Consider the following 56664-nt stretch of genomic DNA (forward strand, 5'->3'; position numbering starts at 1 on the left):
CATCCCCTACGAGATCACCGACCGCCGCGCCGGAGACCTTCCGGCGTTCTGGGCAGACGCCGCCTCAGCCCTCGCCGACCTCGGCTGGTCCACCACCAAAACCGTCGACCAAATGTGCGAGGACCACTGGCGCTGGCAGAAAAACAACCCGAACGGCTACGCCTCCTGAGCCCAACCCCGTCGATTGCTCCATAACTGCCGTTTTGGTGCCCCAAAAAGGCAGTTACGCAGCAATGGATGGCGATTAATGCGGAACGGCCGCCCACCTGTGAAAGGTGGGCGGCCGTCGTCGTTGCTACTTTCAGCGGGCCGGGTAGTCCCGCTCCGGCTCGCCGATGTACAGCTGGCGCGGGCGGCCGATCTTGGTGTTGGGGTCGCTGATCATTTCGCGCCACTGGGCGATCCAGCCGGGCAGGCGGCCGATGGCGAAGAGCACGGTGAACATCTTCTCGGGGAAGCCCATGGCCTTGTAGATGAGGCCGGTGTAGAAGTCCACGTTCGGGTAGAGCTTGCGCTGGATGAAGTAGTCGTCGCTCAGCGCTTTCTCTTCCAGGCGCATGGCGATGTCCAGCAGTTCGTCGTTGCCGCCGAGCTTCTCGAGGATCTCGTGGGCGGTGGCCTTGACGATCTTGGCGCGCGGGTCGTAGTTCTTGTAGACGCGGTGCCCGAAGCCCATGAGGCGGACGCCGTCCTCCTTGTTCTTGACCTTCTCCATGTAGTCCTCGGGCTTGAGGCCCTCGGCCTGGATCTGGCGGAGCATCTTCAGCACGGCCTCGTTGGCGCCACCGTGCGCGGGGCCGAAGAGGGCGTTGATGCCGGCAGAGACGGAGGCGAAGAGGTTGGCGTTGGAGGAGCCCACCAGGCGCACCGTGGAGGTGGAGCAGTTCTGCTCGTGGTCCGCGTGCAGGATGAGCAGCAGGTCCAGCGCCTTGACGATGACGGGGTCCAGCTCGTACTGCTCGGCGGGCAGGCCGAAGCTGAGGCGCAGGAAGTTCTCCACCAGGTTCATGGAGTTGTCCGGGTACAGCATGGGCTGGCCGATGGACTTCTTGTGCGCGTAGGCGGCGATGACCGGCAGCTTGGCCATCAGGCGGATGGTGGAGACCTCCACCTGCTCGGCGTTGAACGGGTCCAGCGAGTCCTGGTAGAACGTGGACAGTGCGGAAACGGCCGAGGACAGCACCGGCATGGGGTGCGCGTCGCGGGGGAAGCCGCCGAAGAAGCCCTTGAGCTCTTCGTGGAGCAGGGTGTGGCGGCGGATCTTCTGGTCGAACTCGTCCAGTTCCGTGGGGGTCGGCAGGTTGCCGTAGATCAGCAGGTAGGACACCTCGAGGAAGCTGGAGTGCTGCGCCAACTGTTCGATGGGGTATCCGCGGTAGCGCAGGATGCCGGCATCGCCATCGATGTAGGTGATTGCCGAGGTGGTTGCTGCGGTGTTCATGAAGCCGGGGTCGAACGTCACGGCACCGGTCTGCTTCAGCAGCTTGGAGACGTCGTAACCTTCGTTCCCTTCAACAACCTGGATGCGCGGGAGCTTCAGCTCGCCACCTGCGTGGAGCAGGGTCGCAGCATTGTTGGTCTCAGTCATGGAGTCCCCTTCATGAGGCGCCTTTGGCCTCTGTCGAAAGCTTGATCCAACATCAGGTGAGCCGCGCACTGCACCTGAGGACACAGGTTCCAACACCCGGGCTGCCTTCTTGTAGAAAGCCACCATTGATCAGTTAAAAAGTACCGCTCCTTGGCGGGTGTCACTAATCCGCGACAGCGCCACAAGGCCTAAAATGCAGCCGATGTGACGCGAGTCACAGGATTGTTACTTGGCGTCCCGCCCTGCGAGCCTGCCCACTGCTGCGTCGATCCGCTCGTCGGTGCCGGTGAGGGCCACCCGGACGTACCCGTTGCCTGCTTCTCCATAAAAGACGCCGGGGCCCACCACGATGCCGCGTTCGGCGAGGCGCGACACGGTGTCCCACGTGCCCTCCCCCGCCGTCGACCAAAGGTACAGCCCGGCGTCGGACTCCTTGATTTCCAGGCCAAAGTCCAGCAGTGCGGGCACCAGCCGCTCACGCCGGCCGCGGTACAGGTCCTTCTGGGCTTCGACGTGCGCGTCATCCCCGAGGGCAACGCGCATGGCTTCCTGGATCGGGTAGGGCACGATCATGCCCGCGTGCTTCCGGCTGTTGACCAGGTTGGGCATCAGGTCCGGATCGCCCGCCACGAACGCAGCCCGGTAGCCGGCAACATTGGACTGCTTGCTCAGTGAGTACACCGCCAGCAGGCCCTGGTGCGATCCGCCGGCCACGCGCGGGTCCAGGATGCTGGGGACAGGCTGGCCGCCGCGCTGGACATCCCATTCGCCCCAGCCCAGCTCCGCGTAACACTCGTCCGAGGCCACCACGGCGCCCAGTTCGCGGGCCTGCTCCACCAGCGTCTTCAATGAGTCCGCATCCCGCACGCTGCCGGTGGGGTTGCCGGGTGAGTTCACCCAGATCAGCCGGACCCGTGAACGGGTCGCCTCGTCGAGTTCGTCCAGGTTGTCCGTGGCCACGGAGGTGACGCCGGCCAGGGTCGCGCCGATATCGTACGTGGGGTAGGCCACCTTGGGGCGGATGACGACGTCTCCGGGCTTCAGGCCGAGCAGCAGCGGCAGCCACGCCACGAGTTCCTTCGAACCAACCGTAGGCATGATGTTGCGTGGATCGAGGCCTGTCACACCACGGCGCCGTTCGAACCAGCCCGCGATTGCTTCGCGCAGGGCGGGCGTGCCGTGGACCGTGGGGTAGCCCGGGGCGTCCGCAGCGGCCTTCAGGGCGTCCTGGATCAATGCCGGCGTGGGGTCCACGGGCGTTCCGATGGACAGGTTGACGGCTCCGCCGGGGTGCTCCGTTGCCTTCGCCAGGTACGGCGCCATGGCCTCCCACGGGTAGTCGGGCAGATCCAGACCAAACGGGTTCACTGCTGCGGTCACTGTCGTCGACCGGTCAGTGGTCTTGGTTCTGCGGGGGCAGCGCAGCGATCATCGGGTGGTCCTTGCCCGTGTTGCCGATCTTGGCTGCCCCGCCCGGGGAACCGAGGTCATCAAAGAACTCCACGTTGGCCTTGTAGTAGTCGGCCCATTCGTCGGGGGTGTCGTCCTCGTAGTAGATGGCCTCCACCGGGCATACCGGTTCGCAGGCTCCACAGTCGACGCATTCGTCCGGATGGATGTACAGCGAACGCTCGCCCTCATAGATGCAGTCGACGGGGCATTCTTCAATGCACGCCTTGTCCTTGACATCCACACACGGCTGCGCGATTACGTACGTCACGTCCCTGGCCTCTCCACGTTGGGGTTCCGGCGTCCCGCCGGCTCTTGCATCCGGCGGCACGGCCGGAGTCTGACATCTGAGCCTATTATCTCCCAGCCGGTTACCGCGAACCTAGCCGGGACCCTAGTATGAACTGGTGAGTCAGCCAGTACCCCCGCCCGCCCGGTTCCTTTCCTCTGCGGCACCGGGAATCCGGGTAGTGGTGCGGTACCGGATCGAAGACGGTTTCACCGACGCGCTGGGGCACCTGGTGGCGTGCGACGCCGGTTCCTGCACCGTCCGAACCCGGCAGGCCGACGTCGTCATTCCCCTTGAACGCGTGGTGGCCGCGAAGGAAGTGCCGCCGGCTCCCCCGCGCCGCCGCCCGGCCGCGCACTGAGCAAGCCTGTCGCTGCGCAGGGACTGTCCCCGCGCCGCGAGCCACGCCTTCACTGCGCACGTCGGTACGTCGCCAGGGCCTCTCGAACCATCCATACGAACTCCCCGGGCTCGTTCAGGAGCATTTCAAAGGTCACGCGAAGGGACGGAACGCCCGTGACAACGGTAGCGTTCCACCGGCGCCTGTCCTCCCGGTACGCTGCGCGGTTGCTATGGTGGGCGAGACCGTCCGTCTCGATGCCCAGCAGACCGTCCACCAGGAGATCCAGGTGTCCCATCCTGGAATGCTGACCTGAAGTTCGACGGTCAGCCCCGGGGCGCCCAGCAAAAGAGCCAGGTGCAAAACTGTCGGGCGCAGTGACGGCGGATCTCACTGCGCAGCGGCTGCCCCTGCGCACTGTGGCGTCACCTCACGGGGCCTGCCGGAACGCAGAATGCCACCGGCAAGGTGCCGGTGGCATTCTGTTCGATCAGGGCTTTGCTAGGCCTTGGCGCGGGCGCGGTTGGCCTTGGCACGCTCGTTGGAGTCGAGGATGACCTTGCGGATGCGGATGGCTTCCGGGGTCACCTCCACGCACTCGTCCTCGCGGGCGAATTCGAGCGACTCTTCGAGGGTGAGCTCGCGCGGCGGCGTCAGGTTCTCGAAGGTGTCCGAGGAAGCGGCACGCATGTTGGTGAGCTTCTTTTCCTTGGTGATGTTGACGTCCATGTCGTCGGCGCGGGAGTTCTCGCCCACGATCATGCCTTCGTACACCTCGGAGGTGGGCTTGACGAAGAAGGAGCCGCGCTCCTGCAGGTTGATCATGGCGAACGGGGTAACAACACCAGCACGGTCGGCAACCATGGAGCCGTTGGTGCGGTATTCGATCGGTCCGGCCCACGGCTCGTAGCCCTCGGAGATGGAAGCTGCGATGCCCGCGCCGCGGGTGTCGGTGAGGAAGCGGGTGCGGAAACCGATCAGGCCACGGGCCGGAACGATGAATTCCATGCGGCACCAGCCGGTGCCGTGGTTGGCCATGTTGGTCATCCGGCCCTTACGTGCTGCCATCAGCTGCGTCACGGCGCCCAGGTATTCCTCGGGCACGTCGATGGTCATGTGCTCCATCGGCTCGTGGACCTTGCCGTCGATGGTCCTGGTGACCACCTGGGGCTTGCCCACGGTGAGTTCGAAGCCTTCACGGCGCATCTGCTCCACGAGGATGGCCAGCGCCAGCTCGCCACGGCCCTGGACTTCCCAGGCGTCGGGGCGCTCGGTGGGGAGCACCTTGATGGAGACGTTACCGATCAGTTCCTTGTCCAGCCGGTCCTTCACCTGGCGTGCAGTGACCTTGGCACCCTTGACCTTGCCGGCCAGGGGCGAGGTGTTGATACCGATGGTCATGGAGATCGCGGGGTCGTCAACGGTGATCAGCGGCAGCGGCTGCGGGTTTTCGACGTCGGTCAGGGTTTCACCGATGGTGATGTCCTCGATACCGGCGACGGCGACGATCTCGCCGGGGCCGGCAGACTCCGCGGGAACACGCTCCAGAGCCTTGGTGGCGAGCAGCTCGGTGATCTTGACGGTCTTCAGCTCACCGTTCTGGCGGGCCCAGGCAACCTGCTGGCCCTTGCGGAGGGTGCCGTTGTAGATGCGGAGCAGCGCGAGGCGGCCCAGGAACGGGGAGGCGTCCAGGTTGGTGACGTGCGCCTGCAGGACACCTTCCGGGTTGTAGGTGGGAGCCGGGATGTGCTCGATGATGGTCTTGAACAGCGGCTCAAGGTCCTCGTTGTCCGGGGCGGAGCCGTTGGCCGGCTGCTCCAGGGATGCGCGGCCAACCTTGGCGGCGGCGTAGACGACCGGAACTTCCAGGACCTTGTCCAGGTCCAGGTCCGGCACTTCGTCGGCCAGGTCGGATGCCAGGCCAAGGAGGAGGTCCATGGACTCGTGCACCACTTCGTCGATGCGGGCGTCCGGGCGGTCGGTCTTGTTGACCAGCAGGATCACCGGCAGGTGCGCGGCAAGGGCCTTGCGGAGCACGAAGCGGGTCTGGGGCAGCGGGCCTTCTGAAGAGTCAACGAGCAGCACAACGCCGTCAACCATGGACAGGCCGCGCTCGACCTCGCCGCCGAAGTCGGCGTGGCCGGGGGTGTCGATCACATTAATCGTGATGGTCTCGCCCTTGGAGGACGGACCGTTGTAGGCCACCGTGGTGTTCTTGGCCAGGATGGTGATGCCCTTTTCGCGCTCCAGGTCACCGGAGTCCATCACGCGGTCTTCGAGGTGGTTGTGCTCGGCAAAGGAGTTGGTCTGCTTGAGCATGGCGTCGACCAGGGTGGTCTTGCCGTGGTCAACGTGGGCCACGATCGCGACGTTGCGCAGGTCACTGCGCGATGCAGTGGCTACCGCAGTGTTGGTGGTGGTTTCAGACATGCGTAATGGCTCGATTCAGTGGGTCAGCTGTAGCATCGCGACATTTCCAACTGGAACGCACGACGGATCCGGCCCTTAACACAGGGCACCTTGCTCCATTCTAGCCGGTGTGCCATTTATTGGCCTAAATTCCCCGCGGACTCCCGGCGGCCGGGACCGGCATGCCGGGAGGCCGGATAGCCGGGCTGTGATGAAATTCACTCGCAGCCACTGCCTCGTGGCATGATTGCTGTGACTTAGACCACCACTGCCGGAGACAAAGATGCCGCCAGCAACGGGCCGCACGCGCCCCGCCCCTGCCAGGGCGTCAGCCCTTGTGTTGGCTGCCGCCCTCAGCTTTTCGGGGATGGCCGGACTCACCGGTTGTTCCGCTTCCGCTTCGCCGTCTGCCCTCCCGGCCAATGCGGCAGGAACCCTGCCCGGCGGCGCCGGGGCCACGACCGCAGGCGCAACCGGCGTGACAGCAACCGCCAAAGTCCGGAACCCTTCCAACGGCCGGCTGGAGGCAGTGGTGCCCGACGTCGCCAGGACCGTCCTGCTGATTGGCGATTCCCAGTCCGAACCGGCGGACGGCTGGCCCCGCGTGGGCCTCGCCGCTGCGGGGTACAACGTGTACTTCTGTGGCCGGGGCGGCACGGGGTTCGTTGCAGCCAACGGGTCCACCGGTAATTACGTCGACGCGCTGCTGCGGGGCGACTGGCAGCTTCCCTCCGGCACCCCGGCGCTGATCGTGGTTGAAGGTGGCGGCAATGATGCCGCCAGCGGAGCGGCCAACGCCCGGATCGTGGAGAACGCGGAGCGCCTCATCGCTGAACTGCAGGGCCGTTACCCCGGAACGCGGGTGGCGATGATCGGCACCCTGGCACGTGGAAAGGACGACGGCGGGGGTCGCCGCAGCGAGGTGGACTCGCTGTTGGGTTCCGTGGCGGCAGCGCACGGCCTGCCCTTCGTTTCCGTGGGCGACTGGCTGACCAGGTACGGGCTTGAGAAGGACCTGGCTGACTCGGTCCATATGAATGCCGACGGCCGCAGGGCGCTGGGAAGCCTGCTGGAGCGCAGGCTCCGCGAGCTGGGGCTGGACCGGAAGATGACGCCGGCGCCGGACCAGGCTCCCCTGGCTGCGGTCCCTGCCACGGGCAGCCCACTTCAGGACTGACCACGGCACCCGGGCGCCGGGAGCGTTCCAACAAGCAAAAGGAAACGGCTGGAGCCGGAGCCCGAAGGCCCCGGCTCCAGCCGTGATCCGTGCTGCTGCGCTACGCGACCTCTGGCGGAAGCATCAGCTTGGCACCCGGGATGGCGTTGAGCAGGGCCTTCGTGTAGTCCTGCTTCGGCGACTCGAAGACCTCGTCCGTGGATCCGGTCTCCACCAGGCGTCCCTTTTCCATCACGCAGACGTGGTCGGCGATCTGCCGGACCACCGCGAGGTCGTGGGTGATGAACAGGTACGTCAGCCCGAGGTTGGCCTGCAGGTCGGCCAGCAGGTTCAGCACCTGGGCCTGCACCAGCACGTCCAGGGCGGACACCGCTTCGTCACAGATGATGACCTCGGGGTCCAGCGCCAGCGCACGCGCAATGGCAACACGCTGCCGCTGCCCGCCGGAGAGCTCGTTCGGGTAGCGCTGCATGGCGGACTGGGGCAGTGCCACCTGGTCCAGCAGGGTCCTGACCTTCTTCTCCCGGCTCGCCTGGTCACCAATCTTGTGGACCCGCAGCGGCTCCTCGATGGTGCGGTAGATGTTGTACATCGGATCCAGCGAACCGTAGGGGTCCTGGAAGATCGGTTGGACCCGCCTGCGGAACTTGAACAGTTCGGCAGGCTTCAGCGCCGAGGTGTCCACGCCGTCGAACAGGATCCGGCCGTCCGTCGGCTTCTCCAGCTGGAGCACCATCTTGGCCACGGTGGACTTGCCCGAGCCCGACTCCCCCACGATCGCCGTCGTGGTGCCGCGCCGGACGTCGAAGCTCACGCCGTCAACGGCAGCGAAGTCCGTTGCCTTGCCCAGCCCGGAGCGGAGCTTGTAGACCTTCCGCAAGTCCTGGATCTGCAGGAAGCTGTCCTGCTTCACCGTTTCGGCGGCAGGCGCCAGCAGGTCTGCGGCCTCCACGCCCTGTTCCTTGGCGACCTGGATGCGGCGGCTGGCGAGCGAGGGTGCCGACTCAACGAGGCGCTTGGTGTACGGGTGCTGCGGGTTGCGCAGGAGTTCCAGCGAGGGGCCCGCTTCTACGACGCGGCCCTGGTACATGACCACCACTTTGTCTGCGCGCTCGGCTGCCAGCCCCAGGTCGTGGGTGATGAGCAGCACGGACGTGCCGAGCTCGGTGGTCATGGTGTCCAGGTGGTCCAGGATCTGCCGCTGCACGGTCACGTCCAGGGCCGACGTCGGCTCGTCAGCAATCAGCAGGCGCGGCTGGCAGGACAGGCCGATGGCGATCAGGGCCCGCTGGCGCATGCCGCCGGAGAACTCGTGCGGGTACTGGTTGGCCCGCCGCTTGGAGTCCGGCAGTCCGGCCTGGGACAGCACCTTGGCGATATCGTCCGGCCCGCTGGGCCGGCCGTTCGCGCGCAGCGTTTCCCGGACCTGGTAGCCGATCTTCCACACCGGATTCAGGTTGGACATGGGGTCCTGCGGAACCATGCCGATGGTGTTACCGCGCAGTTCGATCATGCGCTGCTCACTGGCATGCGCAATATCCTCGCCGTCCAGCAGGATCTGGCCGCCTGACACCCTGCCGTTGTTGGGCAGGAGCCCGATGGCCGCAAGCGCCGTGGTCGACTTGCCGGAGCCCGACTCCCCCACGATGGCCACGGTCTCGCCCGGCATGATGGTCAGGTGGGCGTTGCGCACCGCCTGGACTTCGCCGCCACCGGTCTTGAAGGTGATGGCGAGGTCGCGGATTTCAAGCAGCGGCCGCACGCCGGCGGTCCGGGCCTCGTCGATGCGGACGTCTGGAGTTGTCATCTCTTTATCTCTCATCGCTGGCGGCTCTTCGGGTCAAGGGCGTCGCGAACGGCGTCGCCCAGCATGATGAAGCTCAGCACGGTGATGGACAGCGCCGCGGCCGGGTAGAGCATGATTTCCGGCCGGGTCCTGATGGACGCCTGCGCACCGGCGATGTCATTGCCCCAGGACATGATGCTCTGGGGCAGGCCGATGCCCAGGAAGGACAGGGTGGCTTCGGCGACAATGAACACGCCCAGTTCCAGCGTCGCCAGGACGATGATCGGAGCCAGGGCGTTCGGCAGCACATGGCGCAGCAGGGCGCCGAACTTGGAAACACCCAGCGCACGCGCCGCCGTCACGAAGTCGGCGTTGCGCACTTCGATCACCGCACCGCGGGTAATGCGGGCCATCTGAGGCCATGCCAGGAGCGAGATGACGAAAACCACCGTCCAGACGCTCTTGTTCTCGCGGAACAGGGGCAACTGGGTGATCACCAGCGCACCCAGGACGAGCGGCAGGGCGAAGAAGATGTCACCGAGCCGGGCGAGCACGGCGTCGATCCAGCCGCCGTAGTATCCGGCGAGGGCGCCGATGGTCACGCCGATCACCAGGACGCACAGCACCGAGAGCACACCCACGGACAGCGAGGCCTGGGTGCCGTGGATGACGCGGGAGTAGACGTCGCAGCCCTGGAAGGTGAACCCGAAGGGATGCCCCGCGGTCGGCCCGCCTTCGGAGTTGGCCAGCTCGCAGTTCTCATTCGGCGGCACCGAGGAGAAGAGCCCGGGGAACAGGGCGATCACAATGAGCATCAGGATGAGGATGGTCGAGATGATGAACAGCGGACGACGGCGGAGCTTGCGCCAGGCGTCGGCCCACAGGCTGAGGGGGGCTTGGTCAGTCTTGACCGCGTCCGTGGCCTGCAGCGGCGTCTCATCGATGGGTGCCACGAAGTGGCTGTTGTTACTGGTCATAGCGGATCCTCGGGTCAAGCCAGGCGTACAGGAGGTCGACGAGCAGGTTGGCCACGACGAACACCAGCACCAGCACGCTGACGATGGAGACGATCGTGGGGCCTTCGCTGCGGAGGACAGCCTGGTAAAGCTTGTTGCCGACTCCCGGTACGTTGAAGATGCCTTCAGTGACAATGGCACCGCCCATGAGGCTGCCAAGGTTGGCGCCCAGGTAGGTCACCACCGGAATCAACGAGTTGCGCAGGATGTGCGCCAGCACCACGCGGGGCCGGGACAGGCCCTTGGCAGTGGCCGTCCGCACGTAGTCGGCGTTCATGTTTTCGCTGACCGACGCCCGGGTCAGCCGGAGCACATAGGCGAACGATACGAGCCCCAGGACCACCGCGGGAAGCAGCAGCGTGCCCCAGTTCGCGTTCGCACCCACGGTTGGTTTGGCCCAGCCGAGCTGCACGCCAAAGACAAGCTGGAAAACAAAGCCCAGGACGAAGGTGGGCACTGCGATGACCACCAGCGATGCCACCAGGACGGTTGAATCGAACCAGCCGCCGCGGCGCAGTCCGGCGAAGACGCCGAACAGCACGCCGAAGATGGCCTGGATGGCCAGCGCCTCGATGGCGAGCATCGCCGTGACGGGGAAGACGCGGGCCAGGCTTGCCGCAATCGGCTGCCCGGTGAAGTCGTTGCCAAGGTTAAAGGTGAAAAGGTTCTTCAGGAACAGCCCGTACTGGACCCAGAACGGCTGGTCCAGGTTGTACTGGCTGCGCAGGGTGTCGATCACGGCCTGCGGGGGCTGGCGGTCGCCGAACAGCGCCGCGATGGGATCGCCCGGCAGGGCGAACACCATGTAATAGACCAAAAGGGTGGTGCCGAGGAAGACAGGGATCACCTGGAGCAGTCGGCGCAGGATAAACCGGAGCATAGGATCACCTGCTTTCCGGAAGGATGCAAAACGGGTTCATGGGTGCCTTCCTGCCGATGCAAGCCAATGGGGGTCCGGCCGTAACCGAACCCCCATCAGCCTGTCGGCAAGTTAGATCTGGTGACTACTTGGCGGTGATGCCGTAGTAGAGAATTTCACCGTTCCAGCCGGTCTCGGCCTTCACGACGTTGTTGCTCCACACGATCGGACGAGCCTGGTCCCAGAGCGGCAGTCCGGGAAGGTCCTGGAACAGGATTTCCTGCGCCTGGTTGAACTTGGCGTTGGCCTCTTCCGTGCTCTTCGCGGCCAGGCCCTCCTTGAGGAGCTTGTCGAACTCCGGGTTCGAGTACTTCTCGTAGTTGGAGGATGCGCCCGTGGCCCAGACCGGCCCCAGGAAGTTGTACAGCGACGGGTAGTCACCCTGCCAGCCGGCGCGGGTCAGGCCCGGCAGCTGCTGGGACTTGCGCAGGTTCAGGACCTCTGCGAACTTGGCGAACGGCTGGATTTCGGCCTGGATGCCGAGGTTGTTCTTGAAGCCGTTGGCCACGGCGTCAATCCATTCCTTGTTGCCGCCATCGGTGTTGGAAGCAATCTGGAGCGGCTTGGAGTTGTCGTACGGCTGGATCTTTTCAGCCTGGGCCCACAGGTCCTTCGCCTTGGCGGCGTCGAACTTCAGGACCTCGCTGCCCTTGATGCCTTCCTTGAAGCCATCGATGACCGGCGGAGCGTAGGCCTTGGCCGGGGTGCGGGTGCCGTTGAAGACCACCTTCGCGATTTCCTCGCGGTTGATGGCGTAGGACAGTGCCTGGCGGCGCAGCTTGCCGGCTTCACCCTGGAAGTTCGGGTTGTAGCCCGGGATGTTCAGGGTGGAGTTGGTGGCTACCGGCTTGGTGGCGTTGCGGTCCGGGAAGTCGTTGACGTAGGTCTTCAGCGCGTTGGACGGCAGGACGTCCGTGATGTCCAGGTTGTCCGACTGCAGGTCGGTGTAGGCGGGGCCCGGATCGGTGTAGAACTTGAACGTCACGCCGCCGTTCTTGGCGGGGCGGGTGCCGTTGTAGTCAGCGTTCTTGACCAGCGAGATGGACTGGTCGTGGACCCAGGAACCCTGCTTCTCGAACTTGTAGGGTCCGTTGCCGACGGGGTTTTCACCGTAGGTCTTGGGGTCTGCCAGTGCTGCGGAAGGCAGCGGGTAGAAGGCGGAGTAGCCCAGGCGCAGGGACCAGTCCGCTTCAGGCTGGGCCAGCTTGACGGTGATGGTGGAGTCATCCGTGGCCTGCAGGCCGGACATGGTTTCTGCCTTGGGCGCCGGGGTGCTGGTGGACTTGCCGCTGGCGTCGGTGGACTTGGTAACAGCCGACACGTCCTCGTAGCCGGCGATGGATTCAAAGAAGAATCCGTTGTTCTGCAGGTTCTTGGAGTTGGCGGCGAAGTTCCAGGAATCCACGAAGGTCTTGGCGGTGATCGCCTCGCCGTTAGTGAACTTCTGGCCCTGCTTGACCTTGATGGTCCAGTTCTGCGCGTCGGAGGAGTCAATGGATTCGGCAAGCGCGTTGACTGCCTTGCCGTTCGCATCGTAGCTGCGGAGGCCTTCGAAAAGCAGGTTTACGACGCGGCCGCCGTAGACCTCATTGGTGTTTGCCGGCAGCAACGGATTTTGTGGTTCGTTGCTGTAGGCGGTGATGACCTTGTTCGGGTCGCCGGCAGCGTTGCTGGCCCCGTCGGTGCTGCCGCCGCCGCCGGCGCCGCACCCGGTCAGGGCAAGCGTGGCGGCCGCCACGATGCCCAGTGCTTTGGAAGTGCGCGTAAAACGCATTCCGCCTCCTATGAGTTGTGGGAGATGTAACGGGAATTGTGCTTCCCCGCAGGTCAGACGCAGTTGTGCCCTGTGACGTGGCCTACATATACGAGTAGCCTAACCGCACGAAGTCCAGATACTGGTACTCCGTTGCCAAACCGTGACCGGCGCTGTGAAATGCCCTGCCCAGGTGGCGGAAGTTATGCACGTCACATGCTACTCGCCGGTAGGCCGATCGGCGAATCGGTGCCGTGAACGTTCCCGTGGCGGCCCGGACGCTCCCCTTTTCGGGGTGTAGCCGGCTGCTAGGCGAGCCGCCAGTCCCAAACGTTCCACCACACCCCGAGTGGACCCGGGCTGGTCTTCACGCCCGCTACCCGCGGACTGAAGGCGGTGGTTCCCGGCGTCTGGCACAGCGGCAACCCGTAGGCGTCTTCCCATACCCGTTTATCGATGTCGGCCAGCAGTTCGTCCTGTTTGCCAAGGTCCGTGGTGGTGGCCAGCTGTTCCATGATTTTGTCAGCGTCGGGATTCGAAAAGCCGGTGAAGTTGCTGCCCGCCCCGGTGCGGAAAATTTGCGGAATCCGGCTGACGCCGGCGGCTGTCCCGATCCACCCCGAGATGACGGCGTCGTACCCGCCCCGGGTCTGCGATGCCGCCCAGTCGGCACTGGCCTGCCCGGCGTCGACCACCTGGAAGCCTGCCTTGGCCGCCGAGTCGCGGAGCAGGGAAAACGCCTTGGCCCGGTTGGGATTGTCCCGGTTGTAGAGGACCCGGATGGTGGGCGTGGCACCCTTCAAGAGCTTCCTGGCGGCCTCGACGTCCACCTTCGCGTAATCAGACGAACCGTTGTTCCTGACTGTTTCGTCGTATTTGGGCTGTCCCGGCAGGAACACGTGCGAGTCCAGCGGTTTGGCGTCGGGCACCTGGCTGCCCACCACGGCGTCCACGATCTCCTGCCGCGGAATGGTCTTAAGGAAGGCTTCGCGGACATCCTTATCCGTGAAGGGGCCGGAAAAGTTGAGGTCCAGGTGGTCGTAGCCGGACTGCTTGTACCGCTCCACGGTGACGCCCTGCGCGGACAGGGTGGTGAGCAGGTCGTCGTTTGCAGCGGAAGGCTGCGGCGAGATGATCTCCGCCTGCCCGTTCCGGATGGCGTCAACCGCCGCGGGCACGCCCCCGGTGAACCGCACGTTGATTTCATCCAGCCATGGCTCCTGGCCCCAAACGTAGTCGCGGTTCCGGACCAGTTTCATGGAGACTTCCGGGACAATGTCACGGACGATATACGGGCCGCTGGAGAGGTACAGGGCCGGATCGTCCGGGATGGTCTTCGCATCGAACCCGGTGTTCCAGAAGTCGCTGACCTTCTTCAGGTCCGGGCGCGTCACGGGCTTTTCCGGGTTGCCGCGCGGCGTGTCCTTCAGCAGTTTGACCAGGTCTTCCTCGTCATTCAACCCGCTTTTGGCGGCAACGACGTGGGCTGGCATGCCGACGTCGAAGGCCACCTCCCAGTCCGCGTAGGGTGCGGAATATTCAAGGGTGATGGAGCGGCCGTCTCCCCCCAGTTCCGGGAACACCGTGCCGCCCAGGCCGCTGGTGTCCGACGCAACCGAAAAATACTTGGTGCCCGTGCCGGCGGCGGGGTCGGCATCGTCAAAATAGCCCGAGCCGGCCGCCCAGGCCAGCAGGAGGTCCGCAGCGCCGATGGGCGCCCCGTCGGACCACTTGACGCCCTCGTTGACGGTGTACTTCACCTTAAGCGGCTGGTCGGAGACCTTCTCGTAATGCCCGAACTTGTCGTTCCGCACCACTTTCGAGCTGTCATCGAGGAAGAAGAAGCCCGAGTGGGTGGCGGCGCTGATCTTGGAGTTGATGTCGGTGTTGCCACCGGCGCTGTACGGATTGAACGAGGAGAAGGCGTTGACCTCCGCCACCGTCACGCTGCCGCCGCGTTTGGCCTCACCCACCACCACGGAGGGGGCGCTGCCGCCCGAACAGCCGGAAAGAACCAGGGCAGCCGCCAACGCGGCAATGAGCAACTTCATCAGACGCCGGACCGGCATGCCGCCTCCTAGTGTTTTCCCTCTCCGGAGGGGACGGGGTCGCCACCATGCACGCCCTACAGAGTCAGGATAAGCCGTGCGGGCCGTTAGACGTTGAAGCGGAACTCCACCACGTCGCCGTCGGCCATGACGTATTCCTTGCCTTCGATCCGGACCTTGCCGCGGGACTTGGCCTCGGCCATGGAACCGGCGTCGACAAGGTCCTCAAAGGAGACAACCTCGGCCTTGATGAAGCCGCGCTGGAAGTCGGAGTGGATGACGCCCGCTGCCTGCGGGGCAGTGTCACCCTGCCGGATGGTCCAGGCCCGGGCTTCCTTGGGTCCGGCCGTGAGATAGGTCTGCAGGCCCAGGGTGTGGAAGCCGACGCGGGCGAGTTGGTCCAGCCCGGATTCGTCCTGGCCGTTCATCTCCAGCATCTCGCGTGCTTCTTCCTCGTCCAGTTCCACGAGGTCCGCTTCGAGTTTCGCGTCGAGGAAGATGCAGTCCGCCGGTGCCACGAGGGCCCGCAGCTCCTCCTGCTTTTCCGGGCTGCCCAGGATCGCTTCATCGGCATTGAACACGTAAATGAACGGCTTGGCCGTCAGCAGGCCCAGTTCCTTGAGGTGTTCCATCTCCAGCTTGTCGCTCTTGATGGCGGAGTAGATCGTGTCGCCGCGCTCCAGCACTGCCTGGGCGGCCTTGATGGCGGCGAGTTCAGCGGCCTCCCGCTTCTTGATCTTGACCTCTTTTTCGATCCGCGGGATCGCCTTTTCGATGGTCTGCAGGTCGGCGAGGATCAGCTCGGTGTTGATGGTCTCCATGTCGGAGCGGGGGTCGACCTTGCCGTCCACGTGGATGACGTCGGGGTCATCGAAGACGCGGACCACTTCGGCGATGGCTTCTGCCTCACGGATGTTGGCCAGGAACTGGTTGCCCAGCCCTTCCCCCTCCGAGGCGCCCTTAACGATGCCGGCGATGTCAACGAAGGAGACGGCGGCGGGCAGGACCCGCTGCGAGCCGAAGATACCGGCGAGCTTCTGGAGCCGCGGATCCGGGAGGTTCACGACGCCCACGTTGGGTTCAATGGTGGCGAACGGGTAGTTCGCGGCCAGCACCTGGTTGCGGGTGAGCGCGTTGAAGAGGGTTGATTTGCCGACATTGGGCAGTCCGACGATGCCAATAGTAAGAGCCACGAGGATTCATTCTACCCGCCGCGCCCCTGGAGGCAGTACCGGAGAATGTCACTGCCGGTGATTGTCAGAGCCCCGTGCAACAGTGAAGGCATGGATGCATTTGCGTTGATTCTGGCCCTTTTCATGCTGCTGCTCGGCGCCCTCGCCGGCGCCGCGGCCACCTACTTTTCGCTGCGCAGGAACTCGCGTGCACTGGAGGCTGACTTCGACGAGGTGTCGTCCCGGTTGTCGGAGGTGAACGCCCAGCTGGCAGCGGCCGACGCCGAGCGGCGGCTTTTGGCGGCACAGAACCGCGAGCTGGGTGAAGCACGGTCGCAGGACGGCAGTGTGCTGCGCGCCCTGGCCCCCGTGGCGGAGAAGCTTTCAGCGGTACAGCAGCAGGTGGCGCTGCTGGAGCGCGACCGGGTGGAACAGTACGGCCAGCTCGCGCAGCAGCTGCAGGAGGCCAGGCTGTCAGACGAACAGCTCATCAGGTCCACGCATGCCCTCGAGTCGGCACTGCGGTCCAACAGCGCCCGGGGGCAGTGGGGCGAGGTTCAGCTGCGCCGCGTGGTGGAGGCTTCCGGAATGCTGCGGCATGTCGATTTCGTGGAGCAGGTGCACAGCGCGGGAGGGGACGCCGCCGTGCGCCCCGACCTGGTGGTCCAGCTTCCCGGCGAGAAGCAGATCGTCGTTGATGCCAAGGTGCCGCTCGCCTCGTACCTGGAAGCCCAGGACATGGGGGCCGCCGCTGCCCACCCGGGCCGGCCTGGGCCGCTGCCCGCGCAGGACCGCAGGACCCAGCAGACGCTGCTCGCTGCCCATGCCAAGGCCCTCCGGTCCCACGTGGACTCACTGGGCAACAAGAAGTACTGGGACATCCCCGGCAACTCCCCCGAACTGGTGGTCTGCTTCATTCCGGCAGAGTCCATCCTTGCCGCGGCGCTGGAGGCCGATGCCGGGCTCCTGGACCACGCCCTGTCCAGGAACGTGGTCCTGGCGTCCCCTGGCACGCTCCTGGCAGTGCTGAAATCCGTCGCCTTCACCTGGCGCCAGGACGTGCTGACGGACAGTGCACGGGAGTTGTTCGAGCTTGCCCGGCAGCTGTATGACCGGATGGGAACGCTGGGTGAGAACGTCAGCAAGCTGGGATCCTCGCTGAAGACCGCGGTGGACCGCTACAACGCCATGGTGGGGACCCTCGAAGCACGCGTCCTGCCCACGGCCCGCAAGCTCAATACGCTGGAGGAGTCCGGACTGGTGACGCCCCCCGTAGTGGAAGTGACGCCCCGCGCGCTGGCGGCTCCGGAGCTCCAGGGCGGCGAGGAAGCCGCCTAGAAGAACATGGTTGCAGCAGGGGCCGGACAGTGATCGACTGTCCGGCCCCTGGCGTTGCGGATGTGGTGGTTTGCCCTAGCTGCGGGGCCTGCGCCCGCCCAGTGCACGGCTGACGTCGCCGGCCTGTTTCAGGGTGGCCCGGAGCTCCTTGGGAAGGGAGAACAGCAAGTCTTCCTCGGCTGTAACCACTTCCTCCACGGTGCCGTAGCCGTACTCGGCGAGCAGCCGCAGTACGTCCTGCACCAGGACCTCGGGAACGGAAGCTCCGGAGGTGACCCCCACCGTGGCCACGCCTTCGAACCAGGATTCATCCACCTCGTTCGCAAAGTCGACGCGGTAGGACGCCTTGGCGCCATACTCCAGGGCGACTTCCACCAGGCGGACGGAGTTCGACGAGTTGGCCGAGCCCACCACGATCACGAGGTCTGCCTGCGGCGAGATCTTCTTGATGGCCACCTGGCGGTTGGTGGTGGCGTAGCAAATGTCGTCACTGGGCGGGTCCTGCAACGTGGGGAACCGTTCCTTCAGCAGCCGCACCGTCTCCATCGTCTCGTCAACGCTGAGCGTGGTCTGCGAAAGCCAGATGACCTTTTCGGGGTCGCGCACGGTGACCTTGTCCACCTCGTGCGGGCCGTTGATGATCTGGATGTGTTCGGGAGCCTCGCCAGAGGTTCCTTCCACTTCCTCATGGCCGTCGTGGCCGATCAGCAGGATGTCGAAATCGTCCTTGGCAAAACGGACGGCCTCCTTGTGCACCTTGGTGACCAGCGGGCATGTGGCATCGATGGTGCGGAGCCCGCGGCTCTCGGCGGATTCCACTACTGCCGGGGAAACGCCATGTGCGGAGAAGATCACCAGGGCGCCTTCGGGGACCTCATCCGTTTCGTCGACGAAGATGGCGCCTTTTTCCTCGAGCGAGCTGACCACGTGGACGTTGTGCACGATCTGCTTGCGGACGTAAACCGGCGGCCCATAGTGTTCCAGCGCTTTTTCGACCGCGATCACAGCCCGGTCCACCCCGGCGCAGTATCCGCGGGGGGCGGCCAGCAGCACCTTCTTGGGTCCGTTAATCGGGGCTGCGGCGGCCACGTCCTCCGGCGAACGGCGCCTGCGGGGAATGGTGGGCATCGAAAGGGATACAGCCGAGGAGGTCATTGCTCCATGCTACCGGCTCGTCCGCGGCCGCATCCGGCGTGCGAACAACGTCACAATGCCCGCCGCCACCAGCACTCCGCCGATGATTGCGGCGGCGGCAGTCCACCCCTGGAAGTCCGCGGCGGCCGCAGCCACAAATTCGTCACGGAACATGTTGGCCACGGCATTGCCCGTGTCAGTGGCCACCGCCCGCGCCGCGCCCAGTTGCGAGCCAAGCGCCCAGAGAGCTGCCACAGCAAGCGCCCCTACCCCGGCGGCCAGGAGCACGGTCCCGCGCCGGCGTGCCGCGACGAGAGCCAGCAGGAAGGCGATGCAGGACCCGAGGGCCAGGATGTAACCCATGGGCGCGTAGGTCGCCAGCTGTTCCGCCCACTGCCGCTGCGCGGGCTGGCCGACGTTGATCAGCGTTTGCGCCGGCGGATCGAGAGGCAGACCGGTGGCACGGGAGATTTCCCCGGAGCCGAGGGCGACCAACGGTGCGACGTCGAGGGTCAGCGTCGAGGCGGCGCTGCCGCCGGTGGACTCCGCGGCTTGGTCCGGGAAGCTGAGGCGGTGGCTTTTGCGCAGTGTTTCCTCCCAGGCTGCCGGATAGCCTGGCGACCCGGTCAGCGACTCTGCCGCCTTCTCCAGCATGGGCTCGACCAGGCCGGACAGGAACCCCGGGACGGCTTCGGTATCGATGGTTCCCACCGCGGCAGAGGCCAGTTTCTTCTGGAACTCGGAGTCCTTGCCCAGGGGTCCGGCGAGCCGGACGAACCCGTCCTCCTGGACAATGGTCCGGTCCACCCAGATGGCGGGTACCGCTACGGCGGCCAGGAGGAGGCCGAGCACGGTGGCAACGGCAGAAACAAATGTGCGCACAGCAGGTCCTTTGGGGTTGATGGCGGTAAAACCATCCTAGGCAAGGTTGGCCGGCGGCCGCTGTCAGTCCCCCGTGCTAGACGTTATGGATAAGGTTGATTGACCGCCCACGACAGTCGAAGGACCCCATGCCCGCAGTTCCAGCCCAGCAGGGGCAGCCGCATGTCTGAGCAGGCGTCCCTTCCCGGTACCCAGCCCACTACCCTGCCCGCCACTGCCGCCGAGACCAGCCCGGATAACCCGTGGCCGCTGCAGTTGCTGTCCCAGAAGCTGAAGGCCCACATCGACCGGACCCCGTCCGCGTGGGTGGAGGGCCAGGTCATCGAGCTGAACCGCCGCGGCAGCAATGCCTACCTCACCCTCCGGGACGTGGACGCGGAGGTGTCCTTGCCGGCGTCGGTCTGGACCAAGGTACTGGAACGGCAGAACCTTCCGCTGGAGCGCGGATCGCGGGTGGTGGCGCTGCTGAAGCCGGAATTTTGGCTGAAGACCGGCCGGCTCAACATGCTCGTGCGTGATATCCGGCCGGTGGGCCTGGGCGACCTCCTGGCCCGGATCGAGCGGCTGCGCCAGGCCCTGGCGGCCGAAGGCCTGTTTGCCGACTCCCGCAAGAAGCCCCTGCCGCTGCTGCCGCACCGCATCGGCCTGATCACCGGCCGGGACTCAGATGCGAAAAAGGACATCCTGCGGAACGCTGCCCTGCGATGGCCGGCTGTCGAGTTCGAGATCCGCGAAGTGGCCGTCCAGGGCAATACGGCGGTGGCGCAGGTTGTCCGCGCACTGCGCGAGCTGGACGTGCGGCCCGAGGTTGATGTCATTGTCATCGCCCGCGGCGGAGGCGCGCTCGAAGACCTCCTGCCGTTCAACAGCGAGGACCTCATCCGGGCCGTTGCCGCGGCCGCCACGCCGGTAGTTAGTGCCATCGGGCATGAGGCGGACCGGCCGCTGCTGGACGAGGTCGCGGACCTTCGTGCCTCAACCCCCACGGACGCCGCGAAGCGCATCGTCCCGGAAGTCTCCGAGGAACTCGCCGGCGTCCGGCAGGCACGCGAGCAGCTGCGCCGCTGCATGGAACGGCTGGTGGACCGCGAAGCGGACCGGCTGGCGTCCCTGCATTCCCGGCCTGTCATGGCGGCGCCGGAAGGTTTGGTGACCGTCCGGGTGGAGGAAATCGAGCGGCTGCTGCGCCGCTCCTCCGCGGCGGCGAACTCAACGGTGGTGCGTGCCGCCGACCAGCTGGAGCACCTGAAAGCCCAGGTGCGCGCACTCTCGCCCCAGAAGACGCTGGACCGGGGGTACGCCGTCGTCGAACTGGCCGGAGACCAGGCCGCCCGGATCGCCGAGGCCGGACACGCCGTGGTCCGCCGCCCGGCCGAAGCCCCCGCGGGGGCTGCCCTGTCGATCCGCGTGGCGGAAGGCCGCTTCGGTGCCACCTCCACCGGTGAGCTGCACCCAGGAAACCCAGACCATCACCAGGAAGTGGAAGAGAAAGCATGACAGAAGAAAAGCACGGGTCCGACGTCGCGGCCCTCAGCTACGAGGAAGCCCGCGAGCAGCTCATCGCCGTAGTAGGACGGTTGGAGGCAGGCGGGGCGAGTCTTGAGGAATCCCTGGCCCTGTGGGAACGCGGAGAGGCCTTGGCCGCGCGCTGCGAGGAATGGCTGGAGGGCGCACGCAAGCGCTTGGCAGCCGCCCGCGACCAGCCGCTCTAAATCGTCAACAGCACCGTCCCCAACAGCGCGTCGGTCAGGAGCGGGCCACGAGCTCCCGTTCGGCGGCAACGTCGAATTCCGCCTTCGGCCACTTCAGGTTCAGGCATGACAGGGCGCCGAGCAGCAGCTGCTGGACGGCGATCCGGGCGAACCATTTCTTGTTGGCCGGAACAACGTGCCAGGGCGCGGTCGGCGTGCTCGTTTCCTCAATCGCGGCCTGGTAGGCGTCCATATAGTCGTTCCAAAAGGCGCGTTCGTCCAGGTCACCGTGGCTGTATTTCCAGTGCTTCGCCGGGTTGTCCAGACGGGCCAGCAGCCGTTGCTTCTGTTCCTCCCCGCTGATGTGGAGCATCACCTTGACCACCGTGGTCCCGGAATCCACCAGCCTGGCCTCGAACTCGTTGATGGCGACGTACCGCCGCTTGATCTCGTCCGGGGTGGCCCAACCGTGGACCTTGTGGATCAGGACGTCCTCATAGTGGGAGCGGTCGAAGACCCCCACCATCCCTGCTGCCGGCACTTCCTTCTCGATCCGCCACAGGAAGTCGTAGGACTTCTCCTCGTCCGTGGGGGCCTTGAACGCCTTGAACTGGACGCCCTGCGGGTTCATGGCGGCCATCACGTGGTTGACGATGCCGCCCTTGCCCGCGGTGTCCATCGCCTGCAGGATCAGCAGGACCCGCTTCTTGCCGCCGAACCGGGATTCGGCAAACAATTTTTCCTGCAGCCCGGACAGTTCGTCATCCATCTCCGTCAGCAGCAACTGGCCGTCCGCCTTGCTTCCGCTGTAACCGGGCGTCGAATCGGGGTCCACCGCCGCCAGGGAGAACCCCTCGCCGGCACGAAGGGTTTCAGCGGGATGCTGGTCGAAACCAACGATGCGGGCCATGGCAGTCCTTTCCCCAGGGGTACGCGGACCCGGCGGGGCCCGTGAGCATAGGCTAGTTCCCCTGGTACCGGCTGAGGAAGTCCCCCATCCGGCCGATGGCCTCCTCGATGTCCTTGACGTTGGGCAGCGTCACCATGCGGAAGTGGTCGGGGCGCACCCAGTTGAAGGCGCGGCCGTGGGAGACCAGGATCTTCTGTTCCCGCAGGAGGTCGAGGACAAACTTCTCGTCGTCACGGATGTGGAAGACCTCCGGGTCAAGGCGGGGGAAGAGGTAGAGGGCACCCCTTGCCTGCTGTGTGCTGACGCCGGGAATGGCGTTGAGCATGTCGTACGCCTTGTTGCGCTGCTCCAGGAGCCGGCCGCCCGGGAGGATCAGGTCGTTGATGCTCTGGTAGCCGCCCAGTGCAGTCTGGATGGCGTGCTGGGCGGGCACGTTGGCGCACAGCCGCATGTTGGCCAGGAGGTTGATGCCCTCGAGGTAGTCCGCGGCGTCCTTCTTGGGCCCCGAGATTGCCATCCAGCCGGCGCGGTAGCCGCACACCCGGTAGGCCTTGGACAGTCCGCTGAAGGTCAGGCACAGGACGTCGTCGCCGGTGAGCTTTGCCAGGTTCACATGGACGGCGTCCTCGTACAGGATCTTCTCGTAAATTTCGTCCGCGAAAATCACCAGGCCGTGTTTCTCGGCAAGGGCCACGATCCGCTTCAGGGTGGCCTCCGGGTAGACGGCCCCGGTGGGGTTGTTCGGGTTGATGACCACGATCCCCTTGGTGCGCGGGGTGATCTTCGCTTCCATGTCCTCAAGGTCCGGCTGCCAGCCCGACTCCTCGTCGCACAGGTAGTGCACCGGCCGGCCGCCGGCCAGGGCCACGGACGCGGTCCACAGCGGGTAGTCCGGGGTGGGGATGAGGACCTCGTCGCCGTCGTCCAGCAGCGCCATCAGGGACATGGTGATCAGTTCGCTGACGCCGTTGCCCAGGTAGATGTCGTCGACGTGGATGTTCTGGATACCGCGGGTCTGGTAGTACTGCGAGACTGCGGTGCGGGCGGAGAAGATCCCGCGCGAATCGCTGTAGCCCTGTGCGTGCGGCAGGTGGCGGATCATGTCCACCAGGATGGCGTCCGGCGCTTCGAACCCAAACGGCGCCGGGTTGCCGATGTTCAGTTTCAGGATCCGGTGACCCTCCGCCTCCATCTGCTGGGCGGCCTGGAGGATCGGTCCACGAATGTCATACAGGACGTTGTTGAGCTTGGTGGACTGCCGGAATTCTGCCATCCCTCAAATATGCCACAGGAAGGATGGACGGCCGTTGAGACCTCCGCCACACGGACGACGGCGGCTGCGTACCTTTGCAAGTCCGGCAGCCGCCGTCGTCATCACCTGCCTGTCGCCTGCCCGGGCAGGTGGGGACCCGGGGCCCCTACTTGATGATCCCCTTGTCCTTCAGCCACGCGGTGGCTGCCGCCTTGGCATCCTGCTTCTGACTGCCGCTGACGGCCCGGTTCAGGTTGATCAGATCGTCTGTGGTGAGGGCGCTCGAGACCGAGTTGAGCGCCTGCTTTGCCTTGTCCGTGACCTTTGCCTTGTTGTACAGCGGAAGGACCTGCTGGGCGATGAAGTTGTTCTTCGGGTCCTCCAGCACCACGAGGTCGTTGTCAGCGATTGACGGCGTGGTGGTGTAGATGTCGGCCACCTGCACCTTGTCCTCCAGCAGGGCCTTGAGGGTCACAGGGCCGCCGCCGTCGCTGAACGGCTCCAGCTTCTTGGGCTCGCAGTTGTAGTTCTTCTTCAGGCCGGGCAGGCCGTACGCGCGCTCGGCGAAGGTGGCGGGGGCCCCCACAACGATCTCGCTGCAGACCTTTGCCAGGTCCTCGATGGACTTGAGCTGGTATTTCTCGGCCGTCGCCTTGGTCACCACCATGGCGTCCTTGTCCTCGGCCTTGGACGCATCCAGCACGGCGAGACCGTCCGGCAGCTTGCCGGGCAGCGCCTTGATGATGTCTCCCGCGGAGACCTCGGTGGCTTCCTTGTCCACGTACAGCAGCAGGTTGCCGCTGTAGTCCGGAACCACGTCCACGGACCCGTCCTGCACGGCCTTGAAGTAGACCTCGCGGGAGCCGATGTTGGGCTTGGTGGTGGCGGTGATGCCGTTGGCGTTCAGGGCGCCGGCGTACAGCTCAGCGATGATCTGGCTTTCCGGGAAGTCGGCAGAGCCCACCACCAGGGAGGTTGCCTCCCCGGAAGCACCGCCGCTGGGAGCAGGTGTATTGCTCAGCGGGTTGGACGAACCGCCGCAGGCGGACAGCGCCATTGCCAGGCCCAGCCCTGCGGCGAGGCCCCCGAACATGCGCCTGCCAAGGCGCGGGGGACGGCTATCTTTCATGACTTACCTCCTTGTACGACAGTCTCCGCAACTACGGGGTCTGTGAGATCGACCGCAGCCTCCTGGCTGCGGTGGGACTGCTGTGAGGCCGCTGGTGTCAGGAACAGCCTCTGGAACAGGGACAGGACGAGGTCGACGGCGATCGCCAGCACGGCGATGAGCAGTGATCCTCCCAGCATCTGGGGGAAGTCGCTGAGGACGAGGCCGTCGAAGAGGTAACGCCCCAGGCCGCCGAGATTAATGTAGGCGACGACGGAAACGGTGGCGATCACCTGCAGCAGGGCGGTCCGGAAGCCGCCGAACATCACGGTCAGAGCGTTGGGCAGCTCGGCCTTGAAGAGGACCTGCAGTTCGGTCATGCCCATGGCCCGGGCGGCGTCCACCACATTCCGGTCCACGCTGGAGATTCCGGCATACGTGCCGGCGAGGAGGGGCGGCACGGTGAGGATGACCAGCGCCCAGACCGGTGGCATGAGCCCGATGCCGGCCAGGAGCACGAACAGCGTCAGCAGGCCAAGGGTGGGCAGGGCCCGCAAGGCCCCCGCCAAGGCGACGACGGCAACCCTGCCCTTCCCGGTGTGCCCGACGAACAACCCGACAGGAACGGCGATGGCGGCGGCGATGAGCATCACCAGGCCGGTGTATTGGAGGTGCTCGGCGAGGCGGACGGGAATGCCCATGGAGCCGGACCAGTGCTCCGGCTCACCCAGCCACGCGAAGGTATCGGCGAAGACATTGCTCACGGGTTTTCGCCTCCGGTCCGGGGCGCGGCCAGGGGCGGGACTGTCGGCCCGACGCTCGCGCCCTCACCGGCCGGGCGTTGCCGCCGGCCGGCCCGCTCCCACGGGGTGAGAAGCCTCTCCAACAGGACCAGGACGGCGTCCATCAGCAGGGCGAGGACCAGGATTGCCACGATCCCTACCACCACCTCGGTGACGAAATCCCGCTGCAGGCCGTCGGTAAACAGCATGCCGAGGTTCCCCACGCCCAGCAGCGCGGCAACGCTCACCAAAGAGATGTTGCTGACCGACACCACCCGCAGGCCGGCGAACATCACCGGCAGCGACAACGGCAGGTCCACCTGCACGAACCGGGCCAGCGGCTTGAACCCCATGGCCTGGGCGGCCTGGCTGATGTCCGCATCGACGGAATCGAAGGCGTCCAGCGCGGCACGGACCAGCAGGGCCACGGCGTAGATAGTGAGGGCCACCACCACGTTCAGGGGGTCCAGGATGCGGGTCCCGAGGATGGTGGGCAGGATGATGAAGAGCGCCAGTGAGGGAATGGTGTACAGCAGGGACGAAGCCGTCAGCACCACCGAACGGAGCGCAGCGTTCTGCCGCGCCAGCTGGGCCAGCGGGATGGAGATCACCAGCCCCAGGACCATGGGAACGAGCGCCAGCACCAGGTGCTGGCCGGCGCGCTCCAGGACCATGCCGCTGTTGGCCAGGAACCACTCCATCAGAGGGCAGCCTGCCGCAGCTGGCGCGCTTCTTCGATCAGCGCCAGGACCTCTCCGCCGCGGATGATGCCCAGCACCCGGCCCTCGGCATCTACTGCAACACCGAGGCCCGACGGTGAAGACAGCGCTGCGTCCAGGGCGCGGCGCAGGCTCTCCCCCGGACGGAAGAGCGACCCGCCGGGCACGAGCTCCGTTTCGGTGCCGGGCGCTGACCAGCCCATCGGGCGCCGCTCACCGTCCACCACCAGCTGCCAGCCGCCGGCAGCTGTGGAATCGGACTCCCAGCCATTGGCACCGCGGATGATCGTGGGCACGGGGTGGAGCGTCACGCCGTCGGACGCCGTGAATCCAAGGTGCCGGAAGCCGCGGTCCCTGCCCACGAAGGAGGCCACGAAGTTGTTGGCCGGAGCCCGCAGGATTTCCTCCGGAGTTGCGTACTGCGCCAGTTTCCCGCCCGTGGCGAAGACCGCCACCTTGTCGCCAAGGGTAGTGGCCTCGTCGATGTCATGGGTCACGAAGACGATGGTCTTGGCCAGGTCCTTCTGGAGGCGCAGCAGTTCCTGCTGGAGCTCATCGCGGACCACGGGATCCACGGCACTGAAAGGTTCATCCATGAGGAGGATTGGCGGGTCTGCGGCGAGAGCGCGGGCCACGCCGACGCGCTGCTGCTGGCCGCCGGAAAGCTGCGATGGGTATCGCTTGCCCAGCGTTTGTGCCAGGCCCACCACGTCCAGGAGCTCTTCTGCCCGCTTTCGCGCCTGCCCCTTCGGGACGCCGTTCAGCCGGGGCACCGTGGCGATATTGTCCAGCACGGAGCGGTGCGGCAGCAGCCCCGCGGACTGCATCACGTAGCCCATGGAGCGGCGAAGCTGCGCTGCCGGGACCGTGGTGACGTCCTTGCCATCCACGGTGATGGTTCCGGACGTAGGCTCCACCATCCGGTTGATCATGCGCAGCGAGGTGGTTTTGCCGCAGCCGGAGGGCCCCACGAACACGGTGATGGCACCCTTGGCGATGGACATCGTCAGCCCGTCCACGGCGGGCTGGCCGCCCGGGTACTGCTTGGAAACGCTCTGGAACTCGATCATCGCCTGGTCCATGATGCGCCACTTACCTGTTCTGTTGGACGGGCCTAAAGCACCGCGACATTGTCATCAGCACGCTGTTAGTTACGGTAACCCAAACAGCCGCAGGCTTCACCGGATACGGGGCCAATCCGTGCAAAGGAATCCCTACTGTGACCATTCGGAGCCCGCCCGTGCATGGATGGGCCGGAGCGGCGGCCGGGCAGGCTGGACAGGCCTAGAGTGGGTGTGTGACCAACTTGGAAATAGCTCCCCAGCAGGAGGTCTGCCCCCCGGCCTCCGCGAACGGAAATCCCGGACCTTGCCTCCAGCTGTGGCCCGAACGCGAGGTGCCGCTGGGCGGGGTGCGGGCCATGAATGTGAAACGGACCCTGCCGCAGCGCGGCCTGCCCACCATCGGGGCCTGGTGCTTCCTGGACAGTTTCGGACCGGACCGGACAGCCATGTCCGTCCTCCCCCACCCGCACATCGGGCTGCAGACGGTGACCTGGCCGCTGGCCGGGAACATCCGGCACCGCGACAGCGTGGGCAGCGACGTCGTGGTGCGGCCCGGTGAGCTGAACATCATGACCGCCGGGCACGGGGTTTCGCACTCGGAATTCGCGGTTCTTCCGCCAGCCGGCGCCGAGCTGCCGGTGCAGCGCGGCCTCCAGCTTTGGGTGGCCCTTCCCGACCGGCACCGGCACCGGCAGCCCGCCTTCGAACAACACCGGGCCCTGCCGGTGGCGAGCGGCGAGGGTTTCACGGCCACTGTCATGGTGGGCGAGTTTGCCGGCGCCGTATCCCCGGCCACCATGTACTCACCGATCGTGGGAGCGGACGTCTCCTGCGGGGGCGCCGGCGTGTTGCCGCTGAACCCGCGCTTTGAGCACGGCATTCTGGTGCTCGACGGCGGCCTGGCGGTGGACGGGCAGGACCTGCCCGCCGGACCGCTGGGCTACCTGGGCACCGGCCGCAGCGAGCTCCCGATCCAGGCGCTCCCCGGTACCCGTTTCCTGTTGATCGGCGGTGAGCCGTTCGGTGAGGAGCTGCTGATGTGGTGGAACTTCGTGGGCCGTACGCACGATGAGGTGGAACAGGCCCGGGACGAGTGGGAAGCCCAGGCGGGCCTGTCGGATGCCGACACCGCTGCCGCCCGCTACGGTTTAGTGCGTGGGCATGGCCCCGGTGCGGGCGCGGAGGCAGGCCGCATCCCTGCGCCTCCGCTTCCCGGGGTCCGGCTGACGCCCCGCAAGCGCGCAGTGGATTAAGCGCGCAGTGGATTAAGCGGGCCCGGCGACCAGTTCCAGCACGCCGAACACGGGCTCCTGGTCCAGGACCCTGACGTCCGTGATGCCGGCGGCGGCCAGGTTCCGGCGGAAGGACTCCTGCAGCGGCGCGACATTCATGCCCAGGCCGCCGCCCAGGATCACCGGCCCGTCGAGGCCCAGCTGGCCCAGCACCTGTTCTGCCAGCGCGGCAAGGGCTTTTCCGGCCTGCTCCAGCAGCGCGGTGCTGTCCTGGTGCCCGGCGGCCGCTGCCTCCACCACGTGCCGCGCCTGCTGCGCCCAGAACCGCCTGCCCGTTTCCGGCGAGTGGAACAAGGCGATGAGCTTGTTCGGATGGTCCAGCCCGCAGGCTCTCAGCAGGGCCGCGGTGAGCTGGTCGATCGGCAGGCCCTGGTTCATCCGGCGCAGGCTGTGCCGCACCGCTTCCCGGCCCAGCCAATACCCGCTGCCTTCGTCACCGAGCAGGTACCCCCATCCTCCGGCCCTTGCCTCGGCTCCGCCGGCGTTCCGGCCCCAGGCTGCCGAGCCCGTTCCCGCGATCACGGCGACTCCCGTGCCGGCGCGGCCGGCGGCCAGCAGCAGGCGCGAATCGTGGACAACAGTGACCCTGGCGTCCGGGACGAGGGGCTGGATCAGGGCGGCCAGGGCCGCCGCGTCCTCGTCCGTGTCGATTCCGCCGGACCCGGCGTACACCCGTGCCACGGGTCCGGCGCCGATCCGGGCGAAAAGGTCCGCCAGGTTTCGGGCCGCTTCCTCCCGGGTGACGTTCTGCACGTTGGAGCTGCCGGCGGATTCATCTGCTACCGGGATGCCGTCCTCGAAGCGGACCCCGTGCGTCTTGGTGCCGCCGATGTCCAGTCCGATGGTGATGCCCTGCAGCGGGCCGGAGCGGGGTGCGCTGTTGGTTCCGGCGGAGGCTGCGGAGGGGTCCTGGGTGTTTGTCGCGTCAGTGTTTGCCACGTCACAAGGGTACTTGGCCCGCGCTCCCGCGGCTGCGCAGCGTGGCGGGTCCCGCCGTCGAACGTTCACTGCGGCAGGCGGTTTCCCTGCCTGACCAGGCCCGCCAGCAGCCCCGGCCCCTCGTTGGCCACCAGCTCACGGAAAAGCCGTACGGCCACCGGTTCGTTTTCCGGCTTCCGCCGCCGCCAGCTGACGCCGACCGTCCGGAAGGCCAGCGCCGAATCCAGCGGCACTTCCACCCACCCCAGGTTCCCCGTTTCCGGCCGCACCAGGCGCCCGGGAGCGTCGCCGCCCGGCGGAAGGATGCTGACGCCCAGGCCGGCGGAGACCAGGCCACGGACCGTGTGCGAGTCCTGGCTTTCGAAGGCGATGCGGGGGCGGTACCCCGCCTCCCGGAAGAGCGCATCGGTGAGCGAGCGCAGCCCGTAGCCGGGCTCAAGCGCGACGAAGGGCTCGCCGCGAAGGTCCGCCAGCCGCGCCGCCCGCTGCCGGGCCAGGGGATGGCCGTGATGCACCACCAGGCGGAGCGGTTCCCTGTATAGCGGGGCTGTCCCGAGGTTTTTCCCAGGTGCCGCCACGGGCGCCGTCAGGGCCAGGTCAGCCTCTCCGGACGCAAGCTCCGCGAGGCAGGTGCTGCGCGCACCCTGGCTGAGCCGGAACTCGGCCCCGGCGTGCCGTGCCCGGAAGGCACTGATCAGCAGGGGCAGGGTGGACTCGCCAAAGGTGTGCTGGAAGGACACGGAAATCCTGCCCCGAACAACCTCCGACTCGTTGCGCACCAGGTCCAGGCCGGCCTGGAATTCGGCGAGCGCCTGCCCAATGTAGGGCAGCAAGGTGCGGGCGGCAGGGGTGAGCCGGACGCCGCGGCCGTCCCGCACCACAAGTTCGGTCCCGACGGCGGCACTCGCCCGGGCCACCGCCCTGCTCACTGTCGACTGGGGTACTCCCAGGAGTTCCGCTGTCTCGGTTACGTGTTCGGTGCGGCCGAGCTCGGCCAGTACCGGCAGGAGCGGAAGGAGCTGCGCCAACTGTTTCCGGTCCGGCTCCACGACTGCTCCCCTCCGGCTAATCATCCTCCTGCGCTATCAGTTTTGCATGAATTATGCATTGGAAGCATCCATAGCCGTGGGTCTACGCTGGCGGAATGCCGCAGAACGCAGCCCCAGCCGCCCATGACGCCCTGCCCCGCTGGGTCGGGCACGCCAAGGGGTCCCGCGCGTACGGGCGGATACTTGCCGGCTTGTCATGCGCCGGCGTGGCCACCTTCGCGCAGCTCTACTCCACCCAGGCCGTCCTGCCGCTGCTGGCCGCCGATCTGGACATCACGGCCGCGGAGGCCGCCCTGACCATCTCCCTGGCCACCGTCGGGCTGGCCGCCACCGTGATCCCCTGGTCCTTCCTGGCTGACAGGATCGGCCGGGTCCGCGCCATGATGTGGGGCATCTGCGCTGCCACGGTCCTGGGGCTGATGGTCCCCTTGGCCGGGACTTTCGGCATGCTCCTCACGCTGCGGTTGCTCGAGGGGATGGCACTGGGCGGCATCCCCGCGATTGCCATCGCCTACCTCAACGAGGAGGTGACCAAGGCGCATGCCGCGTTGGCAGCGGGCAGCTACGTTGCCGGAACCACCCTCGGCGGCCTGGCCGGACGGCTTGTGGCAGGCCCGGTGGGCGAGCTCTGGGGCTGGCCGGCTGCCGCGCTGGCCGTGTCCGTCCTCGCTACCCTTGCGGCCGCGGCGTTCCTTGTCCTGGTGCCCAAGGCCCGCGGCTTCGCTCCTGCCCGGGCCGGCGGCCTGCGCGCCGCGCTGGGCACCCTGGCAGGGCATGTGCGCAGCATCCGGCTGCTGGCGCTCTACATCCAGGCCTTCCTGATGATGGGTGGCTTTGTCGCCATCTACAACTACCTCGGCTTCCGGCTCTCCGGGGCACCGTTCGGCCTCCCGGCAACACTGATCAGCCTGATCTTCCTGGCCTACCTGTCCGGCACCTTCTCCTCCCGCTGGGCGGCGGGGCTGACGGTCCGGTTCGGGCGGCGGAACGTGCTGCTGGCAGGGCTGGCCCTTGCCACGGCCGGTCTCGCGCTCACCCTGACCCCGTTCCTGGTCCTGATCCTCTCCGGACTGGTGGTCTTCACCGGCGGCTTCTTCGCCGCGCACAGCATCGGGTCCGGGTGGACCGGCGCTATCGCCAGCACCGGCCGCGCCCAGGCTGCGTCCCTCTACAACCTGGCCTACTATCTTGGCTCCAGCATCTTCGGCTGGGCAGGCGGCCTGCTCTTCCAGGCCTGGGGCTGGAATGCCCTGGCGGGGGCCGTCATGGTCCTGGCCTGCCTCACGGCGGCGACGGTCGCCGTCGTCCATCCAGCGACGGAACCCGCAGCAAACTGACGCCTGTCACAGCCCTGAACTATTCCTTGAAGGTCACGGGAAGGAAGGGCCGGAAATTCGGCGGAAGGTGCCCTGCGGCACCGGTTGAAACCGATTCTGCGGTCTAGGATGAACAGAGGACCGTTGGAAGGAACCGCAGTGAGCACGAACGCCAGGAACGGCAGGCCAGGGCAGCACCTGGAACCGCTGGACGCCATCGATGAACGGCTCCTGGCAGCCCTCGTGGCGGACGCGAGGATTTCCAACAAGCAGCTCGCCGAACTGGTGGGCATCGCGCCCTCCACCGCCCTGATGCGCACCCGCGCACTGTCCGAGCGCGGCATCGTCCAGGGCTACGAGGCGAAACTCAGCCTGTCCGCCATCGGCAGGTCCGTCCAGGCGCTGGTGGCGGTGCGCCTTCGTGCCCACGACCGGGACCAGATCGACCGCTTCACCGCCCGCGTGCCGCACCTGCCCGCCGTACTGTCGACGTTCCACACCTCCGGCTCGGTGGATTACCTGCTGCACATTGCCGTTGCAAGCACGGAGGACCTGCGGGACTGGGTGCTGGACAACCTGGCCACGGACCCCGTGGTCGGCCACACCGAAACCACCCTGGTCTTCGAACACATCCAGGGCAACCACGGGCCACTGCCGGATTGAGCCGTCTGAGCGCCTGGCTGCCTAGGCTGGCCGCCGCCTGACTGCCGCTGCCATGGTCACGGCTGACAGCACCAGTGCCGCCGAGCCGCACACCAGCACGAAGCCCTGCACGGCAGCCGGCACCCCGAACATCCCGCCCGCCCAGCCGAGGCCCAGCACCGGGACGGCGCTGCCAAGGTACGTGATGACGTAGACGGTGCTGATGATCTGCGCATGCCGGGCGGGCTCCACTTTCGCGGCCACCTCGTTGAAGACCGTGCGGAAGGCCACTCCCTGTCCCAGCCCCGCCGCCGCAGCAGCCGCAACCAGCAGCAACGGGCTGTGCCAGGTACCGGCTGCACCGAGCAGCATCACGGACACGCCCAGGACGGCCAGCCCGGCAGGCACGGCCAGCCGGCCCCGCACGCTCACCAGCTGGCTCAGCGCCGAGGCCCCCAGCGGCAGGCCGGCGAGCACGCCCACCAGCGGGCGGGACTGCGTGTCCAGGACCTGCGCGAAATAGCCGGGGGCCAGCGAGAGGCAGAAACCGAACACGGCAAAGCTGAGGAAGCCGACGCCGGAGGCCAGCCAGAATGCGCCCCTCGCCTGGCGCGAAACGGACGGGCGGCGCGGAGCAAGCGCGTAGAGGGGCCGCGACGGTGCCGGCAGCATGATCGCCGGCCGGGCCCGGATCAGGTAGAGCGGAACCAGCAGCGCTGCGAGGAGGACCGAGTGGATGTAATAGGGGGCGGTGGTGGCGCCGGGAAGCAGCGACAGCAGTCCGCCGATCACGGGTCCCGCAGCCACTCCCCCGGAGGATGCCAGCAGCGTGAAGCGGGACGCCCACTCAGGGCGGGAAGGCAGCAGTTCCCGCAGGGCAGCGGCGCTGGCACCGGTTGCAAGGGCCACGGCCGTTCCCTGAAGCGCCCGGCCGGCGCACAAGGCGGCCAGGGTCTGCGCTTCGGAGAAGATCCATCCTCCGGCCAGGCCGGTGAGCACTGCAACCAGGAGAGCAGCGCGCCGCCCGATGTGGTCGGACCAGTGGCCGGCCAGCAGCAGCGTGGCCACCAGCGCCAGCACGTAGCTCGCAAAAGCACCCGTCACTTCGAGGCTGGACAGTCCCAGGCTGATCTGCAGCAGCGGGTACAGCGGGGTGGCCAGGTTGGCGCCCACCAGGAGCATGAAGATGACCGCACCGGCCATGACCAGCCTTGCTGTAGTGGAAGCATCCCAGCCTGCGGCTGCAGCCGTTGCCGGACGCATTCGCAGTTCGCTGAAGACCGTCATGGTGCCGCCTTAGGAGTGGCCGCGGCGGGTCGTCCTTGTGGGAGCCCTTCGCGGATGGATCTATGATGATTCAAGAATGCGGGAGGACTGCCTGATTCGTCTGTTCTTGGGCTCGTAATTGCGCAGAACCATCAATTCTTGCCTGCCCACATGATGGAGAGTGACGATTTTGAACAAGCTGGACCCCACGGACCTGAAGATCCTCCTGGCCCTGATCAGGGACCCCCGCATCCAAATCGGTGAGCTCAGCGAGGCGCTGGGTATTGCGCGCAACACCGCCCAGTCCCGCGTGCGCCGCCTGCTGCGGGCCGGGGTGCTGCGACCGGGTGGCCGCGAAGTGGACCTTGAGGCCGTCGGGTATGACGTGGTGGCGTTCGTGACCATCGAAGTTTCGCACCGCGAACTGGACGGCGTGGTGGCGGCTCTGCGGCTGATTCCGCAGGTCCTTGAAGTCCACGAGATTTCTGGGCGCGGCGATGTGTGGTGCCGGGTGGTTGCCACGGACACCCACAACCTTCAGGCGTCCCTGCGCCAGGTCCTGAGGATAAAGGGGGTCATCCGCACCGAGACGGTCCTGGCACTGCACACCCATATCCCGTACCGGACGGAGCCCCTGATCAGCGGCCTGAGCAGCACCGGCCAGTAGGATTTCCAGAATGACCATCATCGACAACGCCGTGTACGTCAACGGCGTGCGCCACGCCGAGCCTGAAAGCCTGGAGCAGACCTTTGAGACTTTGGCCCGGCACGGCGGTATGGCCTGGATCGGACTGTACCGGCCGACGGCGGACGAGATGGCGGCGGTGGCAGCAGAGTTCGGCCTGCACGGCCTCGCAGTCGAGGACGCAGTTTCAGCCCACCAGCGGCCCAAGCTGGAGCGCTACGACGACAATTTGTTCACGGTGCTGCGTCCCGCCCGGTACCTGGACGCGAGCGAAACGGTGGAATTTGGTGAACTCCACGTCTTCACCGGCAAGAACTTCGTGGTGACCGTACGCCATGCTGAAACGGCCGGGGTGGCCCGGGTGCGGCAGCGGCTTGAGGCACGGCCGGACCTTCTGCGGCACGGACCCGAGGCCGTGCTGTACGCGCTGCTGGACCGGGTGGTGGACGACTATGCGCCGGTGGTGGCCGGGCTCGAGAACGACATCGACGAGATCGAGGACCAGCTTTTCAGCGGTGATTCGGCCGTATCCCGCCGCATCTATGAGCTTGCCCGCGAAGTGATCCAGTTCCAGCGGGCCATCCACCCCCTGCCGGAGATGCTGGACCAGCTGAAGCGGGGCTTTGAAAAGTACGGCGTGGAGACCGAGCTGCGGCACAACCTGCGGGACGTTGAAGACCACGTTGAACGGGTGATTTCCCGGGCGGATTCCTTCCGTGACCTCCTGCAGAACGCCCTCACCCTGGACGGGACGCTGACCGCCAACAGGCAAAACGAGGCCAGCGCCGAACAGAATGAGCAGGTCAAGAAGATCTCATCCTGGGCGGCGATCCTCTTCGCGCCGTCTTTCGTGGCCGGCATCTACGGCATGAACTTTGACCACATGCCGGAGCTGCACTGGGCCTTCGGCTATCCGATGGCGCTTGGGCTGATGGTGGCAACGGGCGCGCTTATGTACGCGATCTTCAAGAAGAAGGGCTGGATTTAGGGGGCCATCCAACGGCAAGCCGCACGCGGGCGTTCCCTGCGGCGTGCACGAGCACCGAGACCGCCAGGAAGGCGCCGAGGACTTCGGCCGCGATGCCGAACACCCTCGCCCAGCCGCCCTCGCGCGTGGGGTCCAGGAAGTCGTATACGTACCATCCGTCGAGGCCCCCGCGGACCCACGAAAACACCAGGAATGCCGCGGGGTAGCCCAGCCAGGCCAACGGCCGCCACCAGGGGCCGCGGACCGTACGGGTAACGAGGAGCCAGTCCAGTGCCACCATCAACGGCGCCAGGCGGTGGTGTGCCAGTTGGGGCCAGTAAAGGTCCCAGCTCCACCACGGCTCATCGGGCGGCGCCACCAGCACGATGTAAATGATGCCCGTCATGACCAGGTACAGGACCAAAGCACCGAACAAATGGTCCCACCAGCGCGGCAGCCTGCTCCGCGGCCGCAACCCCGAGGCGAGCAGTACAAGCCCCAGGACAAGGTTGCCCTGGACAGTGAACTCCGAATACAGCTGGGGAATGTCGACGTCGTTCCCCGGCAGGGTCGCGTCAAGAGTCTTCTGTATGAGCGCGGCGAGAACAAAGAGTCCGACCAGGATCCGGATGGCACGAACCCATGGGCGATCGGGGTGAAGGGCATTGTTCGCGGCGAAGTTACGGCGGACCGGCGGTACCGACGGACTGGGGCCGCCGGTACGTTTTGTGAGGCTCATGAAGCAAGGGTGGCGGGATTTGACGGCCCCCGACAGAGTCCTTTGGCAGTCGCTATGCCGGCCAGTACTCCGTGTTCCGGCTCAGACGCTGGTCCTTCGCTTGAGCCAGCCCCAGACGCCGGTGGCGACGAAGAGGATAAGGCCGATGATCGCGAGCCAGAACAGGCCCTTCACGACAAAGCCCACGATGGACAGGATGAGCCAGATGACAAGAAGTCCAATAATGATTCCCATGGGCTCACTCTAGGCTGGTGGGAAGGGGTTGGCCCGCTCATCAGGCTGCGTTTCGCCTGGGCGGAGGAAATGGATGGCTGGTGGAGCTAAGGAGATTCGAACTCCTGACCTCTTCGATGCGAACGAAGCGCTCTACCAACTGAGCTATAGCCCCGGAACTGGCCGCAGCCTGCAAAGTTTCCCGGCGGCTGCGGATCCGGTGTCCCTAGGCTACAAATTTTCCCGGCGCAACGCCAATCGGCGCGCTTGTCGACGGCGGGGTCCCCTGCGGGAGCCTACGCGCGGCGGCGCTGCAGGACGTCGTCGAGGTTGCTCAGGGCCCGCTGCGCCTTGGTGAGCTGCTGGGCCTCCGCAGACGCCACCGCTTCCGCCGACGGGGCCCCGGCCGCACCCTGCCTCAGGGACGGCTTGCCCACGGCCTTGGGAGCCTCCGGAAGCTCCAGCGGTTCGGGAGCGGGACGCTCGGCCTTCGCGGCTTCCACGTAGACGGGCTTGGGCACTTCCACCGGCTCCCAGGGAGTGCCGGCAACACCATTGTGGGCGACGGCGGCAGCGCCCGGCCTGACGGCGGCGGCACTGGGATCACCGGCGGCAACGGCGACGGCGAGGGCTGCTTCGCGCAACTCCATGGCAGTCAGGGGCTTAACTTTGGGTTCGCCAGCCTCGGCGTCGAACAGCGGGCTTTCCCGACGGGCAGGTGCCTGCCCGGGTTTCGGCGGAGCAGCCGGCGCTGCAACATCCGGACGGCGGGCCGGGGCTGCACTCATGGCGGAGCGGAACGCGGCGTTTACCTTCGCCTTGCGGTCGCGGACGGCGAGCCAGCGCAGCACCGCTACCGACGCCGGAGTCAGCACGGCGCACGCCACCGGCAGGGCGGGTGATCCCAGCCCGAAGGCCAGCAGCACGCCGGAGATGAAGAGGGTCACCAGGGACAGAAGTCCCACGAGGGCCAGGGCAGTGCGGCCGTAACGGATACGGAACCGGGCCGGAGGTGCAGTGCTGGCAGCACCGGCAGCGGGCGCGGCACTCTTCCTGGGTTCCATGGCTTTCTCCTGCTGGGCGGCGACGTTCATTACCAGGCCGGCTGGCTGGTCCGGCCGTTCCTCGGCCTGCGTGTCCGCCAGGAAGTCACCGGCGGGCTGGAACTGGTGCCGGCGGTTCCGGAGGACGTAAGGGGCAACCCAAACAATCCAGAGCACGACGGCAACCACGAGGATCACTGAGCTGCTAAGGGGGAAGTCCACACTCAAAACCGTATGAGCATCGTGACTGGTCCTGCCGCATTAGCTGCGGTGTGTCGTGTCGCTGCTGGCAAATCATTGGATTTATGAAGGATGCGAGGCAAGCCAGGGCGCCAGGAGGCCTTCCGGGACTTCTTCCGAAGTGAGGGCGAACGAGCGGTGGTCGGCCCATTCCCCGTTGATGTGCAGGAAACGGGGACGGTACCCCTCGTCACGGAACCCCAGCTTCTCCACCACCCGCAGGCTGGGTCCGTTCTCGGGGCGGATGTTGATTTCCATCCGGTGCAGGCCGAGGGTGCGGAAGCAGTGGTCGGTGACCAGTGCAACGGAGGTGGGAGCTATGCCCCGGCCGGCCCGTGCCTTGTCCACCCAGTAGCCCAGGGTGGCCATCATCGCCGAGCCCCAGACAATGGACGACACGGTCAACTGGCCGACGATGACCGGGTTCCTGTGTCCTGGCGTCCACTCCGTGATCAGGAACGGCAGCGCCGTACCCTGGGCAGCCTGCGCGTTGAGCGAGCGGACCATGTGACGGTAATCCGGTAGCCCGCCGCCCGGCTCTGGATTGGAGGCCTCCCAGGGTGCCAGCCACTCGCTGTTGCGGGACCGCACCTCGGTCCACTCCTTCTTGTCCCGGTACCTGATGGGCCGCAGGACGAGGTCGCCGCACTCCAGCGTGACGGGCCAGATGGGACCAGCGCGCACGGCGTTACCCGGACAGGCCGGCAGCGAATCCGGGCAGCCATTCCCGAAGCCCCGGGCCCAGGTCATCGCTGTCGACGGCAAGCTGGATGCAGGCCTGGAGGTAGCTGAGCTTGTCGCCTGTGTCGTAGCGGCGGCCACGGAACACCACGCCGTAGACCCCGTAACCCTCCCCCTCGCCGGATGCCAGTTCCTGCAAGGCGTCAGTGAGCTGGATTTCGCCGCCGCGTCCCGGTTCCGTCTTTTCGAGGACATTGAAAACAGCGGGGTGCAGGACGTATCGCCCGATCAGGGCCAGGTTGGACGGCGCTTCCTCCGGAGAGGGTTTCTCCACCAGCCGGTTCACGCGGACGTAGCCTTCGCCGTCGAACTCCTCAACGTCAGCACAGCCATAAGCGCTGATCTGCGAGGGTTCCACTTCGATCAGCGCCACGACGGAACCTCCGGTCCTGGCCTGGACATCGATCATCGTGCTGAGGAGTTCGTCGCGGGGGTCGATGAGGTCGTCCCCGAGCAGGACCGCGAAGGCTTCCTCCCCCACGTGCTGCCTGGCCCGGAGGACGGCGTGGCCCAGGCCCAGGGGGTCACCCTGCCGGACATAGTGGATATCGCCGAGCTTGCTGGCGGCCTGGATGGCTTCCAGCTTCGCGGTGTCACCCTTCTCCGCCAGCATCGACTCAAGTGATGGCACACGGTCAAAATGGTCTTCGAGCGCCCGTTTATTGCGGCCGGTGATCATCAGGACGTCGTTGAGGCCAACGTTGACGGCTTCCTCCACCACGTACTGGATGGCAGGCTTGTCAACGACAGGAAGCATTTCCTTCGGCATGGCTTTAGTGGCGGGCAGGAACCTGGTACCCAGGCCGGCTGCAGGGATGACGGCTTTGCGGACCCTCGGGTTACTGGTAGTCACCGGACTAATCTAACGTCAGCGTCAAGCATTTCCGTAACTATCGAAAGCCCAGGCAGGTCCACGGCGGCCCGCCACAAGCCGTCAGCCGGCGGGCAGAGCAGGAAGGACACCATGCTGCAGGAGTCGAACACCATCAAGGACGGCATCCGTGCCGCGCACCGACGGCGCCGGGCCACCCTAACCCCGGGGCAACTCGAGTCCGCGGGCGCGGGGCTGGCACTGCATGGCGAAGCATGGGCAGGGTCTGTAACCGGCGGGCGTCCCGCAACGGTGTGCGTCTATCTCGGCGTGGGCAAGGAACCTCCCACCCTGCCGTTGATCGCCGCCCTGCACGCCAGCGGCCACAAGGTCCTCCTTCCGGTGTGCGAACCGGGCCGGGAATTGAGCTGGGTGTTCTGGACGCCGGAAGTGGGCTTCTCGCGCAGCAAGTACGCGCCCATCCTGGAACCGGACGGTCCCCGGCATGGGCCTGACGTGGCCGGCGAGGCCCAGGCGCTCTTCATACCGGCGACGGCAGTGGACCTCGCGGGCAACAGGATCGGCCAGGGCGGCGGCTACTACGACAAGTTCCTGGGGCACCTGGCGACGGCCGGGAAGGACATCCCGCTGGCCGCCGTGATCTACGACGAGGAACTGCTGCCTGAGGGCAGGATTCCCGCGGAAGAATTCGACCGGCCGGTCCCGGCAGTCCTCCTCCCGTCCGGGCTCCGGCACTTGAACGGGGGCGCCTGAGCGGCGGCCGGGCCAGGCCCCTCCCGGGCACGGAGGATGCTAGAATTGGCACTCAGGCCCTGCGACTGCTAACGGTTCACCACGTGGCAGCACGGGACCTCTCGTTTGCCCAAGAGGAGGAGCACCAGTGCCAACATATGCTTACGCCTGCAAGGATTGCGGCCACGCCTTCGACATCGTCCAGTCGTTCTCGGACAGCAGCCTGACGTCATGCCCTGAGTGCAACGGGACGCTGCGCAAGAAGTTCAACAGCGTTGGCGTCGTCTTCAAGGGCTCGGGCTTCTACCGCACCGACTCCCGCGACACGAAGGGGAGTTCCGTCTCCCCCGCCCCAGCGGCGGCCCCGGCAGCTCCAGCTGCAACCCCGGCCCCGGCCCCGGCGGCTGCAGCAAGCTAGCCCCCTCCGCGATGCCGACGGCGGCCAGGCGCATTCCAGCGCCGGGCCGCCTTCGTGTCGGCAGCGGTGCTTTCGGGCACCATTTTGCCTTGGCGGAAACGCACCGGGAGCGTTGCCCGCCCTGCGGCACTATTGTCCACATAGCCGGCGTCCGACCTGTCCAGCCTCTTTCGCCCGGCACTAGCGTGGGCTCATGCCTGCTCATCCGTTCCGTGTCCGCCGCGGCAACTCCCGCATTGCCGGTAATCCACGCCTGACCGGCAACTCCCGTCCGTCCAGCCGCTCGCGCCCCCCGAACAGGCGCCTGCCAGTCCGCTTCGCCGCATGGCTGAGCCGGAACAGGCGCCTCGCCGCGGCTTTGCTGCTCTGCGCCGCCGCATCCTTGACCGTCCAACAGCTGACCCCGGCCCCTGTGGCCACCGTTGCGGCACTCGCCGCTGCCCGTGACCTGCCGGCCGGGACCGCCCTCGCCGCATCGGACCTGGCGCCCGTGCGCGTGCCGCCCGGGGTAGTTGCCGAAGGCTTTCTCCACGATCCAGGCACCGCAGCAGGCAAGCAGTTGGCGGCCCCGTTGCGAAAGGGTCAGCTCCTCACCGACGCGCAACTGCTTGGTCCCGGGCTCCTGACAGGGACCCCGCCGGGTTCGGCGGCTGTCCCCTTAAGGATGGCCGATGCCTCGTCCACCCAGCTGGTCGCTCCGGGCCAGCTGGTGAATGTTGTCCTCACATCGGCCAATGGATTCGACCAGCAGGGACCGTCAGAAGTGCTGGCCTCGGCGGTCCCCGTGCTGTGGACCTCGAACAAAGGCGGGCAAAGCGGACAGTGGCTGGGCACCACCGAGACGGATGGCCTGATCGTTGTGGCAGCAGGCCGCGAGCAGGCAGCCCGTCTCGCCGGAGCGTCAACTCAGGGCAGGCTGTTCTTTGTCCTGGTAGGACCACCGTAAGCTGCCGGCGCGCCCGCCGGCGTCCTGGTCAGCCCCAGTGCGGCGGCTTCTGCTCCTTCAGCCAGGCATCGTGGTCGTCATCCCGGTCACCCCAGCTGCGGGCGTCGTCTTCTGCGGCCTTGGTGGGCAGGATGCCGCCGGACACCGGGACAGGGCCTCGGGATGCGGCGCCGGCCGGACCGGCAGCCTCAGCAGTTGCGCCGTCCTGGGAGTTATCTTCCTGCTTCATGTCTTCCTGCGACGTCTCTTCCTGTGATGACTCTTCCTGTGATGACTCTTTGGCGTTGTCCTTGGCTGCACTGTCCTGGCCTGGCTTGCTTGGACTTGCACCATCATGGCCAGCACCGTCCTGGCCAGCACGGTGCCTGGTCAGGTAGACGGCACCGGCGGAGGGCGTATCGATACCATTGAGCGCCTGGTCGACGTCGTCGTCAAGGAAGCCGCCCGACGTCGTGGTCCGGCCCGGGAGCACGACTTTTTCCAAGCCAAGGTACCCGGCGATCCGGTCGGCGCAGGCCGAGGGATCGGTGAAAACCTCGATGGTCCACAGCGGCATGTACCGCCACCCCAGCCGTTCCAGCAACTGCGGGCGGAGCCGGCTCCGTTCCCGCACGCTCATGGTGCGGTACTGCTCGGTGCCGTCAGACTCGATCGCCACTGGCCAGGGAAGGTCAGCGTCGTCCTGGCCCATGGTGCTCAGGGGGTCGGCCGCGGCAACAACGTCAATGGCGCCGTCGTACTGGTGCCACACCCTGGCGCCGCGTGCCCGCAGCCGGTCTCCCAGGTCTGCCACCAGCGGATCAGCCCCAAGCGCCTGCTCGCTGGCAGCCGCACGGGAAGCCGGCGTACCGAGGTCCGTGTTGCCGGAAATTTCCCGGTTCAGCAGCGCGTAGAGGTCCACGGCTCCATGTGTCAGGCGGGTATGGTCCAGGTCTTCCGGCCGGAAGCACGTCAGCACATGCATGGACCGCCTGGCGCGGGTCATGGCCAATGCAAACTTCTCCCTGCCGCCTTCCGCCGAGAGCGGCCCGAAGCTGTGCAGCGCCCGGCCGTGGGGAGTGCGGCCGAAGCCTGGCGAGAAGATCACATGGTCCCGGACCAGGCCCTGCGCGCGCTCCAGGTCCACCACCCGGAAGGATTCCGGGCCTGCCCCAAAGAAGCCGGCCAGGCCTGGATGGTTTGCAAGCTGGAGCCGGATGGATTCGCCAATCCTGGCGGCGTGACGGAGGCTGGCGGTGACCACGGCCAGTGAGGTCCGGGGGCGCATGCGGGCGTGTTCGAAGACCAGCTCCACTACGCGGTTCACTTCGGCGACCACAGATTCCACGCCCTCATGGTCGGCACTGGGAAGTCCGGTGCCGTCGGAAAGGTATTCCACCAGGAGGGACCGGTCCAGCCCCGTGGCGGACTGGCCTTCCGGCAGCCGGCGGAGGCCGCCGTCGTAGAAGTCCTTGCTCAGTTGCAGGACCAGATCCTCGTCAACAGCGCGGTACACCACGTTCAGCCGCCATACGGGCAGGACTGCCGAGAGCGCGTTAAAGGCGCTCTCCACGCGCTGGTGGGCAGACTCGCCCGGCGCCAGGCGTTCGACGCCTACCGTGAAGGTCCGGGGACTGGCGATCCGTGCGTCCCCGAACGCGATGACCTGCCGCGCACGGGCAAGGGACGGCAGAACCGCCTGGAGCGACGTGGCCTCGGCATCGAGGACCACGACGGCATCGAAGTGCTGTTCAGCCGGGAGCAGCCCGGTCATGAGGTACGGGCTGACGGACCAGACCGGGACAAGGGTGCCGATGAGGTCCGGGGCCTGGGCGGTCAATGCGGGCAGCGATACCCGGCCGTCCTTCAGCAGGCTGCGCAGGAGGTCGGCCTGGCGGGGCTGGGCCGCGATCGCGGTGCGCCACCGCTCGGCCAGGTCCCAGCGCAAGCGCGCCGCTCCGCTGGCAATGTGGGCGTTGTCCGCCAGCCGGTACTCCGCCTCAAGCTGGCGGAGGGCGTCGCCGTCTGACATGGCCAGGTAGTCGTCGCCGCTGATCATGGCCTCAAGCGCGGACTGCCACCAGGCCAGTTCGAGTTCGGCGGCCACCGATCCTTCCGGCACCTCCCGCTCCGCGAGGTCGGCCAGGAGCTCGCCCAGGCCGTGCTCGCGCATGTTCTCCACCAGGAGGGTGCGTTCGGGCAGTGTCTTGAGCGTGTCGGTATCGGCCACCAGGCGTTCCAGGCGTTCCATCAGCTGCCCGTACGGGGCGGTGGCCAGGGAGCCGCCGGCTTCAGTGTGCCGCAGGGCCTCCCCCAGCTGGCTGAGCTCGCGGTCCAGGCCACGGTACATCGCGTTCATCTCGGCAAGGCCGGACGGAACGGCGGGGTGCCGCTGCGTGGTGGCGTAGCCGGCCCAGAGCGCCCGCTGCTCCTGGACCAGGAGCAGCGAGGTGTGCAGGTCTGCGATGTGCACACCAGGTCGGACGTATTCCTTGGCCACCCGGCGCAGCCGCGAGCGTTGCATGGAGGTCATCTCGATGCCCCGTTCGCGCCGCCAGGCGGAGGACGCAGTGGCGGAGATCAGGTCCGTCACCGGGCGGTCGAAGATGTCCGGGGTGAATTTGTCCAGGCTGCCGCGCACCGCGACAAGCAGTTCCAGCTGTTCGCCCCACTCGGCAAACGATTCGCCGAGCCGGATTTCCGCATGCTCGGCCACGGCGTTCATGCGCTCACGCAGGATGGGAAGGCTCTTGGCCACGGAACGGACCAGGTCCTGGGCTTCCTCTGTTTCCTTGCGGGTCAGCAGCCTGGCCCCGTGCCACGGACTGGTGGTGGCAGCCTTGCTGAAGCTGCCCAGCTCCGCGGCCCGACGCAGCCTGGTAGCCAGTTCCTCGCGGTCCCTGATGCTGTCCAGGACGCTCCGCTTGAGCCTGACCGTGGTGGCCGGGGCCGGGTGGATGGACGTGAGTTCCGCCAGGGACTGCATGGCCTGGTACGGCGAGCAGCCCCACCGCTCCCTGACGTTATGCAGCGACGCCACGTGGTCCATGAGCGCGTGCCGGTGCTCCGTCAGCGTGCTGTGCAGGTTTCCCAGCTGGGGTTCCAGGGACTTCTCGTTGCGGACAATGGCCCGGACCAGCTGGCCCTTCAGCTGCTGCGCGGTGACGTTTCCCGATAGCTGGAACAGGATGGACTCGAGCCCCAGTGACTCAAGCTGGGCCGAGACTTCATTCAGGCTGGCCCGGCGGTCGCCCACCACGAGAACGGTCTTGCCGGCATCCACCAGGGCGCCGATCGTGTTGATGGCGGTCTGGGTCTGTCCGGTGCCGGGAGGCGTGCTGACCACCAGGGAGTCGCCGGCGCGGGCGGCATCGATGACGTACTGCTGGTCCCTGTCCGCGTCCAACAGCAGCAGCTCGTCCTTGGGGTGCCGGTTGTCCAGCGGAGGAAAGCGGGAGGGGTCGGGTTCCTCGACGTCCACCACTTCGCCCCCCGCTGCGGTTGCCAGCGCGGAGATCAGGGGGTTGGAATCATTGATCCAGGGGTCGTCGAGGTTGCCGGAGAGGTCCGCGAAGGTGGACACCAGCAGGTTGTGCTGGGTTTCCGCACCGTGGATGGGCCGGATCAGTGTTGCCAGCCGGTCCAGGACAGGCTGGGGGTCGAACCGGGCGGTGCTGTAGGCCAGGCGGGTGACCGCGTTGACGTCGAAGACGATCCCGTGGACGTTCTTCAGGTGCCGCACCAGGGCAGGGTTGATGTGCGCCTGCTCGGTCAGCTGGAGTTCGAAGTCGTCCTCCCCGGGCCGCACAGTCAGGGAGATGGCGGTGAGCATCACCGGCGCGGACACCCGCTGCGGCTTGCCCCCGACGGCGGAGGTCCACACCACCGTGCCGGCCGAAAGGTACCCGGCGTCGATGCCGCGGTCGTTGGCGAGTTCGAAGATCTTGGACCGGATGTTCCGCGAAGCCCGCGCCGCCACCACATACTGCTGACGGTCCCGGATCAGCGTGGACAGGCGCGTGCGGCGCCCGGCCATGAGCTGGGCCAGGCCTGACGGGTGCGCCGAGGTGAGGTCGATGGAGCCTTCGGGCGTCTTGGTGAAGCGCAGCATCGTGTCCGCGCCGGTGACGGGTTTGAGTCCCGACAGCCATTTACGAAGCTCTTCCGAGCCTTCCGGGTGGCCTTGACCAACTGACACTTCTGCCTTCTTTTCTGCGCTTGCACGTGACGCCCTGGACCATACCGGCATAGTTTCGAGAGTAGCCGCTCCGGTCCCGGTCTTGAGAGACCGCAACACTGGGGCAAGGGAAATTGGTGAGGATTTCACCGGGGAAAAGCAGTGGCCGGCCCCCGCTGGCGGAGGCCGGCCACTCAGAATGCTATTCCCACTCGATGGTTCCCGGCGGCTTGCTGGTCACATCCAGCACCACCCGGTTAACGCCGTCCACCTCGTTCGTGATCCGGTTGGAGATCCTGGCCAGGAGGTCGTACGGCAGGCGCGACCAGTCGGCGGTCATGGCGTCTTCGGAGGAGACGGGGCGGAGCACGATGGGGTGGCCGTAGGTGCGGCCATCGCCCATGACGCCGACGCTGCGGACGTCGGCCAGCAGGACCACGGGCATCTGCCATACCTCGTTGTCCAGCCCGGCTGCGGTCAGTTCCGCGCGCGCGATGGCGTCGGCCTTCCGCAGCAGGTCCAGCCGCTCCTTGGTGACGTCGCCGACGATGCGGATGCCCAGGCCCGGGCCCGGGAACGGCTGGCGGCCGACGATTTCCTGCGGCAGGCCCAGCTGGGCGCCGACGGCGCGGACTTCGTCCTTGAACAGGGCGCGCAGGGGTTCCACGAGCTCGAACTGGAGGTCCTCGGGGAGCCCGCCCACGTTGTGGTGGCTCTTGATGTTCGCAGCGCCCTCGCCGCCGCCGGATTCGACGACGTCCGGGTACAGCGTGCCCTGGACCAGGAACTTGATCTTCTCGCCGTGGGCAGCGGCTTCGGCGATGATGGCCAGTTCGGCTTCCTCGAAGGCGCGGATGAACTCGCGGCCGATGATCTTGCGCTTGGTCTCGGGGTCGCTGACTCCTGCCAGGGCCGAGAGGAAGCGTTCCTGCTCGTTGGCGACGTACAGCTTGACGCCGGTGGCGGCCACGAAGTCGCGCTCGACCTGCTCGGCCTCGCCTTCGCGCAGCAGGCCGTGGTCAACGAACACGCAGGTGAGCTGGTCGCCCACTGCGCGCTGGACCAGTGCCGCCGCGACCGCGGAGTCCACGCCTCCGGAGAGGCCGCAGATCACCCGGGCGTCCCCGATCTGCTGGCGGATGCGCTCCACCTGCTCTTCGAGGATGTTGCCCGTGGTCCAGTTGGGCTCAATCTTGGCGCAGTTGAACAGGAAGTTCTCCAGCACCTGCTGGCCGTAGGCCGAGTGCTTGACCTCCGGGTGCCACTGCACGCCGAAGAGGCCCTTTTCCTCGTTGGCGAAGGCAGCCACCTCCGCGCCCGCGGTCGTTGCCAGGACTTCGAAGCCTTCCGGCGCACTGTGGACGGAGTCGCCGTGGCTCATCCAGGTCTTCTGGTGCTGGGGCATGCCCTCGAGGACGGAGCGGCCCTCGCCCAGGATGGTGGTTTCGGTGGATCCGTACTCCCGCAGCCCCGTCTTGTCCACCTTGCCGCCCAGGGCGTTGGCCATGGCCTGGAAGCCGTAGCAGATGCCAAAGACGGGGACGCCCGCTTCGAAAAGGTCGGCACCTACGCTCGGGGCGCCGTCGGCGTAAACGCTGGAAGGTCCGCCGGACAGGATGATGGCGGCGGGATTCTTGGCCAGGAGCTGCTCGGTGCTGTAGGTATGCGGAACCACTTCCGAATACACATTCGCTTCCCTGACGCGGCGGGCAATCAGCTGCGCGTACTGGGCACCGTAGTCAACTACCAGCACCGGCTTCTGGGAAGTCTGGGATGCAGTGGGAGTAGTCACCGTAATAGCCTACTTGGCGCCCTTGCACCGGCGCACCTTGGGAGGCCGGGCTGTGACGGAGCAAACGTCCCGGCAACCGGAGCAGCTGGGCGTCAGTACCGCTGCGGGGCCTGCGGATGGGCGGCCAGTTCGGCTTCGACCTCGGCGTGGAACTTCTTCTCCACGATGAAGGACAGGAACGGCACCACGCCGCCCAGGGCCAGCAGGACCAGCTTGAGGAACGGCCAGCGCATCAGCGACCACAGCCGGAAGTTGGAGATCAGGTACACCACGTACATCCAGCCGTGGACTATCAGGACCGTGACGGACACGTTGACGCCGTTGATGACCCCCGGAGGTTCAGCGTCCGCGAAGCCGAAGCCGAAGGGCTGGCCTGTGACGGCATTGGTGCCACCGGCGAACAGGTACTGCCCGAAGCCGTAGCGGGCAACGAGTTCGGCACACAGCAGGAGCAGCATGGTGCCGGTGAGGTAGGCCATGACCTTGTAGAACTTCAGGGCCGAGCGGATCTGGGCCTCCGTGCCGCCGAAGCGGCGCTTCTTGCCGGCGGCCTTGCCGGTGGTGGCCTGCGTGGACGGGTTGGCCGGTTTCGGATCAATCATGGCTGTACCTTCTGCTGGGGCGTTTCATGCTGTTCGGGTGTGGCGGAAGCTTCGGCTTCATCGAGGGCTTCCTCGAGGTCCCGGTGGTAGTCGTCCTTGACCAGCCGCCACCAGATGAAGACGGCAAAGCCGGCGAAGACCACCCATTCGATGGAGTAGAAGAGGTTCAGCCAGTTGACGTGCTGGGCCGGCGGCTGTGGGCCGATGTCCAACGGAAGCAGCGTTCCGGGCACTGCTGATGCACTGACGTCAGCGCCGTCCACTACTTCAGCCGTGGCGGAGACAAAGCCGGGGTAGCTGCTGACCTCCCAGTAGTTGATCAGTTCAGCGACCGATACCGCAGAGGCCTCGCCCGGCTGCGGCGCCTTGCCTGGCACCGGCGCTTCGGACGGCAGCAGCCGGCCCGTCAGTTCCACGGTGCCCGACGGCGGGGCTGCCGCGTCACCGGGTGCGGCCACCCACCCGCGTGCCACCGGAATCCAGGTCTGGGGTGACGCTGCGGCTCCGGTCAGTGCGGGTGCACCGTTGACGGCAAAGGCGGACACCACCCAGTAGCCGCTCTTTCCATCATGGAGGCGGCCCGGGACAAGGACCTGCTTGTCGGGGCTGTAGGTTCCCTGGGCGGTAACCATCTGGTCGGCTACGCTTCCGTGGAAGAACTCCCCCGGCTGCAGGGTGGCGGTGAGCGGCTGGACTTGCTCGGTGGTCGGATTCACCGGCACCTCGGGCCGCGTGGAGCGCCCAAACTGCCATTGGCTCAGCAGCACAAAGACCCCGGAAAGGGCGATCGCAAAGATGAAGCCTGCGATCCAGCGGGGCTTAAGGGCTGTTTTCCACACGTCTTAACCGTACTTCGTACTTCTGTAGAACAACTAAACGCCGGGAGGTCCTGCCCGGCGTGCGGAACCTCCGGGAAGCGTGCCTAGTGGTCGAAGAACACCAGGCTTGAGTTGATGAGCTCGGCGATCACTTCGGCGTCGTAGGCGCGGCGCAGCGACTCGCGGAAGGATTCCTTGGACAGTGACCGTGCCAGGGTGGCCAGCACCTCAAGGTGGTCAGAGAACGAGCTCGCGGGGGTGGCGATCAACAGGATCACCGTGGCAGGCCCGTCGGCCGCTCCGAAGTCCAGGGCGTGGCCGTACTTGGCGACTCCAACAGCGATTGAGGTTTGGGAGACGAACTCGCTGCGCGCATGCGGCAGTCCGATCCCACCGGGGAGGCCTGTGGCCAGCTGGTGCTCCCGGGCATTGACGTTCTTCAGGAACCCGTCAAGATCCGATATGCGCCCCGCCGCGTACAGCCGCTCCGCCAATTGCGTGGTGGCGTCGGTCTTGTCCTTCGCCTCCATTTCGAGGATCACCATCTCAGCGGTGGTGAGGTGGGCGTCATACGGGTCCAGTGGTTCCGCCAAGGCGTATCCCTTCGGTCAGCAGTGGGGCGAGCGGCCCCTTAACGCAAGGGCACGATGTCTTCCGCGCCCAGGCGGGCGGCGTCTGCGGATTCGTCGTCCGGCTGTTGCTGGCTGAGGCGTTCGGCCTCCACGCGGGCAAGGTAGTGCCGGACTTCGTTTTCACGCTGCGCGTCGCTCCAGCCAAGGACGTCACCCATCAGTTTAGCGACTACCGGAGCAGCGGACACGCCGCGGTCCCAGGCCTCGATGGAGATCCGTGTCCGGCGGGTCAGGACGTCCTGCACATGGCGGGCGCCTTCGTGCGTGGCTGCGTACACGGCCTCTGCCTGAAGGTAGTCGTCCGCTCCCGGGATGGGCTCAGCCAGCTCCGGGTTCTCGTCGATGATGGCCAGTACCTCAGGCGTCATGGACCCGTACCGGTTGAGCAGGTGCTCGATCCGCGCCACATGGACCCCGGATTCCTCCGCTGTACGGTTCCGGCGGTTCCAGGCTGCCCGGAAACCGCTGGCCCCCAGCAGCGGGATGGTTTCGGTGCAGCTCGGCGGGACACGTTCATCCATGGTGCGGGTGGCTTCGTCAACGGCGTCCTTGGCCATGACGCGGTAGGTGGTCCATTTTCCGCCGGCAACGACCACCAGGCCGGGCACGGGGTGCGCCACCACGTGTTCGCGGGACAGTTTGGCGGTGGAGTCGTTTTCACCGGCAAGCAGGGGCCGCAGCCCGGCGTAGACCCCTTCGACGTCCTCCCTGGTGAGCGGACGCTTCAGGACGCGGTTGACGTGTTCGAGGATGTAGTCGATGTCCTTGCTGGACGCAGCCGGATGCGCCTTGTCCAGGTGCCAGTCCGTGTCCGTGGTGCCGATGATCCAGTGCCTGCCCCACGGGATGACGAAGAGGACGGACTTTTCGGTGCGCAGGATCAGACCCACCGTGGACTGGAAACGGTCCCGCGGCACCACCAGGTGGATGCCCTTGGACGCCCGGACCTTCAACTGGCCGCGGTCCGTCACCATGGCCTGGGTCTCGTCGGTCCAGACGCCGGTGGCGTTGATGACCTGCTTGGCGCGGATCCGGAACTCTGTCCCGTCCTCCCGGTTGGCCACCTTGGCGCCCACCACGCGTTCCCCCTCGCGCAGGAAATCCACCACGGCCATCTGGTTCACGGCATGGGCCCCGTAGTAGGCCGCGGTCCGGACCAGGTTGGCCACGTACTTGGCGTCGTCCACCTGCCCGTCGTAGTACCGGATGGATCCTACGAAGGCGTCATTCTTCAGGCTCGGCGCGGCCCGGAGGGTCCCCCGTTTGCTGAGGTGCTTGTGGAAGGGGACCCCGCGGCTGTGGCCGCTGGAGACGGACATCGCGTCATACAGCGCGATGCCGGCACCCACGTAGGGGCGTTCGATGAAGGGCTTGGTCAGGGGGTAAAGGAAGGGCACGGGACGGGCCAGGTGCGGGGCGATCTCGGAGAGCAGCAGACCGCGTTCCTGCAGGGCCTCCTTGACCAGGGCGAAGTCCAGCATTTCCAGGTAGCGCAGGCCGCCGTGGATGAGTTTGGAGGACCGGGAGGAGGTACCGGCGGCCCAGTCGCTGGCTTCGACGATGCCAACGCTGAGGCCGCGGGTCACGGCGTCGAGTGCCGCCCCGGCGCCGACGATGCCGCCGCCCACAATCAGGATGTCCAGCTCCTGGCCGGGTTCAGTGGTAGCGCGCAGCCGCTCAATGGCTGCTTCCCTGGCTTCAGGGCCCAGGACCCCGCCGTTTGCAGGAACACTCTTCATTGAACGCCTCCAGTGCCTCTAGTGCCGGTAGTAAACACACACTACTTGCTCGCGGCGCGCTTTGGGCAGGCCGGGAGGTCCGCCTCCCGGCCTGGCCAGGTCAGTTTCCTTCGTACGGGGATACGACGACGTCGACCCGCTGGAATTCCTTCAGGTCCGAATAGCCCGTGGTAGCCATGGAGCGGCGCAGCGCACCGATCAGGTTGGACGTGCCGTTCGTGTGGTGGCCGGGTCCGAAGAGGACCTCCTCCAGCGGGCCGACGGTGCCAACGTTGGCGCGGTCCCCGCGCGGCAGCTCCAGGTGGTGCGCTTCCTGGCCCCAGTGCCATCCCTTGCCCGGTGCTTCCTCTGCCCGGGCCAGGGCACTGCCCAGCATGACGGCGTCGGCGCCCATGGCAATCGCCTTGACGATGTCACCCGAGGTGCCCATGCCGCCGTCGGCAATGACGTGGACGTAGCGTCCGCCGGATTCGTCCATGTAGTCGCGCCGGGCCGCGGCGACGTCGGAGATGGCCGATGCCATGGGCGAGTGGATGCCCAGGGCGCGGCGCGTGGTGGTGGTGGCGCCGCCGCCGAAGCCCACCAGGACACCGGCCGCGCCGGTGCGCATCAGGTGCAGCGCCGGGGTGTAGCCAGCCGCTCCACCCACGATGACGGGGACGTCGAGTTCGTAGATGAACTGCTTGAGGTTCAGCGGTTCATGGTTCTTGGAGACATGCTCGGCGGACACGGTGGTCCCCCGGATGACGAAGATGTCGACGCCGGCGGCCAGGACGGTCTTGTAGTGCTCCTGGGTGCGCTGCGGGGTAAGGGATCCGGCCACGGTGACGCCGGCCTCGCGGATTTCTGCCAGGCGGGACGTGATGAGGTCCGGCTGGATGGGTGCCTGGTACAGCTCCTGCATCCGGCCGGTAACCGCGGGGCTGTTGATTTCGTCCTGCAGGGCGGCGATCTCGTCCAGGACAGCCTGGGGGTCCTCATACCGGGTCCAGAGGCCTTCCAGGTCCAGCACACCCAGCCCGCCCAGGCGGCCGAGCGCGATGGCAGTCTGCGGGGACATGGCCGAATCCATCGGGGCGGCAATGACAGGCATGCTGAACTGGTAGGCATCGATCTGCCAGGAGACGGAGACGTCCTTGGGGTCGCGGGTGCGACGGTTGGGGACGATTGCAATGTCATCCAGGGAGTAGGCACGACGCCCACGCTTGCCACGGCCGATCTCGATCTCATAAGTCACTGCTCTAGGTTATCCCAGCAGCTGCAATGCCTTGTCTAGAATGGGCCCACGCCGGCAGGGTTCCCTGGCCGGGCTTGCGAGGTTAGGGGGCCGGTGGGGATGCGCAAACGCTGGGTCTTCGACGGTCACATCGCCGGCATCGGCACGTCGTCGGGCCTGCGGGCGGTGGTGGGGATATGGCAGCACTCCCCCTTTGGGCCCTTCGCCGATGTCATGGTGCAGCACCCCTCGGGGCACCGGCAGCTGCTGGCACCCACCGAAGAAGTGGCCGGCTTTATTTCCGCCACCTACAGCTTTGACGAGGTGCAGGTGGTGGAACTTTCCGCCACGCTTGCGGACCGCGCACTGGCGGTCGACGCCGGACCCTTGGCGCTTCGGGCAGTCACCGGAGCGAGGACCTGGCTTGGGGCTGCACTGCGGGTCGTGCCGCGCGGGCTCGCAGTCCATCCTCGGTGGCTTTCCGCCGTCAGTCCGCTGGCGGCCCTGGCCGCCCCTGGTGCCCGCACCTATGGAACGGCCGGAAGCGGGAGGGTGGAGTTTTACGGGGTGAGCGACCTGCATAAGGTGGGTTCCGCCGTCGTCCGCTTTGAAGGGCACGACGCCGGTGCCCTGGCGCCCGTGCAGCCCGCCGTGACCTTCGGGTTCGGCAGCGTCCCGGTTCAGCCCAGCCTGGCACGGGTGCGCACCACGGTGCTGGAAGCCTAGGGTCCTGTCGGCTCCTCCACGCTGAGTTGGGATTCGAACATCCGGAAGTATCTCCCGCGCAGGGCCACCAGTTCCTTGTGCGTGCCCTGTTCCACAATCCGGCCGTCCTCCAGCATGTAGACCATGTCAGCCTTTTCGATGGTGGCGAGCCTGTGGCTGATGGCGATGATGGTGCTGCTGCGGTCTGCGAAGAGCCTGGTGAAGATCCGGTGCTCGGCCAGGGCGTCGATGGCGGACGTGGGCTCGTCCATCACCATGAACGATGCGTCCCGGTAGAAGTTCCTGGCCATGGCAAGCCGCTGCCATTGTCCGCCGGACAGGCCGCTCCCCTTGCGCCCGCGCGGATCCTCCATCCAGTTGCTGACGTGGTTGTCCAGGCCGTTGGGGAGCTTGTTGATGAAGTCCAGTGCCTCCGCGTCGGCGGCTGCCCGCCGGATCCGTGCGTCGTCCCGGGGAGCCGCCACATCACCGAAGTAGATGTTTTCCGCCGCGGTGGCGAACTCGTACTTGAGGAACTCCTGGCTGAGGACCGCCAGGTGCCGGTGCCAGGAGGTGACGTCGACGGCGGCGAGGTCCACGCCGTCGAGCAGCACCTGTCCGGAGTCGGGACGGTAGAGTCCGGCCAGGATACGGATGAGGGTGGATTTTCCTGCGCCGTTCTCGCCCACGATGGCGATGTGCTGGCCCTTCCGGATGGTCATGCTGATGCCCCGGATCACTTCGATATCGCTGCCCGTGTAGGTGAAGCGGATGTCCTTCAGCGCGACTTCCCGGGGCGCTTCAAGGAGGGGCGGGGCATGCTCGGAATGCACGGGCATGGCCATGAACAACTCATAGTCCTTCAGGTTGGCCAGGTCCTCGTCGATGGAGCTGAGGGAGGACACCAGGTTGTTGGCCGTGGACAGGGCACGGCTAACGATCTGCTGGACGTAGAGGAACTGGCCAACAGGCTGCGCGCGGACGATGATCTGTCCCACCACCCAGATCAGCGACACCACCTCGGCGCCGTACTGCAGTGCGTCCGCAGCCAACTGCTTGGGAATGTACCGCCGCTGGTAGTCGAGGCGGCGCCGCTCGTCGGCGTCCCGCAGTCGCGCCCTCAGGTCCATGAGGAAGCTGACGATGCCGTACAGCCTCATCTCGGCAATGTGCTGCGGCCGGAGCAGGTTGGTTTCGATCATCCGGCGCTGCCGGCGGGAGTCCACCTGGGTGTTCCAATGCGCGATCTGCTCCCGGGACAGCTTGAACTGCAGGTAGACACTCGGGACGATGGCCACCAGGACGATGACGGCGATCCACCAGCTGACCAGCAGCAGGGCGCCGATGGCCAGGATGTCCGAGACCAGCTGGGTGAAGATGGCGGCGATGCGGTCCAGGACCCGGGCGTAGGAGTCCGAGAACCTCTTGGCACGGTCGTAGAGGTCCACCGTCTCTTTGTCGTCGTAGCGCCAGAACTCGAGGGCGAGGAACCGTTCGTACATCTGGTCGCCCACGATAGCGCCCACCTTGAAGCTCATCAACTGCTGGATGTAGCGGTCCACGCTGTTGAAGGCGCCCCAAAACAAACCCAATGCGGCGGTGACGATCACGTACACGATGGCCAGGCGCCCTGCTCCGCCGTCGCCGGCATACGCTGCCGCCAAGGCCGTGGTGGTGAGGGATGCGAAGAACGTGGTGACCAGCGGCAATACCGCTGAGATCAGGGACCCGAGCACCTTCATCACCACAGCGCCCGGAGATGCGCGGAAACTGACACGGAGGACCTGGGCCACGGCCCGGGCGTAGGGGCGCAAGGCCAGCCGCTTTTGCGGATCGCGTTGAGGAGTCAGTTCCGCCGGATGGCGCGGTTGGGACATGGAATCAGCCTAGTGCCGTCAGCACACGGCGAGGTGCTTGAGGAGTGCCTCTTCGAGCTGGCTTCGCTGTCCTGGCATTATCCCCGGTGGCCAGTGGGTTGGTTCTGGGTCGTGTTGTTCGGCTGGGTAGGTGCGGCCGGCGGGTGAGGTCCAGCCGGGTGGCTCGTTGGTGGTGGCCGGGGTGGGGATCCAGCCGGTGCTGTGTTTCAGGCGGTGATGCTTCTGGCAGAGTTGTCCCAGGTTGGAAACGCCGGTGGTGCCGCCGTGTTGCCAGGCGGTGAGGTGGTCGGTGTCGTTGTCCAGGGTGCGGTTGCTGCAGCCGGGAAAGGTGCACTTTCCATCCCGCATCCGGATCCACCGCTTGACCGCCTCCGGGAGCCGGTAGCTCTTCCGCCCGATCTCCAGCGGCGCCCCGTCGCGGGGGTCGACCAGGACCCGGTAGAAGGAGTCGGCGCCGCCGGCGATCAGTTTGCGTGCCATCGAGGCGGGAATCGGCCCGTGGCCGTCGAGGATCGCGGGTTCCTCGGTGAGGCCGAGGAGTGCGAACACCGGCACCATCACCAGCACATCGGCCCGGGGTGTTGGCACGTTGCCGAGGTCCTGGTTGCCGGGCTCCACGGCGTTTCCCGCGCCGAGGAGCACGCTGGCGGCGATGTCGGGGCGGAGCTGGGTGAGGGTGCGGGGTTCGTCGGGGCCTTGGAGGCCGCGGGCGATGGCGGTGGTGCGGTTCCAGATCGCGCTGGCGGTGTCGCCGGGCAGGTGGAGCGTGATCAGGGCCATCCCGTCCCGGTCGGGCCGGTATTCCATGCGCCGGTCCGCGATCCCTTTGGCGTGCCGCTTCTCCAAAGACTCGGGGTGGTGGCGTTCGCGCCAGGCGCGGGCCTTGGCCCTGAACCGTGACGGCACAAGTTCACCGGGGGCGGCGCCGCGGGCCGGGTTCGGGGCACCGGGGTCGAAGAAGTGCTCCACCAAAGACGCAGCGCCGGCAGGGCTCAGGCCGTCGGTTTCATCCACGATGACCTTGGCGTGCTGCCACGACACCGTCCCGGCAGCCAGCGCTTCCACGACCGGCGGCAGCGCACAGACCTGCTGCGCCTGGTGGACGAAAGCACCCGCGGCCGCGGAGCTGATGGTCAGGACCCCGGCGATCTCCTCCACCACGGACATCTCGGCGTAGGTGCGCTCCGGCACGGACGCCTCCGGCGGGGTCATCGCCTGCTGGATCGCGATGCAGTCCGCTGTGTCCTGGGCCTGCCCGGCCTTGAGTTGGGCTTCCAGCCTGGACCTCAGCTCCAGCCGTTCCAGCCGGATCTCGTACTGCCGCTGCAACACATCCACACCAGCGCCGGCACTGTCACCGTCGGCGCCAGCGGAAGCAAGCGCAGCGTCCTCGACGAACAGCGCGTCAAGGGCAGCAACAGAGGCATAAACACCCTCCATCCCTGCCGCTGGACCGCTGCTGATTCCCATAGGAACATCATCCAACGGGGGTATGACATTCAACGCGGGAGGCGGCGGGAGGCAGCAAAAAGGAGGCGGGGACACCCCGCCTCCTTTTTTGGCATGCCGAAGGTTACCGCGATCCGTAGTTCGGCGCCTCGACAGTCATCTGGATGTCGTGCGGGTGCGATTCCTTCAGCCCGGCCGAGGTGATCCGGACGAACTTGCCGCGGGCCTTCAGCTCGGGGATGGTGGGCGCACCGGTGTAGAACATGGTCTGGCGCAGGCCGCCGACCAGCTGGTACGCCACCGAGGACAGCGGCCCACGGTAGGCAACGCGGCCTTCGATGCCTTCGGGGATCAGCTTGTCGTCGCCGGACACGTCGGCCTGGAAGTAGCGGTCCTTGGAGTAGGACGTGTTCTTGCCACGGGACTGCATGGCGCCGAGGGAGCCCATGCCGCGGTAGGACTTGAACTGCTTGCCGTTGACGAAGATCAGCTCGCCCGGGGACTCGTCACAGCCGGCCAGCAGGGAACCAAGCATGACGGTGTCGGCACCGGCGACCAGCGCCTTGCCGATGTCGCCGGAGTACTGCAGGCCGCCGTCGGCAATCAGCGGCACGCCCGCAGGAATGGCAGCCTTTGCGGATTCGTAGATTGCGGTGATCTGCGGGACACCCACGCCGGCCACCACGCGGGTGGTGCAGATGGAGCCCGGGCCGACGCCCACCTTGATGCCGTCCGCACCGGCGTCGATCAGTGCCTGCGCACCTTCACGGGTGGCTGCCTGGCCGCCGATGA

General features: G+C 66.6%; 51 protein-coding genes, 1 tRNA gene and 1 pseudogene (1 of these 53 only partly in view). 15 read left to right on the plus strand and 38 right to left on the minus strand.

Annotated features, from left to right (window positions below; genetic code table 11):
• Nucleotides 1–169: pseudogene (locus tag AC3IMC_RS18975) on the plus strand (UDP-glucose 4-epimerase GalE); the annotation flags it as partial.
• 132 nt (nt 170–301) lie between these two features.
• Here the strand turns inward: AC3IMC_RS18975 and AC3IMC_RS18980 are convergent.
• The 3 genes from AC3IMC_RS18980 to fdxA form a co-directional block, all read right to left on the minus strand.
• The gene (locus tag AC3IMC_RS18980; protein WP_221386582.1) at nt 302–1588 is read right to left on the minus strand and encodes a citrate synthase; all 1287 of its coding nucleotides are present in this window, start codon (nt 1586–1588) and stop codon (nt 302–304) included.
• A gap of 225 nt (nt 1589–1813) precedes the next feature.
• A complete protein-coding gene (gene dapC, locus AC3IMC_RS18985; protein ID WP_490920340.1) occupies nt 1814–2968 on the minus strand; it encodes a succinyldiaminopimelate transaminase in 1155 nt (384 codons plus the stop codon).
• A gap of 13 nt (nt 2969–2981) precedes the next feature.
• Complete coding sequence (gene fdxA / locus AC3IMC_RS18990) at nt 2982–3308, minus strand: ferredoxin (RefSeq protein WP_009356972.1); 327 nt, start codon at nt 3306–3308, stop codon at nt 2982–2984.
• A gap of 136 nt (nt 3309–3444) precedes the next feature.
• On the opposite strand from fdxA, the gene AC3IMC_RS18995 reads away from it, so the two are divergent.
• Nucleotides 3445–3687, plus strand: a complete 243-nt coding sequence (locus AC3IMC_RS18995; RefSeq protein WP_490920342.1) for a putative acetyltransferase — start codon at nt 3445–3447, stop codon at nt 3685–3687.
• 49 nt (nt 3688–3736) lie between these two features.
• On the opposite strand, the gene AC3IMC_RS19000 is transcribed toward AC3IMC_RS18995, so the two are convergent.
• Both AC3IMC_RS19000 and typA read right to left on the minus strand, forming a co-directional pair.
• Nucleotides 3737–3964, minus strand: coding sequence for a hypothetical protein (locus AC3IMC_RS19000; RefSeq protein ID WP_490920343.1), 228 nt, complete (start codon nt 3962–3964; stop codon nt 3737–3739).
• A gap of 203 nt (nt 3965–4167) precedes the next feature.
• Nucleotides 4168–6096 carry a translational GTPase TypA gene (gene typA, locus AC3IMC_RS19005; RefSeq protein WP_490920344.1) on the minus strand — a complete coding sequence of 643 codons (1929 nt, stop codon included), beginning with the start codon at nt 6094–6096 and terminating at the stop codon, nt 4168–4170.
• A 262-nt stretch (nt 6097–6358) separates the two neighbouring features.
• Between typA and AC3IMC_RS19010 the strand changes: the two genes are divergently transcribed.
• Nucleotides 6359–7252, plus strand: a complete 894-nt coding sequence (locus tag AC3IMC_RS19010; RefSeq protein ID WP_490920345.1) for an SGNH/GDSL hydrolase family protein — start codon at nt 6359–6361, stop codon at nt 7250–7252.
• 100 nt (nt 7253–7352) lie between these two features.
• Here AC3IMC_RS19010 and AC3IMC_RS19015 read toward each other — a convergent pair whose 3' ends face one another.
• The 6 genes from AC3IMC_RS19015 to ychF all read right to left on the minus strand — a co-directional run bounded on the left by AC3IMC_RS19015 (nt 7353) and on the right by ychF (nt 15967).
• Nucleotides 7353–9059: a dipeptide ABC transporter ATP-binding protein gene (locus AC3IMC_RS19015; protein ID WP_490920346.1), complete on the minus strand. Its 1707-nt coding sequence runs from the start codon at nt 9057–9059 to the stop codon at nt 7353–7355.
• A gap of 11 nt (nt 9060–9070) precedes the next feature.
• Complete coding sequence (locus AC3IMC_RS19020) at nt 9071–10015, minus strand: ABC transporter permease (protein ID WP_461857436.1); 945 nt, start codon at nt 10013–10015, stop codon at nt 9071–9073.
• Nucleotides 10005–10934 carry an ABC transporter permease gene (locus AC3IMC_RS19025; protein ID WP_221386574.1) on the minus strand — a complete coding sequence of 310 codons (930 nt, stop codon included), beginning with the start codon at nt 10932–10934 and terminating at the stop codon, nt 10005–10007. The genes AC3IMC_RS19020 and AC3IMC_RS19025 overlap by 11 nt, the downstream gene beginning before the upstream one ends.
• Nucleotides 10935–11058: 124 nt before the next feature.
• Nucleotides 11059–12747 carry a peptide ABC transporter substrate-binding protein gene (locus AC3IMC_RS19030; RefSeq protein ID WP_490920347.1) on the minus strand — a complete coding sequence of 563 codons (1689 nt, stop codon included), beginning with the start codon at nt 12745–12747 and terminating at the stop codon, nt 11059–11061.
• 287 nt (nt 12748–13034) lie between these two features.
• A complete protein-coding gene (locus AC3IMC_RS19035; protein WP_490920348.1) occupies nt 13035–14795 on the minus strand; it encodes an ABC transporter family substrate-binding protein in 1761 nt (586 codons plus the stop codon).
• Between the two features lie 86 nt (nt 14796–14881).
• Nucleotides 14882–15967, minus strand: coding sequence for a redox-regulated ATPase YchF (ychF, locus tag AC3IMC_RS19040; RefSeq protein WP_221386571.1), 1086 nt, complete (start codon nt 15965–15967; stop codon nt 14882–14884).
• Between the two features lie 90 nt (nt 15968–16057).
• Between ychF and AC3IMC_RS19045 the strand changes: the two genes are divergently transcribed.
• Nucleotides 16058–17284, plus strand: a complete 1227-nt coding sequence (locus AC3IMC_RS19045; RefSeq protein WP_490920349.1) for a DNA recombination protein RmuC — start codon at nt 16058–16060, stop codon at nt 17282–17284.
• 75 nt (nt 17285–17359) lie between these two features.
• Here AC3IMC_RS19045 and AC3IMC_RS19050 read toward each other — a convergent pair whose 3' ends face one another.
• Together AC3IMC_RS19050 and AC3IMC_RS19055 are read right to left on the minus strand one after the other, a co-directional pair.
• Nucleotides 17360–18439 carry a 4-hydroxy-3-methylbut-2-enyl diphosphate reductase gene (locus AC3IMC_RS19050; RefSeq protein ID WP_490920350.1) on the minus strand — a complete coding sequence of 360 codons (1080 nt, stop codon included), beginning with the start codon at nt 18437–18439 and terminating at the stop codon, nt 17360–17362.
• 9 nt (nt 18440–18448) lie between these two features.
• Nucleotides 18449–19300 carry a hypothetical protein gene (locus AC3IMC_RS19055; RefSeq protein ID WP_490920351.1) on the minus strand — a complete coding sequence of 284 codons (852 nt, stop codon included), beginning with the start codon at nt 19298–19300 and terminating at the stop codon, nt 18449–18451.
• 162 nt (nt 19301–19462) lie between these two features.
• Between AC3IMC_RS19055 and xseA the strand changes: the two genes are divergently transcribed.
• On the plus strand, nt 19463–20797 hold the full coding sequence (xseA, locus tag AC3IMC_RS19060) for an exodeoxyribonuclease VII large subunit (protein WP_490920352.1): 1335 nt from the start codon (nt 19463–19465) through the stop codon (nt 20795–20797).
• Nucleotides 20794–21012, plus strand: a complete 219-nt coding sequence (locus AC3IMC_RS19065) for an exodeoxyribonuclease VII small subunit (protein ID WP_490920353.1) — start codon at nt 20794–20796, stop codon at nt 21010–21012. The genes xseA and AC3IMC_RS19065 overlap by 4 nt, the downstream gene beginning before the upstream one ends.
• Nucleotides 21013–21046: 34 nt before the next feature.
• Here AC3IMC_RS19065 and AC3IMC_RS19070 read toward each other — a convergent pair whose 3' ends face one another.
• From AC3IMC_RS19070 to AC3IMC_RS19095, 6 genes are all read right to left on the minus strand, one after another.
• Nucleotides 21047–21901 (minus strand): polyphosphate kinase 2 family protein, encoded by an 855-nt coding sequence (locus AC3IMC_RS19070; RefSeq protein WP_490920355.1) that lies wholly within the window; start codon nt 21899–21901, stop codon nt 21047–21049.
• Nucleotides 21902–21953: 52 nt separating this feature from the next.
• Entirely contained in the window at nt 21954–23174 is a 1221-nt protein-coding gene (locus AC3IMC_RS19075; protein WP_454486409.1) for a pyridoxal phosphate-dependent aminotransferase, read from the minus strand.
• Between the two features lie 145 nt (nt 23175–23319).
• A complete protein-coding gene (locus AC3IMC_RS19080) occupies nt 23320–24282 on the minus strand; it encodes an ABC transporter substrate-binding protein (protein ID WP_490920356.1) in 963 nt (320 codons plus the stop codon).
• Nucleotides 24279–25025, minus strand: a complete 747-nt coding sequence (locus AC3IMC_RS19085) for an ABC transporter permease (protein ID WP_490920357.1) — start codon at nt 25023–25025, stop codon at nt 24279–24281. The genes AC3IMC_RS19080 and AC3IMC_RS19085 overlap by 4 nt, the downstream gene beginning before the upstream one ends.
• A complete protein-coding gene (locus tag AC3IMC_RS19090) occupies nt 25022–25744 on the minus strand; it encodes an ABC transporter permease (RefSeq protein ID WP_490920358.1) in 723 nt (240 codons plus the stop codon). The genes AC3IMC_RS19085 and AC3IMC_RS19090 overlap by 4 nt, the downstream gene beginning before the upstream one ends.
• On the minus strand, nt 25744–26844 hold the full coding sequence (locus AC3IMC_RS19095; RefSeq protein WP_490920359.1) for an ABC transporter ATP-binding protein: 1101 nt from the start codon (nt 26842–26844) through the stop codon (nt 25744–25746). The genes AC3IMC_RS19090 and AC3IMC_RS19095 overlap by 1 nt, the downstream gene beginning before the upstream one ends.
• Nucleotides 26845–27059: 215 nt before the next feature.
• On the opposite strand from AC3IMC_RS19095, the gene AC3IMC_RS19100 reads away from it, so the two are divergent.
• The gene (locus AC3IMC_RS19100) at nt 27060–28079 is read left to right on the plus strand and encodes a pirin family protein (protein WP_490920360.1); all 1020 of its coding nucleotides are present in this window, start codon (nt 27060–27062) and stop codon (nt 28077–28079) included.
• 12 nt (nt 28080–28091) lie between these two features.
• Here AC3IMC_RS19100 and AC3IMC_RS19105 read toward each other — a convergent pair whose 3' ends face one another.
• Both AC3IMC_RS19105 and AC3IMC_RS19110 read right to left on the minus strand, forming a co-directional pair.
• On the minus strand, nt 28092–28967 hold the full coding sequence (locus AC3IMC_RS19105) for an N-acetylglucosamine kinase (RefSeq protein ID WP_490920400.1): 876 nt from the start codon (nt 28965–28967) through the stop codon (nt 28092–28094).
• A gap of 155 nt (nt 28968–29122) precedes the next feature.
• Nucleotides 29123–30106, minus strand: coding sequence for a LysR family transcriptional regulator (locus AC3IMC_RS19110; RefSeq protein WP_490920401.1), 984 nt, complete (start codon nt 30104–30106; stop codon nt 29123–29125).
• Nucleotides 30107–30201: 95 nt separating this feature from the next.
• Between AC3IMC_RS19110 and AC3IMC_RS19115 the strand changes: the two genes are divergently transcribed.
• Entirely contained in the window at nt 30202–31443 is a 1242-nt protein-coding gene (locus AC3IMC_RS19115; RefSeq protein ID WP_490920362.1) for an MFS transporter, read from the plus strand.
• Between the two features lie 138 nt (nt 31444–31581).
• Nucleotides 31582–32085 carry an Lrp/AsnC family transcriptional regulator gene (locus AC3IMC_RS19120; protein WP_490920364.1) on the plus strand — a complete coding sequence of 168 codons (504 nt, stop codon included), beginning with the start codon at nt 31582–31584 and terminating at the stop codon, nt 32083–32085.
• Nucleotides 32086–32106: 21 nt separating this feature from the next.
• Here AC3IMC_RS19120 and AC3IMC_RS19125 read toward each other — a convergent pair whose 3' ends face one another.
• Nucleotides 32107–33351, minus strand: coding sequence for an MFS transporter (locus AC3IMC_RS19125; RefSeq protein WP_490920365.1), 1245 nt, complete (start codon nt 33349–33351; stop codon nt 32107–32109).
• Nucleotides 33352–33520: 169 nt separating this feature from the next.
• On the opposite strand from AC3IMC_RS19125, the gene AC3IMC_RS19130 reads away from it, so the two are divergent.
• Both AC3IMC_RS19130 and corA read left to right on the plus strand, forming a co-directional pair.
• A complete protein-coding gene (locus AC3IMC_RS19130) occupies nt 33521–33997 on the plus strand; it encodes an Lrp/AsnC family transcriptional regulator (RefSeq protein WP_490920402.1) in 477 nt (158 codons plus the stop codon).
• A 10-nt stretch (nt 33998–34007) separates the two neighbouring features.
• Nucleotides 34008–35003, plus strand: coding sequence for a magnesium/cobalt transporter CorA (corA, locus tag AC3IMC_RS19135; protein WP_490920366.1), 996 nt, complete (start codon nt 34008–34010; stop codon nt 35001–35003).
• Here corA and AC3IMC_RS19140 read toward each other — a convergent pair.
• The 6 genes from AC3IMC_RS19140 to galU all read right to left on the minus strand — a co-directional run bounded on the left by AC3IMC_RS19140 (nt 34981) and on the right by galU (nt 38811).
• The gene (locus AC3IMC_RS19140) at nt 34981–35721 is read right to left on the minus strand and encodes a Pr6Pr family membrane protein (protein ID WP_490920367.1); all 741 of its coding nucleotides are present in this window, start codon (nt 35719–35721) and stop codon (nt 34981–34983) included. The two genes, corA and AC3IMC_RS19140, sit on opposite strands and share 23 nt — an antisense overlap.
• An 81-nt stretch (nt 35722–35802) precedes the next feature.
• Nucleotides 35803–35955, minus strand: coding sequence for a hypothetical protein (locus AC3IMC_RS19145; RefSeq protein WP_490920369.1), 153 nt, complete (start codon nt 35953–35955; stop codon nt 35803–35805).
• Between the two features lie 78 nt (nt 35956–36033).
• A tRNA-Ala gene (locus AC3IMC_RS19150) sits at nt 36034–36109 on the minus strand.
• A 121-nt stretch (nt 36110–36230) separates the two neighbouring features.
• Nucleotides 36231–37175, minus strand: a complete 945-nt coding sequence (locus AC3IMC_RS19155; RefSeq protein ID WP_490920404.1) for a hypothetical protein — start codon at nt 37173–37175, stop codon at nt 36231–36233.
• A 105-nt stretch (nt 37176–37280) separates the two neighbouring features.
• Entirely contained in the window at nt 37281–37901 is a 621-nt protein-coding gene (locus AC3IMC_RS19160) for a GNAT family N-acetyltransferase (protein WP_490920371.1), read from the minus strand.
• A 4-nt stretch (nt 37902–37905) separates the two neighbouring features.
• Nucleotides 37906–38811 (minus strand): UTP--glucose-1-phosphate uridylyltransferase GalU, encoded by a 906-nt coding sequence (galU, locus tag AC3IMC_RS19165; RefSeq protein WP_490920373.1) that lies wholly within the window; start codon nt 38809–38811, stop codon nt 37906–37908.
• A 111-nt stretch (nt 38812–38922) separates the two neighbouring features.
• Between galU and AC3IMC_RS19170 the strand changes: the two genes are divergently transcribed.
• The 3 genes from AC3IMC_RS19170 to AC3IMC_RS19180 all read left to right on the plus strand — a co-directional run bounded on the left by AC3IMC_RS19170 (nt 38923) and on the right by AC3IMC_RS19180 (nt 40886).
• Nucleotides 38923–39543: a 5-formyltetrahydrofolate cyclo-ligase gene (locus tag AC3IMC_RS19170; protein ID WP_490920375.1), complete on the plus strand. Its 621-nt coding sequence runs from the start codon at nt 38923–38925 to the stop codon at nt 39541–39543.
• A 127-nt stretch (nt 39544–39670) separates the two neighbouring features.
• Nucleotides 39671–39940 (plus strand): FmdB family zinc ribbon protein, encoded by a 270-nt coding sequence (locus AC3IMC_RS19175; RefSeq protein WP_490920376.1) that lies wholly within the window; start codon nt 39671–39673, stop codon nt 39938–39940.
• A 193-nt stretch (nt 39941–40133) separates the two neighbouring features.
• On the plus strand, nt 40134–40886 hold the full coding sequence (locus AC3IMC_RS19180; RefSeq protein ID WP_490920378.1) for an RcpC/CpaB family pilus assembly protein: 753 nt from the start codon (nt 40134–40136) through the stop codon (nt 40884–40886).
• A gap of 28 nt (nt 40887–40914) precedes the next feature.
• On the opposite strand, the gene AC3IMC_RS19185 is transcribed toward AC3IMC_RS19180, so the two are convergent.
• The 7 genes from AC3IMC_RS19185 to AC3IMC_RS19215 form a co-directional block, all read right to left on the minus strand.
• The gene (locus tag AC3IMC_RS19185) at nt 40915–45114 is read right to left on the minus strand and encodes an AAA family ATPase (RefSeq protein WP_490920379.1); all 4200 of its coding nucleotides are present in this window, start codon (nt 45112–45114) and stop codon (nt 40915–40917) included.
• 130 nt (nt 45115–45244) lie between these two features.
• Nucleotides 45245–46834, minus strand: a complete 1590-nt coding sequence (gene guaA, locus AC3IMC_RS19190; protein WP_490920381.1) for a glutamine-hydrolyzing GMP synthase — start codon at nt 46832–46834, stop codon at nt 45245–45247.
• A 92-nt stretch (nt 46835–46926) separates the two neighbouring features.
• The gene (locus tag AC3IMC_RS19195; protein WP_490920383.1) at nt 46927–47436 is read right to left on the minus strand and encodes a DUF3817 domain-containing protein; all 510 of its coding nucleotides are present in this window, start codon (nt 47434–47436) and stop codon (nt 46927–46929) included.
• On the minus strand, nt 47433–48275 hold the full coding sequence (locus tag AC3IMC_RS19200; RefSeq protein ID WP_490920384.1) for an SURF1 family protein: 843 nt from the start codon (nt 48273–48275) through the stop codon (nt 47433–47435). Before AC3IMC_RS19200 ends, AC3IMC_RS19195 begins: the two co-directional genes overlap by 4 nt.
• Nucleotides 48276–48358: 83 nt before the next feature.
• Nucleotides 48359–48847: a PTS sugar transporter subunit IIA gene (locus AC3IMC_RS19205; protein WP_490920386.1), complete on the minus strand. Its 489-nt coding sequence runs from the start codon at nt 48845–48847 to the stop codon at nt 48359–48361.
• A 38-nt stretch (nt 48848–48885) separates the two neighbouring features.
• Nucleotides 48886–50625, minus strand: a complete 1740-nt coding sequence (locus tag AC3IMC_RS19210) for a glycerol-3-phosphate dehydrogenase/oxidase (RefSeq protein WP_490920388.1) — start codon at nt 50623–50625, stop codon at nt 48886–48888.
• A gap of 100 nt (nt 50626–50725) precedes the next feature.
• On the minus strand, nt 50726–51862 hold the full coding sequence (locus tag AC3IMC_RS19215; protein ID WP_490920390.1) for a GuaB3 family IMP dehydrogenase-related protein: 1137 nt from the start codon (nt 51860–51862) through the stop codon (nt 50726–50728).
• Between the two features lie 99 nt (nt 51863–51961).
• Between AC3IMC_RS19215 and AC3IMC_RS19220 the strand changes: the two genes are divergently transcribed.
• Nucleotides 51962–52567 (plus strand): hypothetical protein, encoded by a 606-nt coding sequence (locus AC3IMC_RS19220; RefSeq protein WP_490920392.1) that lies wholly within the window; start codon nt 51962–51964, stop codon nt 52565–52567.
• Here the strand turns inward: AC3IMC_RS19220 and AC3IMC_RS19225 are convergent.
• The 3 genes from AC3IMC_RS19225 to guaB all read right to left on the minus strand — a co-directional run.
• Nucleotides 52564–54423 carry an ABC transporter ATP-binding protein gene (locus AC3IMC_RS19225; protein ID WP_490920394.1) on the minus strand — a complete coding sequence of 620 codons (1860 nt, stop codon included), beginning with the start codon at nt 54421–54423 and terminating at the stop codon, nt 52564–52566. The two genes, AC3IMC_RS19220 and AC3IMC_RS19225, sit on opposite strands and share 4 nt — an antisense overlap.
• An 18-nt stretch (nt 54424–54441) precedes the next feature.
• Nucleotides 54442–55893, minus strand: a complete 1452-nt coding sequence (locus AC3IMC_RS19230) for an HNH endonuclease signature motif containing protein (RefSeq protein WP_490920396.1) — start codon at nt 55891–55893, stop codon at nt 54442–54444.
• A gap of 103 nt (nt 55894–55996) precedes the next feature.
• Nucleotides 55997–56664, minus strand: the 3' portion of a protein-coding gene (gene guaB, locus AC3IMC_RS19235; protein WP_221386533.1) for an IMP dehydrogenase. 844 nt of this gene lie beyond the right edge of the window; the window shows 668 of its 1512 coding nt (coding positions 845–1512); its start codon lies beyond the right edge, outside the window — the gene reads right to left on this strand; it ends in the stop codon at nt 55997–55999.

The organism is Arthrobacter sp. E70 (assembly GCF_058266945.1).

What these genes read in the sequence shown, in the direction of transcription:
- AC3IMC_RS18980 (WP_221386582.1), bottom strand. Translation starts at nt 1,588, where the DNA reads ATGACTGAGACCAACAATGCTGCGACCCTGCTCCACGCAGGTGGCGAG.
- AC3IMC_RS19000 (WP_490920343.1), bottom strand. Translation starts at nt 3,964, where the DNA reads ATGGGACACCTGGATCTCCTGGTGGACGGTCTGCTGGGCATCGAGACG.
- typA (WP_490920344.1), bottom strand. Translation starts at nt 6,096, where the DNA reads ATGTCTGAAACCACCACCAACACTGCGGTAGCCACTGCATCGCGCAGT.
- AC3IMC_RS19010 (WP_490920345.1), top strand. Translation starts at nt 6,359, where the DNA reads ATGCCGCCAGCAACGGGCCGCACGCGCCCCGCCCCTGCCAGGGCGTCA.
- AC3IMC_RS19015 (WP_490920346.1), bottom strand. Translation starts at nt 9,059, where the DNA reads ATGACAACTCCAGACGTCCGCATCGACGAGGCCCGGACCGCCGGCGTG.
- AC3IMC_RS19020 (WP_461857436.1), bottom strand. Translation starts at nt 10,015, where the DNA reads ATGACCAGTAACAACAGCCACTTCGTGGCACCCATCGATGAGACGCCG.
- AC3IMC_RS19025 (WP_221386574.1), bottom strand. Translation starts at nt 10,934, where the DNA reads ATGCTCCGGTTTATCCTGCGCCGACTGCTCCAGGTGATCCCTGTCTTC.
- AC3IMC_RS19030 (WP_490920347.1), bottom strand. Translation starts at nt 12,747, where the DNA reads ATGCGTTTTACGCGCACTTCCAAAGCACTGGGCATCGTGGCGGCCGCC.
- AC3IMC_RS19035 (WP_490920348.1), bottom strand. Translation starts at nt 14,795, where the DNA reads ATGCCGGTCCGGCGTCTGATGAAGTTGCTCATTGCCGCGTTGGCGGCT.
- AC3IMC_RS19045 (WP_490920349.1), top strand. Translation starts at nt 16,058, where the DNA reads ATGGATGCATTTGCGTTGATTCTGGCCCTTTTCATGCTGCTGCTCGGC.
- AC3IMC_RS19050 (WP_490920350.1), bottom strand. Translation starts at nt 18,439, where the DNA reads ATGACCTCCTCGGCTGTATCCCTTTCGATGCCCACCATTCCCCGCAGG.
- xseA (WP_490920352.1), top strand. Translation starts at nt 19,463, where the DNA reads ATGTCTGAGCAGGCGTCCCTTCCCGGTACCCAGCCCACTACCCTGCCC.
- AC3IMC_RS19065 (WP_490920353.1), top strand. Translation starts at nt 20,794, where the DNA reads ATGACAGAAGAAAAGCACGGGTCCGACGTCGCGGCCCTCAGCTACGAG.
- AC3IMC_RS19070 (WP_490920355.1), bottom strand. Translation starts at nt 21,901, where the DNA reads ATGGCCCGCATCGTTGGTTTCGACCAGCATCCCGCTGAAACCCTTCGT.
- AC3IMC_RS19075 (WP_454486409.1), bottom strand. Translation starts at nt 23,174, where the DNA reads ATGGCAGAATTCCGGCAGTCCACCAAGCTCAACAACGTCCTGTATGAC.
- AC3IMC_RS19080 (WP_490920356.1), bottom strand. Translation starts at nt 24,282, where the DNA reads ATGAAAGATAGCCGTCCCCCGCGCCTTGGCAGGCGCATGTTCGGGGGC.
- AC3IMC_RS19090 (WP_490920358.1), bottom strand. Translation starts at nt 25,744, where the DNA reads ATGGAGTGGTTCCTGGCCAACAGCGGCATGGTCCTGGAGCGCGCCGGC.
- AC3IMC_RS19095 (WP_490920359.1), bottom strand. Translation starts at nt 26,844, where the DNA reads ATGGACCAGGCGATGATCGAGTTCCAGAGCGTTTCCAAGCAGTACCCG.
- AC3IMC_RS19115 (WP_490920362.1), top strand. Translation starts at nt 30,202, where the DNA reads ATGCCGCAGAACGCAGCCCCAGCCGCCCATGACGCCCTGCCCCGCTGG.
- AC3IMC_RS19125 (WP_490920365.1), bottom strand. Translation starts at nt 33,351, where the DNA reads ATGACGGTCTTCAGCGAACTGCGAATGCGTCCGGCAACGGCTGCAGCC.
- corA (WP_490920366.1), top strand. Translation starts at nt 34,008, where the DNA reads ATGACCATCATCGACAACGCCGTGTACGTCAACGGCGTGCGCCACGCC.
- AC3IMC_RS19140 (WP_490920367.1), bottom strand. Translation starts at nt 35,721, where the DNA reads ATGAGCCTCACAAAACGTACCGGCGGCCCCAGTCCGTCGGTACCGCCG.
- AC3IMC_RS19145 (WP_490920369.1), bottom strand. Translation starts at nt 35,955, where the DNA reads ATGGGAATCATTATTGGACTTCTTGTCATCTGGCTCATCCTGTCCATC.
- AC3IMC_RS19170 (WP_490920375.1), top strand. Translation starts at nt 38,923, where the DNA reads ATGCTGCAGGAGTCGAACACCATCAAGGACGGCATCCGTGCCGCGCAC.
- AC3IMC_RS19180 (WP_490920378.1), top strand. Translation starts at nt 40,134, where the DNA reads ATGCCTGCTCATCCGTTCCGTGTCCGCCGCGGCAACTCCCGCATTGCC.
- AC3IMC_RS19185 (WP_490920379.1), bottom strand. Translation starts at nt 45,114, where the DNA reads ATGCCGGTATGGTCCAGGGCGTCACGTGCAAGCGCAGAAAAGAAGGCA.
- AC3IMC_RS19195 (WP_490920383.1), bottom strand. Translation starts at nt 47,436, where the DNA reads ATGATTGATCCGAAACCGGCCAACCCGTCCACGCAGGCCACCACCGGC.
- AC3IMC_RS19210 (WP_490920388.1), bottom strand. Translation starts at nt 50,625, where the DNA reads ATGAAGAGTGTTCCTGCAAACGGCGGGGTCCTGGGCCCTGAAGCCAGG.
- AC3IMC_RS19220 (WP_490920392.1), top strand. Translation starts at nt 51,962, where the DNA reads ATGCGCAAACGCTGGGTCTTCGACGGTCACATCGCCGGCATCGGCACG.
- AC3IMC_RS19225 (WP_490920394.1), bottom strand. Translation starts at nt 54,423, where the DNA reads ATGTCCCAACCGCGCCATCCGGCGGAACTGACTCCTCAACGCGATCCG.
- AC3IMC_RS19230 (WP_490920396.1), bottom strand. Translation starts at nt 55,893, where the DNA reads ATGGGAATCAGCAGCGGTCCAGCGGCAGGGATGGAGGGTGTTTATGCC.